Below are 57108 nucleotides of genomic sequence, written 5' to 3' on the forward strand. Positions count from 1 at the left end.
ATGCGCCATGCCCCGGCCAAGCCGCACGGCTTCCGCAAACCGCCCCTGCTGCGACTGTTCACCGAGGATGGCCGGTTCTCCCGCGAGTGCCGTCAGCCGCACCATTTCGGAGAGGCCGGCGCCCATCATCAGGTCGCCGAGATTGTGGCTGAGCCCGCCGGCGCCGCGGAACAACTGCCCGCCGTGCAGAACGCCCAACCCCAGCGTATGCTCGAGCGAGACCAGCACCATGTCATCCAGGTCTCGGCCCTTGCCGAACCAGTGATGTGCCAGCGTGATGGCGTGGGAATCGCTTTCGACGATGGTCGCGACGCTCAGCCGCTCCGTCATCTCGCGGGCGAAGTCGACATCCGGTTCGCTGAGGATCGGGCTGGAGCGCACAAGGCCGGTGCGATGCTCCACGACACCCGGGAAGCCGATGCAGACGCTGTCGATGTCTTCCAGGCTGAGGCCGGCATCGACGACGCAGCGGCGCACGCCGTCCTCGATCAGATCGCTGATGACGCCGACCGGCTGGCGGTTGACGCGGATCGGCAGCGACAGCTGCGAGATCACTTCACCACAGAAATTGGTCACGACGAAGACCATCTGATGCGCCGCAATCTTCGCGCCGACAACGCGCGCGGCATCCGGGTTGAGCTCCAGCATGACGCGCGGCCGGCCTCTCGCAGCGGCATTGCGGATGTCGCCCTCGTGGCGGGTCAGGATCAGTCCGTCGTCCAGCAGTGAGGCCGTGATGGCGGAGACCGTGGTGGTGGACAGCTGCGAACGTTCGCTGATTTCGACCCGCGATATGGGGCCGTGGCGCCGGATCGTGTCCAGGACCGTAAAGCGATTGATGGCGCGCATCAGTTCCGGGTCGGCAGTTTTCATGGAAGGCTGAGTGCTCGCATCGTGATGAATATATTCGCTATCCGGACAAAAATAAGCGGCAGGTTTGCCCGGCTGTCAACGTGCTTTTACGCGAAGTGCGAATTTTGTGCACTTTGTCGGTTGACAGGAGGACACGGTTCGACAGATTTTGTACGGGTCGAGGAATAAATGCGCAGCCTGGGAGGAGAAAAGGATGACGCATCATCGAGGATCGGCGCGCGCACGCGCCAGCCATGCCATACGGGTCGCAGCCGCAACGGCGATTGTTCTGGGAAGCGGGGCGGGTTTTGCCGCCGCGCAGACCGTCGTCAAGTGGATGCATGTCGAAACGGTGCCGGCCAATCTCAAGGTGTGGGAGGAGATTGCCGCGGACTATGAAGCCAAACATCCGGATGTCGATGTTCAGTTGCAGTTTCTGGAAAATGAGGCCTTCAAGGCCAAGTTGCCGACCCTGCTGCAGTCGGACGCCGCGCCGGACTTCTTCTACAGCTGGGGTGGCGGCGTTCTGCGTCAGCAGTCGAAGACCGGCGCGCTCATGGATCTGAGCGGCGCAATGAGTGCCGACGGAGGCGCCTGGGCCAAGACCTACAAGCCCGCCGCCCTGAACGGCTTGACGTTTGACGGCAAAACCTATGCGGTTCCCTACCGCATGGGCACGGTCGCCTTCTTCTACAACAAGCAGCTCTTCCAGAAGGCCGGCTTGAAGGCGGAAGACATCAAGACCTGGAATGACCTCCTGCAGGCGGTGAAGACGCTGAAGGCTGCCGGCATTACGCCGATCGCCGGCGGCGGCGGCGAAAAATGGCCTCTGCACTTCTACTGGAGCTATCTGGTGATGCGCAACGGCGGCCAGGCCGTGTTTGACAAGGCCAAGAACAACGAGGGCGACGGATTCCTTGATCCGACGATCATCAAGGCCGGCGAGCAATTGGCGGAACTGGGCAAATTGGAACCGTTCCAGGCCGGCTATCTGGGTGCAACCTGGCCGCAGACGCTCGGCGTGTTCGGTGATGGCAAGGCGGCCATCCTGCTTGGTTTCGAAAATACCGAAGCAAACCAGGCCAAGAATTCGGGTGACGGCAAGGGGATCGGAGCGGAAAACATCGGTCGTTTCCCCTTCCCGGTGGTGGAAGGCGGCGTCGGCAAGGTCACCGACACCCTGGGTGGCCTGAACGGCTGGGCCGTGACGAAAAAAGCCTCGCCGGCTGCGGTTGATTTCCTCAAGTTCCTGACGAGCCCCGAGCAGGAGCGCAGGATGGCAGCCGCGGGGATGTTGATCCCGGCTGCCGCCGGTGCGGAAGATGCCCTCAAAAACCCGCTGATGCGTCAGGCAGCCGATCAGTTGGCGGCCTCCACCTGGCACCAGAACTTCTTCGACCAGGATCTTGGCCCCTCGGTCGGCCGGGTCGTCAACGATGTCTCGGTGGAAATCCTGTCCGGTCAGATGTCGCCCAAGGAGGGGGCACAGATGATCCAGGATGCACGCGCGCTGGAATAGCATGCCCATGGCCATGCCGCCGGTGGAAACGCCGGCGGTTCCAGCCATCGGTCGCCTGAAGCCGCAGGGAGGATAACCACACAATGACAGACCTGACAGCCACGGGAGTGGCAGGACGTGTGCCGTCCGGAACAAAGGTGACCTACAAGAGCCCGACGGCGCGGGGGCGACTGCCGGTTCTCATCCTGTTCCTGCCGCCGGCCCTGCTGCTCTTCACCCTCTTCGTCATCCTGCCGATGGGGGAGGCGGCCTGGTACAGCCTGTATCGCTGGAACGGTTACGGAACGCCGACGGAATTTGTCGGGATCCGCAATTTCACCGTTCTCTTCAACAATGCGGCCTTTTCGCAGGCGCTGATCAACAACGGCCTGATCATCGTCATCTCCCTGCTTTTGCAGATTCCGCTCGCCATCTGGCTTGCCATGATGCTGGCGAACAAGATCACCGGCGTCGTTGCCTTCCGCCTGATCTTCTTCCTGCCCTATGTGCTGGCGGACGTTGCGGCCGGCCTGATCTGGCGCTTTGTCTATGACGGCGATTACGGCCTGTTTGCCGCGATTGCCGGCTTCTTCGGCGTGGCCACGCCCTATGTTCTGGCCGACCGGGATCTGGCGATTTACGCGGTACTGGCGGTCATCGTCTGGAAATATTTTGGCTTTCACATGATGCTCTACATCGCCGGTCTTCAGGCGGTCGATCGCAGCGTTCTGGAGGCTGCCGAGATTGACGGAGCCACCGGCTGGCAGAAGTTCCGTTACGTCACGCTGCCGCTTCTGTCTTCCACCGTCCGGCTGTCCGTCTTCTTCGCGATCATCGGTTCGCTGCAGCTCTTCGATCTCATCATGCCGCTGACCGGCGGCGGGCCGTCGAACTCGACCCAGACCATGGTCACCTTCCTCTATACCTACGGCGTCACGCGCATGCAGGTCGGGTTGGGCAGCGCCGTCGGCGTCGTGCTCTTCGTCATCTGCGTCACGCTCGCCTTCGGTTACAAACGGATCTTCATGCGCCATGACTGACACGACATCCGGCGTCCGCATGACGCCCGCCACCAAACTCTACCTGTATGTCTCGCTGTCGCTCGTCGCAGCCCTCGTCCTCGTGCCGCTGCTGACGACGGCGCTCGGCGGCTTCAAGTCCCTGGGAGATCTCCGCGTCAATCCCTTCGGCCTGCCGGAGAATTGGGTGTGGTCGAACTATACCGACATCCTGTTTGGCGAACGCTACTGGCGGCAGATGGGCAATTCGCTGCTGATCGCGGTGGTGACGGTATTCTTGACCGTCGTCGTCTCCGCCATGGCGGCCTTCACCTTCGCCCATGTGAAGTTCTTCGGCTCCGGGCAACTGATGAACTACTTCCTCATCGGGCTGATGTTTCCGGTCGCCACCGCCATCCTGCCGCTCTTCATCCGCATCCGCGATCTCGGACTGCTCGATTCCTACTGGGGCGTGATCCTGCCGCAGGTGGCGTTCGGGCTGGGTATGAGCATCCTCTTATTCAGGAACTATTTTAGAAACCTCCCGGAGGAATTGTTCCAGGCCGCTTTCGTCGATGGCTGCGGTTACATCCGTTTCTTCTGGTACGTTTCCCTGCCGCTCTCGCGGCCGATCATCGCCACCGTCAGCATCGTCAGCTTCGTCAACAGCTGGAACAGCTATATCCTGCCGCTGATCATGCTGAATACGGAGACGAAATATCCCTGGCCGCTCGGCATCATGGTCTATCGCGGCGAATTCGGCACCGAATGGCAGCTGGTGCTGGCCTTCATCACGCTCACCATCCTGCCGACGATCATCGTCTTTTTCCTCGCCCAGAAACACATCATAGCAGGCCTGACCGCCGGCGCAGTCAAGTCGTGAACCGGAGAATAGCATGGCATCTGTCGAGTTGAGGGACGTCCGCAAGGCCTATGGCGCGCTGGAGGTAATCCACGGCGTGTCACTGGCGATCGAAGACGGCGAGTTCATCGCGCTGGTTGGGCCCTCCGGCTGCGGAAAATCGACGCTTCTTCGCATGATCGCGGGCCTGGAGGACATCAGTGCCGGCGAAGTGATGATTGCCGGTGCGGTGGTCAATTCCATGACGCCACGCGAGCGCAACATCGCGATGGTTTTCCAGTCCTATGCACTTTATCCGCACATGACGGTGGCGGAAAACATGGGCTTCAATCTGAAGCTCTCGGGCGTTGCGAAACCGGAGATCGAAAAGCGGGTTGCCGAAGCGGCTCGTATGCTGGCGCTCGGAGATCTGCTCGGTCGAAAGCCGAGCCAGCTTTCCGGCGGTCAGCGCCAGCGCGTCGCGATGGGGCGTGCGATTGTGCGCGATCCGGCGGTCTTCCTGTTCGATGAGCCGCTCTCCAACCTCGATGCCAAGCTGCGCGTGCAGATGCGCACTGAAATCAAGACGCTGCACCAGAATGTCGGCACCACCTCGGTCTATGTCACGCACGACCAGATCGAGGCAATGACGCTGGCAGACCGCATCGTCGTGCTGAACGGCGGCCGGATCGAACAGGTCGGCACGCCTCTGGATCTCTATCGCACCCCGGCCAATCTGTTCGTTGCCGGCTTCATCGGCTCGCCGGCGATGAATTTCCTCGATGCGGAGGTGGATGGAGGCGGGGCGCGGCCTGCCGCACGTCTCACGGATGGAACGGTGGTGCAACTGGATCACGCCCGGCAGGTCAAGCCCGGCCAGGCGGTGAAGCTCGGCATCCGCCCGGAGCATATCAATGTCGGCACGGCGGGGGATACGATTTTGAGCGGCCAGACGCTGGTCGTGGAGCCGACGGGTGCCCAGACGCATGTAGTGTTCACGCTGGCCGGAGAGCCGATGACCGCGGTCGTCGACGGAGCCTATCCGGCCCGCCATGGCGCACCCTTCGAAGCCTCGGTTGCAGCGGGCCAGGTGCATGTGTTCGATCGCGTAAGCGGCCTGTCTCTTTGATGACGAGGGACCCCGACGGCCCAAGATTCTGGAACACACCATGAAGATCACCGCCATCAAACCTTATATCGCAAGGGTCGGCGTCCGTAATCAGCTTGTCGTCAAGGTGGAGACCGATAGCGGCATCCACGGCTGGGGCGAGTCCGGCCTGTCCTACCGGGAAAAGGCCGTGGCCGGCGCGATCGATCACTATGCGCAGTTCCTGATCGGGCGCGACCCGATGCAGTGTGCGGCCCTCTGGCAGGAAATGTACCGCAGCCAGTATTTTGAGGGCGGTCGGGTGTTGTCGGCGGCGATCGCCTCCCTCGACATCGCCTTTCACGATATTCGCGGCAAGGCGCTTGGCGTGCCGGTGCATCAGCTGCTGGGCGGCCGGCAGCGGGACGGCGTTCCGGCCTTTGCGACAACCTCCGCCGAACCCGGCGAGGAAATGATCGAGCAGGCGGTTCTCCTCAAGGAGGCGGGCTGGACCTGCGTGCGCTTCATCGCTGCCGGTCAGGAAAATCCGGCGCATTTCGAGCCGCGCGAGTCGATTGCCGTAACCGCCGAATGGATGGTGCGCGCCCGTGCCGAACTCGGCCATGCCATGACGCTTGGCGTCGAATACCACCATCGGCTCAGCGTCGCCGAAGCAGCCTCCTTCTGCCAGAAGATGCCGGCGGGAACGCTGGATTTCATCGAGGAGGCCATCCGCGATGAAACGCCGGGGGCTTACGAATCCCTGCGGCGCATGACGGACATCCCCTTTGCGATCGGCGAGGAATTCTCCTCCAAATGGCAGTTTCTTCCCTATATCGAACGGGACATCCTGCAGTTCTGCCGGATGGACATCTGCAATGTCGGCGGTTTTACCGAGGCGATGAAGGTCGCGGGCTGGTGCGAGGCGCATTATGTCGATCTGATGCCGCACAACCCGCTCGGGCCGATCTGCACCGCCGCCTCGGTGCATCTGGCCGCGGCGGTTCCCAATTTTGCCTGGCTGGAATGCCGCCAGAGCCCGGCGGAGACACACTGGGGTTTCGACAACACGACGTTGTTTCCGGGGCAGATCAAGATGGATGGCGCGTTTTACGTCGTGCCGGACGCGCCCGGCCTTGGCGTCGACGTCAATGAAGCCGAGCTTCAGAAGATGCCGTTCGACTATTCGGAACCGCCACATCTGAGGCGCAGCGACGGCTCCTTGACCAATTGGTAGAGAAAGCAACTGCGACCGGGAGCACAGGGATGCTCCCGGTCGCGTGATGGACGCGACGTGTCGAACCGGACTCGCTATGAACGACGGCAAAGGAAACAAAGGGGACCAAGCTCCTTCGCGTCGTCCTCCGGCCCGTCACGTCACGCCCATGACCTCGGCGCAGCGGGAGAGGCTGAAGCCCGCGCCCGCCGTATCCTTCGAGATCCGGATCGACCGGATGATGTTCTGCTGATCCGCCGTCAGTTGAAGCTCGCAAGAGAGCTGTTCCGTGCGGGCCGGCGACAGCAACTGTCCCTGACTGGCCGGGGAGGTTGGAAGGTTCCAGCCGATGCTGGCGCCGCTCGATTTCGTCACCGTCGTCGTGCGGGTCACGCCCGGCTGCGGGTTTTCCACCTTGGTTTCGGTGCGAACCACCTGCCGGCCCCAGACCGGCTGGGTGGTGGCGGTCTGCGGCATGCCGAAGGCCGGCTTGCCAAAGTTGCTGTTCGACCCGAAGGACGGAAGCGGCGGTGGCTGCATCTGCGGCGCGGCATAACGCGCCGGCACGTGGCGGGTGGTTTCCCCGCCCCGCCATGTATAGATGACATTGCCGTTCGCCAGCGTGTAACTCGAGGCTGGCGGTCCGTTCTTGGTGAAGAACTCATCCGCCGATTGTCCCAGCCAGCGACTCTGAACCGCCTGGCTTGCCTGCTCCGTCGTGGTGCAGGAGGTGAGGGTGGCACCGACAATCAATGCCGCACCCAGTCTCAACTTGCGCATTTCCATGGTCTCGCTGTAGGCCGCGCCAGCTTGGCGGGTTATCGTAGAAAGTAACCGCCCATCGGCGCGGTCCTGGCCTTCGCATCCAGTTGGCCGGCCAGCACCGTATTGCCGAGCTTCGTCTGCACCTCTGCCCGTTGCTGGAAGTACGGTCCCCACACCGGATCGGCCTCGCTGGCCTTTAGCAGCAGGGCATCAGCCGCCGCGTAGTCACCGTGTTTGGTGAGAAGCGCGGCCCTGGCGGACAGCACCGACGGATTGTCCGGTTGGGTCTCGACCGCTGCATTGATGAGGGAACTTGCTTCGTCCACCTGCGTGTCGATCAGCAATGTCGCGAGAAGCGCCTTGGCACTTGCCTGAAGCGCCTTGTCCTCCGAACGGGACAGCTCATCCAGCACGTCGCGCGCCCGTGACTTGCTCGCCGCATCCGCTTCTGGACCGAAGGCATCCATCTGCGCGATGAAGAGCTTGCCCCAGATATCGCCTCGCTCCGCGCCGGCGGCATAATGCGCGCGGGCGGCAACCGCGTCCTTCGGCATTCCGAAGCTTCCGTCGCGGTAGAACTGGCCGAGATCCGTCTGCGCCTCTGCCACATGATTGGCCGCCGTGCGGAACGCGGCGATGATTGGCTGCGGGTCGTCGCCCGGCTTGAAGCCCATCATCTTCAGGCGCGCTGCGGGATAGGCCGCATCCCTATATCCCGCGGCGATCGCCTTCTCGTATAGCGCCAAAGCCTTCGCATCGTCTTTCTCGACCCCCAACCCTTCCTTGGTGAGGCTGGCAATATTGTTGTAGCCGAGACCGATACCGGCATCGGCGGCCTTGCTGTAATGCGCGTAAGCGAGTTTGTAATCCTGCGGGACACCCAGGCCGTTGTCGTAGAGATAACCGATCCCCGTCTCCGCAAGGACATAGCCCTGCGAGGCGGCCTTCTTATAGAGCTCCATCGCACGCTGCGGGTTGCCGAGCTGCAATTCGCTCCGGCCGAGCTGGAAGGCGAGGCGCGGGACCTCCGGATGTTCGCGCAGGGCCACTTCGCAGGCTTCCTTGGCGCGGGGGCCATCCACCTCTTTGATCGGAACACCCGGCGAACCCAGGTCAGGATCAAAGTTGCTGCCGGCCAGCCGGTCGCATTCCCGCATCAGATCCTCGGAAAATGCCGGTGCCGAAACGATCACCCACAATGCCGAAACGGTCACGAGCGTAATCGGCAAACCTCGTTTAAGATATGATGTGCGTTGAACCATCACGATTGCGTTTCCCCGTGTCGTTTCTTGCGGCCGGATCTACAGGGAATCGAAAGGTCGGTGTTATTCTCGCCGTCTCAAAATCGGAAGCGTGCTTGCCTCTGCGTATCAGAATGTGGCAAGCCCCGGATCAGGGTGGAGCGGGAGGAACAGGATTGGCATCTGCAAAGAAGACACCTGTTATTTTGCACCGCTTCTCGACGGATATGGTGGCGCACGAACTTCGGTTCGAAGCCTTCCGCAGCCGCATCAACACCATGTTCGACATGCAGGACCCCGATCCCGACACGCGCCGTGGCTTTGCCGGCGGCATCGAAAGCGTCAACATGGGCGCCATGCTCATCTCCAGCATGCGGACGCAGACCTTTCGTTTCGAGCGGCCGCGGCAAAGGCTGGTACGGGATTTTCTGGATCATATTCTCCTGCGCGTCGATCTGGCATGTCCTCTGGACCAGAACGGACGTCCTGCAGCTTTGACCGTCCTCGATCTGGGCCGTGTATCGGAAGGGGGGATGACGCCGGCGCACAATGTGTCCGTGGTCTTTTCGAGAGCCTCGCTTGGGCCTGCCGCCGAAGACATTTCCCGGCTGCATGGCGAGAGCCTGACCTATCCGACAGCAATTTTCCTCGCGGACCACATCCTGTCGCTCTTCCGCATGGGGCGCAATGTCGAGGCGGAAACGGTGCCGCAGGAGTTGTTATCCCTCACACCCACCCTGGTTGCAGCCTGCCTCGATCCCCAGCAGATCAGCATTCGTCGGGCCCGCAACGACATCGACACGATGATGCTGGTGCGCGCCCGCGATTTCATCCAGTCCAATCTCTCCTCGCCAATGCTGACGCCGGACCTCGTTGCCCGCGAGATCGGTGTGTCTCGCGCCACCCTTTATCGCCTCTTCGATCCGGCGGGCGGCGTCGCGCGCGTGATCCGCGAGGCGCGCATCAAAGCGGCGGCCAGAAGCCTCACCCGCGCCGGTGCCGATACGCGTATCGGCGACATCGCGCATGCCTTCTGTTTTGCCAGCGACGCGCATTTCAGCCGCGCCTTCAAGGCGCAGTTCGGCTGTACGCCCCGTGAATTCCGGACGGCGCTGACGGAGGGCGAGGCCGGTCGGGGCGACGCGGATGCGGTGCGCCTCGTTTTCCCGACCTGGCTTGCGGCATTGTGAGCAGCGGTCTTCAGGCCGGCTGAGCCGTGCCAATCCGCAAGCCATCGGCGCCGAAGAGATGCAGCGGCGCGTTTTTCCAGGACAGCGTGACGGCGTCTCCCGTCATGAGGCGGCGCTGGCCGGGCACGATCGCCAGCAGCTTCTGGCCGAGCATCTCGGCATGGACGACGGTTTCCGAGCCGAGCGCCTCGACCATGCGCACCGTCGCTGCAAGGCCGGATGCGCTATCGCCACCGGCAAGTTCGATATGCTGCGGCCGGATGCCAAGCGATACTTTTTCGCCGGCTTTGAGCGTGGTGCCTGGAAGCGGGATGGCGATCAGCGTGCCTTCTCCTGCCTTGACCGTCAGGCCATCCGGCGTGCCGCCCGCCACCTCCGCCTCGATGAAGTTCATATGCGGCGCGCCGATGAAGCCCGCGACGAAGCGGTTGGCGGGTTCGTTGTAGAGATCGAGCGGCGTGCCCACCTGCTCGATCCGCCCGGCGCGCATCACGACGATGCGGTTGGCGAGCGTCATCGCCTCCACCTGGTCATGCGTCACGTAGATCATGGTCGATTTCAGCCGTGCATGCAGTGCTGCGATTTCCGCACGCGTGGAAACGCGCAGTTCCGCATCGAGGTTGGACAGCGGCTCGTCGAGCAGGAAGGCGGTCGGGCGGCGCACGATGGCGCGGCCGATGGCCACGCGCTGGCGCTGACCGCCCGAGAGTTGGCCGGGGCGGCGGTCCATGTAGCTGTCTATTTCGAGCATCCGCGCTGCCTCGGCGATGCGCGTCGCGATCTCCGCCTTCGGCATGCCGGAGTTCTCCAGCCCGAAGGCAAGGTTCTGGCGCACCGTCATATGCGGATAAAGCGCGTAGGACTGGAAGACCATGGCCAGTCCGCGGTCGGCGGCGGAGACGTCGTTGACGCGGGTTCCGTTGATCTTCAGATCGCCGCCGGTCACCTTTTCCAGGCCGGCGATGACGCGCAGCAGGGTTGACTTGCCGCAGCCGGACGGACCGACGAAGACGACGAACTCGCCTTCTTCGATTGCGAGATGGATGTCATGCAGAACATGCACCGCGCCGTAGGATTTCTGGATGTTGGAAAGTGTGATGCTACCCATGTCGGATATCCTATTTCAGCCCGGAGCCGGCAATGCCGGTGGTGATGAAGCGCTGGAGGAAGATGAAGACCAGCACGACCGGGATCATGGTGACGACCGTCATCGCCAGGATGTAGTGCCACTGCACGTTGAGCTCGCCGGAATAGATCGAGAGACCGACCTGCAGCGTGTAGAGCTCGCGTCGCGACAGAACGATGAGCGGCCAGAGAAAGTCATTCCAGCGCCAGACGACGGAGAAGATGGCGAGAACCGCGAGTGCCGGCGCCGTCAGCGGCACGATGATGCGCCAGTAGATCTGCCATTCCGACGCCTTGTCCATGCGCGCCGCGTCGATCAACTCATCGGGGATGGTCAGCATGTATTGGCGCAGGATGAAGACGCCGGTCGGGGTTGCCACCGTCGGAAGGATCACGCCCCACAGGCTGTTGAACAGGCCAACCGACGAGATGATCGAATAGAGCGGCACGAGGATGACCGACAGCGGCACCATCAGTGTCGCAAGGATCACCAGCATCGCGGCGTTTCGGCCCTTGAATTCGTATTTCGACAGGGCAAAGGCCGCCATGGAGTTGACGATCAGCGTGATCAGCGTCGCCGTGACGGTGACGAAAACCGAGTTCCACAGATAGCGGAAGAAATCGAACTGCATGAAGGGCTGCGTGTAGTTCTCCGTGGCAAAGGAGATTTCCCGCACCGGCTCCCGGTCGCCGATATTGACCCTGATGATCTCGCCCGGCGCCTTTGGATCGACCATCTGGCTGACGATGCCAATGCGCCGGACTTCGGCCAGAACCCGCGTTGAGCCATCGGCAAGCTTCGCGTTGAACAGCGGCAGCGGCTTTTCATAGCCCTCGACCTGCACCTGCTGCGTCACATAGGGCAGGATGCTCGGCGGAAACTCGGCAAGCCCGGCCGGTGTCTTGAAGGAGGAAAAGGTCAGCCAGACGGCCGGGCCGAACATCACCAGCAGGCCACCGATCAGCCAGACCCAGGTGACGATGTCGGTCCAGTGCCAGCCTTTGCCGCCGCGGCGGCGCGTGAGGAAAGCGATTGCGGTACTCATCGGCGTTTCCCCTTGTTCTCGTTCTTGCGACCGACGCCCAGTTGAAGCAGCGTGAGCACCACCAGCACCAGGCCCATCAGGATGGAGGCGGCTGCGGCAAGGCCGGCATTGCGGGGCAAGGAGACGAAGCCCGTTTCGTAGATATATTGCGTGAGGAACAGCGTGCTGGTGCCGGGTCCGCCGCCGGTCAGGACGAAGACCTCGTCGAACACCTGCACGGCCTTGATGAGGGCAAGCACGATGACGACCAGGAGGTTCGGCATCAGAAGCGGAAGCGTGATGCGCCAGAAGATGCGCGCGGGTCGGGTCCCGTCCATCTCGGCGGCCTCGTAGAGATCCTTCGGGATTGCCTGCAGACCGGCGAGCAGGATCAGCGTGTAGAAGCCCATATGCGCCCAGATGGAGACGCCGACGACGGCACCAAAGGCAAAGGTGCGATCCGTCAGCCAGGTATAGGGCTCGACGCCGAAGGGGTAGAGCATCGAGTTCAACAGGCCCTGCCGCTGCAGGATCCAACGCCAGATCAGGCCGACGACGACCGGCGACAGCAGAACGGGAAAGAAGAAGACGGCGCGCCAGAAGGAGCGCCCAATCAGTTCGCGGTTGAGGATCAGCGCGGTGATCAGCGAGACGAGGATCATCAGGCTGACCTGCAGCACGACGAACCAGAAGGTGTTGCCGACGGCGGTCCAGAAGGCATCCTCCTGGCAGGACATCGGATCGAGGTAGTTCGTGCAGTTGAAGATCTGCCGATACTGGTCGGCGCCGACGAAGGTGCGTTCATCGAGGAACAGCGCCGATCCGCCGGTGACCGAGTAGGCAAGATTGATGACGAGCGGCAGGAGGACGAATATGCCGAAGATCAGCATGTTCGGGGCGAGGAAGAAGGCCGCCATGCCGCCGATGCCGGTCTTTTTCTGCAGATAGCGGAGCGGTCGGTCGGCCAGGCCCATGACGAGATGGACCGGCGCCAGCAGCACCGAAAGCCAGTCGGTTCGTTGCGGCGTCACCGGCCGCTCGGATGGGGGTTTGGGCTGCGCCATGGGGCAATTCCTCATGCATCGGGTGCCGCGCGGTAATACGCGCGGGCAAGGCCCGCCCACCCCGTTAGACACAAGGGGCAGGCGGGTGTTTCACGATCAGGTCTGGCTCAGAGGCCCGAGGCCTTCACCTTCTCGGCCACATCGCTGTCGATGCGGGAAAAGGCGTCCGCTGCCGACATTTCACCGGCCACCGCCTGGGCGACACGGGTCACGACCGCGCCGTACATCGTGTCGGACCAGCGCCAGCCCGGCATTTTCAGCGCGAGATCGGAGGTGGTCTTGGTGGCGTTGACGAAGGTGTTCAGCGCGTCCTTGACGAGCTGGCTATCCGACTTGAAGTTCACGCCTTCGGCAATGACGCCCTTGTGCGCCGGCAGGAACAGAGTGCGCTCGGAGAATTCCTTCACGATGTCCTTGCGGGCCAGGTAATCCATGACCTTGGCGACTTCTTTGGCGTTCTTGGTGTATTTCACCGCCACGAGGGCAGCGCCACCGGGAAGGCCGGTGCAGGCCGTCGGGCCGCAGGGGCTGCCGGTTGCCACCCAGTCGAAATTATTGCCGATCTTCTTGGCAAAGTTCGGGACCTGCCAGGAGCCGGCATAATAGAAGGCGACCTGACCGTTGATGAAGTCATCGGCCGCGGCGCGGTAGGACTGGCCGGCCGCAGACACCCAGACGTCCTTCGACATGGTGCCGTCCTTCGACCAGTCGATGAACTTGCCGAAATAGGTCTTGGCGCCCTCGTTGAGCGGCGCAGGCTTGCCACCCGCCCCCATATAGTCCGCGCCGTAGGAGATCGCCGGCCCGGTGATGCGGTGACCGGAACGGTCCATCGCCATCGGGTAGGGGATCTGCTGGCTGGCGGCGACCTTCTTGGCAGCGGCCGCCCAGTCATCCCAGGTGGCCTTCGGACCCGGCAGCGGAACGCCTGCCTGCTCGAACAGCGTCTTGTTGGCAAAACCGCCGGTCAGCGTCAGCTGCGTCATGAAGCCGGAGATCTGGTTGGACCCGTCGGGCCGCATCCAGTCGGCATTGGCGCCGAAATTCTCGTCCCAATACTTGGCATCGGCCACCAGCGGGCGTAGGTCGAGCCAGTGCTTGGACAGGTCCTTGATCGCGGTGACGCGGGCGATATCCGGGCCATTGCCGGCTTCCAGCTGCACCGGCAGCTGTTCCTTGATCACGCTATAGGCAACATTGTCCACAATGACGTTGATGCCCGGATTGTCCTTCATGAACCGGTTGATCAGGTCCTGGAACACTTCCCCTTCGATGCCGTCCGAATACCACATGATGCGCACATCACCGGCCTGCGCGGTGGTTGCCATCAGCGCCAGTGCCGATGCAGCCAGAATCGATTTCAATGCCATGGTCTTTCCTCCTCCTTGTGGGGCAGATCCTCCATCCGCCCCGGTTATTTTAAAGTGCAATGGCCTCGCCCGTTACCGTGTAGTCCTCGCGGCGTAGGGTGCGGCCTTCGGCATTCACCGATCCGTCGGCCATGAACTTGACGGGGCCGTAGTCCGGATCGTGGATGATGATCGTGCCATCCTCCGCCACCTCGGCCGTCAGTCCGCCGTAGCGCGTCTCGGCGCTCATAAGGTCGCCGGCTTCCGCAAGTCGTACGATCCAGCGCGTCTTGCGTCCGGCAAGCCTCAATTCCGCGCTGGCGGACGGTCCTTCCGTGACAGGCAGAAGGTCGCCGCTGCCGATCAGAAGCGCAACACCTGTGCCGCTGCGGGCAAGGGCCGCGTTACCGGCCACGCGGCTCTCCTCGAACTCCGCCTGCGGGAACCAGGCATGCGAGAATTCCGGCTGGTCCTCGTGCACGTCGAAATCGGCAATCGCCAGTCCGCGATACTGTTGCACTCTCGGCACCGTGCCGCAACCGCCCCAATAGGACGGCCGACCGTAGCCCAACTGGATCACCTCGCCCGGATGGTTGATCCAGATCGCCGCTTCCGGCTTTTCACCGATGCGCAGGTGCAGGACCGTCTCCTGATAGCCCCAGTCCTTCCACCGGTAATGCACGGCGGAGCCCATGGCGTAGTGTTCGCCCTTGTAGTGATAAAGCGCGGCAAACTTGTCCTGCCCCTGGGCAAAGCGCCATTCCTGATGGGAAGAGCCGCGATGGTCGGCAATCGCCAGCAATTCGGCCGGCACCTCAAGCCCGTGATCACGCAGGCAGACGGCCAGTTGCGGCAGGGCATGCACGCGGCGGCCATACCAGCCCTTGCCCCAGAGCAGGCGAGCAACGCCCGACAGTTCCAGCGAGCGGCCGGCGCACAGCGTGTGTTCGTAGGAGCGGCCTTGCGCTGCCGTCACCATGCCGTGATGGGCGGAGCGGGCAATGACCTCGCAGAGCCGGATGATGCCGGCCTTGGCGCGGTCGGCGATGTCCTTGTCGGGGGAAAGAGCCGCCAGCGCCGTCAACCCCTTCAGGTCGATCGGGAAATAGGGGGCGGAGTTGAATTCCGCCATTTCCCAGTGTTCGAAGTGATCGAGCCAGGCGCGAACCCGCGCGGCGCCGATCTTCGACTGCTCGGCGCCCTTGCGGCCCGAGCGGACGAAGGTCGCCTCGGGAAGCAGATGGCCGGCGAGATAGCAGGCGGTGTGGAAGAGCAGCGCGTGGTTTTCGGAAAAATACCACTGCACGTCATTGCCGGGCTCGTCCATCCAGTAGCGATAGTTGAGGATGGCGCCGTCGATGCGGGCGCGGGTCTTGTCGTTGATGTCCTGGCCCCACACGGTGCGCGACCAGATGAGCGGCACCAGCGAGAAATCGGCGCAGTCGTGGCAATCCTCGATCGAGGGCAGGATCTCCTCGATCATCGCGTCCGTATCGGCACCGGCGCGACCGCTGGCGAGGCGAGCAAAGGCCCGCACGGTGTCGCGCTCGGAATGCTCGGAAATGGCATCCAGCGTTTCGCTGATCCGGTCGGCAAGCGCGGCGGGCGCTGAACCCTGACGCTCCGCATGGCAGATCTCGACGCCGAGCGGACGGGCGGCGACGAAGCCGCCGGCGTCCAGCGTGATGCGGAAATGGCGGAAATCGGCGGGCGCCTGTTCGGCGGGACCGAGATTGAGGCGGGTGGCGCCGGCTTCCAGCTTGAAATCATGGTCGAAGCGTTCGCGCGACATGAAATCGCCCTCGACCGCAACGTTCACATCGACGGCAACCGGCAGCGGCTTGGCGAAGAGAAGCGTGATGTCGCCGGAGAAGTAAGCGGGGCGGTCGAGATGCATGCCTTCGAGCGCCGTCTCGATGCTTTCGGCCACGGACCCTTCGACCGGTACCGGAATTGCGATCTTAGCCACCGGTCCCGACAGGTAGTCGAACTGGTAGAAATAGCGGGCGTCGCGCTCCGCCAAATCGTCGAAGAAGAGCGTGATCTCGTTCAGGCCCGCCTTCAGCGGCAGAGCGAACTCCTGTTTGGTTTCCAGATTGCGGCCATAGGGCGCCATCCAGCCGATTTCTTCGCCGTTGAGGAAGAGGACCGCGCCGCCGCAGGTGCCGAGCCGGATTTTGGCCGGACCAGCTTCCGATGCCTCGATATGGGTACGGGCCCAGGTGGCAAGCCGGGTCGGGCGGAACCAGAAACCGGAGAGATCGACGCGCGGCGAGCCGAAGGGCAGCCACCAGCGAGCGGCCTCGAATTGGCCACGCACATCCGGGCGCTTGCCACGATAGGTCTCGGCAAAAATCGTCCGGCAGGGATACTCGTGCGGAATGAAGTTCTTGTGCTTGGTGAGGAAGAAGAAGGGATCCATCTCGCCCTTCATCGGCTGGTCGGGCGTATCGAACCGCTCTTCCATCACCGCGCCGAGCTGCCAGTAGCGCACCGGTTCACCGGCGCTGAGAGGCTTTCGCATGTAGGTCTGTTCAGTCGTCATTTCAGGTCCGCCACGGCCACCGGGGCCACATCATTATATTCCTGGTTTTCGCCGGTCATGCCCCAGACGAAGGCGTAAGGGCCGGTGCCGGCCCCCATATGGATCGACCAGGCGGGAGACAGCACCGCATCGCCACCGGCGACGATCAGGTTGCGCGTCTGGTCCGGGCGTCCCATCAGATGAATGACGCGGTCGTCCGCGCCCATGTCGAAATAGCAATAGGCTTCCATGCGCCGCTCGTGCAGATGCGGCGGCATGGTGTTCCAGACGCTGCCTTCGGCGAGATCGGTGATGCCCATCAGAAGCAGGCAGGACGGCGCCACCTGCGGATGGATATACATGCGCAGCCTGCGCTTATTGGAACGCTTCTCCTCACCGAGTTCGAGCAGCTTCGATTGCGCCCGCGTGATCAGGCGATGGGGAAAATCGGCGCCGGCCGGAACGGAGTTCATGTAGAAGCGCGCGGGCTTTTCCGGATCGGCGGAGCGGACCTCGATCGTCCGCGCGCCGCGCCCGATATAAAGCACGTCGCGATTGTCGAGGGCGAAGTCCTCACCATCCACCGTGATGGAACCGGCGCCGCCAAGATTGGCAATGCCCATCTCGCGGGCCGACAGGAGATAGGGCGTGCCGATGTCCTCACCGGAACCGAAGGTGAGCGGCGATGTGGTTGGCACCGCGCCGCCGAGGATCAGTCGGTCCACATGGGTGTAGACGAAGGTCGCCTGACCGGCGGCAAACAGGTCCTCGATGAGGAATTCCTTGCGCAGGCGCTCCGTATCGTAGGTCTTGATGTCCTCGGGAGAGGCTCCGTAAAGAACGCGCATCGTCATGCCGCTTTCTCCGCCGCGTCCACGTGGCTCAGCGCCTCCGACAGGCAGAGGATCGAGAGCGCCTGGCCGTAACCGGTCGGCTGGATGGGGATGTCCTTGTAGAACTGCAGGTCGTGGCCCATGCGCGTGCCGTAGGAGACGTTCAGCACCGTGCCGCTGTCGTCGATATTGTCCATCACGAAGCGGACGGCCTTGAGACCCGCTTCACGCCAGGCCGGCGTGCCGAGACCAAGGCGATAACCCTTCAGCAGGCCGTAACCGATGCCGGCGGTCGCGGATGTCTCCTCGTAGGAGGTCGGATCGTCGAGCAGGGTGCGCCAGGCGCCGCTTTTCGCTTGCAGCGGCAGAAGCGCATTCACCTGTGCGGTCAATACACCGAGCAGGAAATCCTTCACCGGCTTCGGAAGTTCGGCAAGGTCGATGAGGTCGAAGATGCCGGCGGTGATCCAGGCATTGCCGCGGGCCCAGCGGGCGCGGGCGAAGTTGTGGCGACCCTGAAACGTCCAGCCGTGGAACCAGAGGCCGGTTTCCACGTCGGAGAGGTAGCGGGCGTGGACGAGGAATTGGCGTGCCGCCTCGTCCACCAGTTCCTGCCGGCCGCTCGCCTGACCGTAGGAGGCCAGGAACAGCGCTACCATGTAGAGGGTGTCGTCCCAGAGTTCGTTGTCGTTCACCTTGTCGGAGACATGGTGCTCGAAGGCGCCTTCCTCCGTGCGTCCCATGTCTGCCATCACCCGGTCGGCCCAGGCATCGAGCGGCGCCTTCCAGCGGTCGTCCTGCGTTTCGCGCCAGAGAACGGAAAGGCCAAGCATCGGCGCGGTCGTGTTGACGTTGAGCGACGGCAGACCTGCCGCGAGCCGCGCCTCGTACCAGCCCTCGACCAGCGCCTTCAGGTCGTCGCGGCCGGTAAACTGCCAGAGCCGGATCAGGCCATAGAGCCCGACTCCTTGCGGCCATTCCCAGCTATCGAAGGAAATATAGTCGCCGGCGGTGCCATCGAGATTTGGTTCGTGAAAACGACCGTCGTGCTTCAAGCCGGTCATGCCGGCCACCAGCCGATCAAGATTGGCAAGAATGGTGGTGCCATTCAGGGCCATGAAATCCTCCCGTCTTCCGCCTCTCCCAAGGCGGTCATGTCTTGAGGCTCAGCAAAACACTGAGAAAAAGATTGCGCAAGCTGAAAATTTTTTGCAGTTTGCGGGAAGGAGATTGCCATGGACCTCAAGCCGCTGCCGGGAAAACGGGCGAAGAAAAACCGACGCGTCACGCTGGACGATGTGGCGCGTACCTGTGGCGTGTCGCTCAGCACCGCCTCGCGGGCGCTGGCGGGCGAAAAGGGCGTGCGCCCGGACATCCGGGAAAAGGTCCTCGCTGCCGCCAAGCAGGTGAATTATGCCGTTCCTGCCGCTCTTGCCGGCCGCAAGGTCATCCTCGCCGCCTCCAGTGCCGCGATGATCGATTATGTCCGCAACCAGTTCACGCTCTACGTTCTGGAAGGACTGAATGAACGCGCAGCCGCACTGGGCCTGGAGATCGTAACCCGGGCTGTGACCGATCGGGCAGACGAAAAACAGCTTCTGCAGGATGCGCGCGAAGATCCGGAAACCGCGGGCCTGTTGTTCCTGACAGTGGACGATGAAGCCATGCTGGCGGCGACGCGCGATTTCCCGAAACCCGTCGTTCTGCTGAATGGCCACGATCCGCTGATGCGGCTCTCCAGTGTCACGCCCTGCAACCGGTCTGCCGCACGGCTTGCCACCGATCATCTCATTCAGCTCGGCCACCGGCGCATCCTGTTTCTCATGCGGCCCGGTCGGCGCACCATCGAGCACCGTAAGGAAGGCTGGCAAGATGCGCTGCGGCTGAAAGGGCTCGATCATTCGGAGCGGATGGTCGTCACGGTGGACGACTGGCTGCCGGAACTGGCGGCGCAGGCGATCGGGCAGAGGCTGTCGGAGAAGGGACAGGATTTCACCGCAGTCGTGACGGCGGGCGACAGTCTGGCCGTCGGTGCCATCATGGCGGTGCAGAAAGCGGGGCTATCTGTGCCTGGGGATATCTCGGTGGTGGGTATGGATGACCTGCCGCAGGCGGCCTTTGTCAATCCGCCTCTCACGACGATGCATTTGCCCATGCGCGAAATCGGGGCCGCGGCCGTCGACCTGCTGAGCGAGAGCATGGCCGGTCGCATCAGCCTTGCCCGGCGCATCGAACTCGCTTGCCATCTCGTTGACCGTGCCTCCACCGGTCGCGCGCCGGATGCGACGTAAACCCAAGATACGGTCAAGAGACTGGATGAAAAGCCATCCTGTTGTGACGCAAAAATGCGACAAAACCGGCCTTAAACGTTAGTTTAACGAAGCTCCCGCATTTTAGATTGATGTAAGTCAATTGCGCGGGGGCGCCTCATGCTTATTTTTTCTCGTTTCGGAATGGCAAAGACGGTCACCGTGACAACGATCATGATCCTGATTGTCTCATTGGCAACGGTGTCATGGGTCATTTCATCAACGATCGCCGGACGGATTCAGCAACAGGCCGTCGATAGCCAGAACACCAGCCTGCGTGTGGCGGCCACCATTGTTGAAAAGGAACTTCCCGGCACGCAGGTGACGTGGAAGAACGGCAATGTCGATCGCATTGTGGCGACGGCCATTCCGGCGAGCTTTACCGATCATTCGATGATCGACAACATCGGTCGCATGACGGGGCAGACGGCCACCATTTTCGCGTGGGATCCGCAGAACCAGGACTTCTGGCGCCGCACCACGAATATCATCAAGCCGGATGGCAACCGCGCGGTTGGAACGGCGCTCGGCAAAACGGGCGCGGTCTATCCCTTCCTCACCAAGGGGCAGGTCTATCGCGGCGAGGCGACCATTCTGGACGTGCCCTATTACACCATCTACCAGCCGATCTTCTCGCCGGCCGGCGAGGTCATCGGTATCCTCTACGCCGGTGTGCGTGCGGCCGATATCAACAGCATGGCAAGCGAGATGACCTGGGCGATCGGCATTTCCGCCGCGATCGTCCTCTGTCTGGCGGCCTTGCTGGTCGCAATGCTCACCCGCGCCGTGGTGGGGTCCCTGCCGCGGGTGACCGCTGCCGCAAAAAGCCTCGCCGCTGGCGATCTGACCACCGCCGTGCCGCACCAGACCTTCCGCAACGAGATCGGTGATCTCGCGCGTGCGCTGGAGGTGTTCCGCGAAGGGGCGCTCCAGAAAATCGCCATCGAACAGAACGCTGCCGAAGCATCGGCTGTCGGCGAACGCGAACGTGCGGAGCGCGAGGCCGCCAAGGAAGCAGAGGCACGGGCCCTCGACCAGGCGGTCGCGACGCTTGGCGACGGTCTGAAGCGGCTAAGCGCCGGCGACCTGACGGTGCGTATCGATGACGTTTTCGCAGGCAGTCTCGACAATCTGCGCGCCGATTTCAACGCGTCCGTCGAAAAGCTGGGCGTGACGATGCAGCAGTTGCGCGACGAGATCTCCGGCATCCAGTCCAGCTCCAACGAAATGTGCTCGGCAGCCGATGACCTGTCTAAACGCACAGAACAGCAGGCGGCTTCGCTGGAGGAAACATCCGCGGCGCTCGAGGAAATCACGGTGACGGTCCGGGCTTCCTCCGCCAAGGCCGATGAGGCATCGAACGTGGCCGAGACCGCCCGCAAGAGCACCGACCAGTCGTCCAAGGTGGTCTCCGATGCAATTGCCGCCATGGGCAATATCGAGGAAGCCTCGAACGAGATCTCCAAGATCATCAACGTCATCGACGAAATCGCCTTCCAGACCAACCTCCTGGCGCTGAATGCCGGCGTCGAGGCGGCGCGTGCGGGCGAAGCGGGCAAGGGGTTCGCGGTCGTTGCGCAGGAAGTGCGCGAACTGGCGCAACGCTCCGCCAACGCGGCCAAGGACATCAAGGCGCTGATCCACAAATCCGGCGAGGCGGTGGCCGGCGGCGTGTCGCTGGTCGAGCAGACCGGCAAGGCGCTGACCGACATCTCCGCGCATGTCACCACGATCAGCGACAAGATCGCCTCCATCGCCTCGGCGGCGCGCGAGCAGAGTTCGGCGCTTGCAGAAGTCAACACTGCCGTTGGCGAGATGGATCAGTTCACCCAGAAGAACGCTGCCATGGTCGAAGAAACGACGGCGGTCTCCTACCGCCTGACGGAAAGCGCTGGCACGCTGGTGTCCCTGATCGGGCAGTTCAACATCGCCGGCCAGGGCGCGCAGACAATGTCTCGCACCCAAGCACCGGCTTCTCCGGCGCGACGTTCTGCCCCCGCTTCGGCATCTGCCTCAATGGCTCCTGCATCCTCGCCCGCCCGCAACCTGATGGGCAGCGTCCGCAAGGCATTCGGTGGTGGTGGTGCCGCTGCCGCCACCAAGCAGGACAACTGGGAAGAGTTCTGAGGCACACGAACAAACAATCGAAAAAGACTCCTGCCGGACCGGCGGGAGCCTTTTTCATGCGCGTTTTTGGGGGCCCAGGTGTCAGCGCTCGTTGCTGGCGAGGGTCTGCTCGTCTTCCTTCATCTCCAGCCACATCGCATTCATCACGGCAAAGATGGCGGCCAGCGGAAGGCCGAGGATCCAGGCGAAGTACCACATCTCAAATCGCTCCTTTGTGCTTCAGTAGACGGAATGGCTGTGTTCGGTCACGTCGCTCTCCGTCACCTTGCCCCACAGCACCTTGTAGACCCAGGTCGTGTAGGCGAGGATGATCGGCATGAAGATGAGCGCGCAGACCAGCATGATGAACAGCGTCAGGTGCGAGGACGAACTGTTCCAGACGGTCAGTGACGACTTCGGATCGCTGGACGACGGCATGATGAAGGGAAACATCGTCAGCCCCACCGATGCAATCACGCCGAGGATCGACAGCTTCGAGAGGATCAGCGTCGAGACTTCGCGTCCGGCCCTGAGGCCGAGGAAGGTCAGGAGGCCGCAGCCGATCCCGAGCGCCGGGGCAATCGCGATCCACGGACGGTCCTGGTAGGCGGTGAGCCAGCTTGCCGTGCGTTCCACCTCGAAATGCAGCGGGTTCGACGGGCCGTTGGTGGCATAATCGCCAACAATGCGGAAACCCTCGATACCATAGGCGAGCCAGAGGCCGGCCGCCGCATAGGCGAGGACGGCGGCGAGGGCTGCGACGGAGCCTATGGCGCGGGCGCGGGCTTGCACGGTACCCTCCGCCTTGACGGTCAGCCAGACCGCGCCATGCATCAGCAGCATGCTGAGCGACACGACACCGGCGAGCAGCGAGAAGGGATCCAACAGGCCAATGAACTTCGTGTACCAGGCCCCTTCGTAGATGCTGTGCAGGTCATCGGTAAAATGGAAGGGAACGCCCTGGATGACATTGCCGACGGCAACGCCAAAGAGGAGGGCCGGCACGGCGCCACTGGCAAACAGCGCCCAGTCCCAGGCAGTGCGCCAGGTCGTATCATCCCGCTTGGAGCGGTACTTGAACGCGACGGGCCGGACGATGAAGGCGGCGAGAACGACGAACATCGCCAGGTAGAAGCCGGAGAAGCTCACCGCATAGAGCGGCGGCCAGGCGGCGAAGATGGCGCCGCCGCCGAGGATGAACCAGACCTGGTTGCCTTCCCAGACAGGGCCGACCGTATTGATCGCCACCCGCCGTTCGACATCCGTCTTGCCGACGAAGGGGATCAGCGCGCCGACGCCCATGTCGAAGCCATCGGTCACGGCAAAGCCGATCAAGAGGACGCCGAGCAGCAGCCACCAGGTGACACGCAGGAATTCGTAGCTCAGAAGTTCGTGCAGGATCATGATCCTTACTCCGCAGGAATGGCAGTGGGGGCCGGGCGCAAGGCCGAGGGGTTCAGGGTCTCCTGGCGTGCCTTGATCCACTCTTCGGTCTCGGCAACGTCCATGTAGGGACCCTTGCGGATGTATTTCAGCATCAGGCCCATCTCGATGATGAACAGCACCGTGTAGAAGGCAACGAAGCCCAGAATGGTGATCAGGAGTTCCGTCACCGAGAGCGAGCTCGCGGAGAGCGCCGTTGGAAGCACCCCGTCGACCGTCCAGGGTTGACGGCCGAATTCGGCGACGAACCAGCCCATTTCGGCGGCAATCCAGGGCGCCGGGATCATGGCGACGGCGACTGTCAGGGCCCAGCGCGGGTAGCGCATGCCACGGAAGGAGGCGCGGTAGAAGAAATAGGCCATGGTTGCGATGAAGCCGAAACCGAGCGCCACCATGATGCGGAAGGCCCAGAACAGCGGCCAGACATGCGGAACCGTATCATTGGCCGCCATCTTGATCTGCGCGTCGGTCGCGGTGCGCGGATCATCGACGTATTTCTTCAGAAGGAAGGCAAAACCCAGATCGTGAGAGTGGTCCTCGAAGGTCTTCATGATCTCCGCTGGTGTCGCATCCCGCTGCTGGCGAACCGTCATCAGCGCGTCATAGGCGATGAGGCCCGAGCGGATGCGGTGCTCCGCCTGCTCGACAAGTTCCTTGATGCCGGGGATTTCCGTCGTCAGCGAACGGGTGCCGATCAGGCCCATGGCGAAGGGAATGTGTACGGCGAAATGCGTTTCGCGTGCCTCCTGGTCCGGGAAGCCGAAGGCAGTGAAGGGTGCCGGCGCCGCATGGGTTTCCCACATGGCTTCGATTGCGGCGAGCTTCATCTTCTGGCTATGGGTTGCCGAATAGCCGGACTCGTCTCCGAGCAGCACGACCGAGAAGGCCGAGGCGAGGCCGAAAGCCGCCGCAACGGTGATTGAGCGGCGCGCCAGCGCATGATGGCGATCTTTCAGCAGATACCAGGCCGAGACGCCGATGACGAAGACGGAGGCGGTGACATAACCGGCGCTGACCGTATGGACGAATTTCGCCTGCGCCACTTCGTTGAACAGGACTTCGTAAAAGTCTGTCATCTCCATGCGCATGGTCATCGGGTTGAACTGAGCCCCGACCGGGTTCTGCATCCAGCCATTGGCAATCAGGATCCAGAGCGCCGAAAGGTTCGAGCCGAGGGCCACGAGCCAGGCAACCGCCAGATGCTGGACCTTGGAGAGCTTGTCCCAGCCGAAGAAGAACAGGCCGACGAAGGTCGCCTCCAGAAAGAAGGCCATCAGGCCCTCGATCGCCAGCGGCGCGCCAAAAATGTCGCCGACATAATGGCTGTAATAGCTCCAGTTCATGCCGAACTGGAATTCCATGGTGATGCCGGTGGCAACGCCAAGGACGAAGTTGATGCCGAACAGCGTGCCCCAGAATTTCGTCATCTGGCGCCAGATCGGGCGGTTGGTCATGACATAGACCGTCTCCATGATCGCGACGATGATCGACAGACCAAGCGTCAGCGGCACGAAGAGGAAGTGATACATAGCCGTCAGGGCAAATTGCAGACGTGACAGCTCAACGATGCCGATTTCCATTTTGCTTACTCCCTAGACGGAGGGCGGGCGGGCCCGTCCGTTCTGGTCAAGACTGACTTGGGGTGTAAGCTTCGCGGAGCTCTGGAACCTTGATCCTGATCAATAAGTCACATTTGGGATACGACTTATTCGAGCACGATCACGCGATCGGCCGCAGCCTTTTCGACCGCGCGGTGCGATGCCATCAGGATCGCGGCCTGTGGCAGGAAGGCCCGGATTCCGGCGAGAACCGCCGTCGCAGTCTCCTCATCCAGCCCCTCGGTCGGCTCATCCAAGAGCAGCACGTGAGGACGCCGCAGAAGCGCCCGCGCCAATGCCAGGCGCCTCGCCTCGCCGCCGGACAGGCCTTCGCCGAGATGGCCAAGACGCATGTCGAGCCCGCCCCGATCCTGCACAAGTGTTTCCAGATGCACACATTTCAGCACCGACCACAGCATCTCGTCCCGCTGGCCCGGATCGGCAAGCTGCAGCGTTTCCCGCACCGTACCGGCCATGATGGCGCTGCGTTGCGGCAGAAGCGTCAGGACCTCGCGCAACGCTGCCTCGGGCCAGAGCGGCAGGCTGCGACCAAGAACGCGGATCTCGCCGCCTGCCACGGGATAGAGTGCGGCGATGGCGAGCAGGATCGTTGACTTGCCACAGCCGCTGGCACCGGACAGCGCCACCGTTTCCCCGGCTGCGACATCCAGTCCCAGGTCCTGGATCAAACGAGCCTCGCCATCCTGCCGCGCAAGCTGGAGGTTGCGGATGGTGAGAGCCGGACCGTTATCGACATGTGGCTGCCTGTCCTCAAACGGTGCCGGCTGCTCGTCCGTCCGGGCAAGGTCGCGCCGCACCCCCCGTGCCGCTTCCGCCATCCGGCCGAGATCGCTGGCGGCGCGGCGCAAGGGCGCAACGGTTTCCGCCAGTGCGAGTGCGGCAAAGAAGGCGAGGGCTGCGAAGGCTGGCTGCAGCAGGCCCTCCTGCGCGGCCTGAAGGCCGAGCCACAGCGTGCCGGCGCCGACCACGGTCGCCAGAAGCGACAGGGCCAGACCCGTTGCCCGGTCCACCCGGTCAAGAGGAATGGCCAGTCGTCGGGTTTCCGCCGCGGTTACAGCCTCCACCTGATCCTGCAGGCGCCCATAGACCGTCAGGTCCCGCCGGCTGCGGATGAGATCGATCAGCCGCGTGCGGAAGGCCTGTGCTGCCGCCTCCCGCTGACGCGACAAGGGCGTTGCCATGACGAGGCTCGGCCAGAACACCAGCACGGCACCAGCCGTCCATCCGATCGTGACCCAGAGTGCGATGGACGGGGTGACCAGGAACCACAGCGCGATGCCGGCGATCAACTGCACCACAAGCGCCGAACAGAGCGGTAGGACCAGGCGCAGCGGCACGCCGTCCAGGGCATCGATATCCGCCATCAACCGGTTCAATGCCTGCGGCCCGCGGATCGTCTGCATCCGTTGGAGCGGAGCGGACAGAGTCCCGTGCAACAGGCGCAGCCTCAGCGTTTCCAAGGCCCGAAGCGTTGCATCATGGGTGAGTAGGCGTTCACCGTAGCGGGCGGCGGTGCGCCCGAGCGCGAGGAAACGCACCATGGCGGAGGGACGGAACACGTCGAAAACGGTGCCGAGCCCGGCAAGGCCAGCCGCAGCGGCCGCCGTGATGAACCAGCCGGAGAGGCCGAGCAATGCGACCCCCATGAGGAGCACAACAACCCCGAGCGCTGCTCCGCGAAGTAACGCAGCCCGCTGGTCTGAGACGATGATCCTGAAAATATGCCAGAGCGCGGTCATGTCCTGTCTCCGATGCGGATGATCCGGTCCATGCGCCGGGCAAGGCCCATGTCGTGGGTGGCAATCACCAGCGTTGCACCGCGTTCTGCCTCTGCCATCAGGCCTTCGGTCACGAGGCGGGCGGTCTCTGCATCAAGATCCGCCGTCGGTTCGTCCGCCAGCACCACGTCCGGACCGGAAAAGATGGCGCGGGCCAGCGTCAGCCGCCGGGCTTCGCCACCGGACAGTCCGGCGCCCCGCTCGCCCAGTCGCGTCGAAAGCCCTTTCGGCAGGCCGGCGACGACGGCATCGACCCCCGCCTGCTTCAGTGCGGCGTCGAGGTCCCCCGGCCGGCCAAGCGTCAGGTTGTGCTGAATGCTGGCGTGGAGGAAATGCGGTGCCTGCGGCATCCAGCCGAGGCGCGAGCGCCAACCGTCCGCGGTCTCGTCCGTCAGCGGCCGGCCGGCCACCGTGACCGAGCCTTCAGCCGCAGCGGCAAGCCCGGCCATCAGTCTGAGCGCAGACGTCTTGCCGGCACCGCTCGGTCCGACAAGCGCGACGCTTTCTCCGGGCGCGATCGAGATGTCCGGGAGCGGTGCCCCGGATGCGGAGACGCAGTTGCTCAGGCGGATCGATGCCGGCCCTTCGAGCGGTTCTGAGCGCTGTCCGGTGCCGGGCACGGCCGTGGTGTCATCGGCCTCCCAGGCAGCTACTTCGTCGGCGACTGCCGCCGCACCCGCCCGGTCGTGCCAGGCGGAGGCAAGGTCACGCAGCGGCTGGTAGAAGTCCGGCGCGAGAAGCAAGAGGAAGATGCCGGCCGCCGGCGAGAGCCCGGCGCCCCAGGTGCCGAAGGCGATCGTGCCGAGCAGGGTGAAGCCGACGTAAACGGCCATCATGGCGACCCCGATTGCGGCAAACAGTTCCAGCACCGTCGAGGAGAGAAAGGCGATCGCAAGCACCGCCATGGTCCGCCGGCGAAGATCTCCCGCACTCGCGGCAAAGGCTGCTTCCACTGTCTGACCGGCTCCAAGAAGGCGAATGTCCAGAAGCGCCGACAGACGTTCCACGAGCACATCGTTGATCGCGCCGATCTCGACCATCTGCCGTGCACTGGCCTCCTTGGCGGCCATGCCGACGAGCGCCATGAAGACGGGGATGAGCGGGCCGCTGATCAAGAGAATGAGGCCGGCGGCCCAGGATTGCCAGAAGGCCAGCGCCAGGATGAGCAGCGGGACGGTGGAAACACGGATCTGCGCCGGCAGATAGCGGGTGGCATAGGGCACCAGCATCTGCAGCTTCTCGGTCGCAAGCGCCGCAATCGCACCGGCGCCGCCGCGCGAACCGTCCTCGGCACGACGCGCCTCCGTGCGGACGAGCCTGTCGCGCACCTCTGCCACGACGGTATCGGCCGCCGTCTGTGCCATTGCCTCCGCCTGCCAGTGCATCAGCCCACGCAGCAGGCCGATCGTCGCAAACCCCATGGCCACGGCTGTCGCGGATACCGGCTTTCCGGTGAGAAGGCTCTCCAGTGCCTCCGCCACAAGCCAGGCCTGGATCGGCCACAACATCGAGGCGACCGCCGACAGAAGGCCCGCGCGCCGCAAAGGCTTCTGCACCGCCGTCATCAATTGGCTGAGCGGAGAGGGCCGTCTCCGCTGCTCTGCATTCCGGTGTCTGGCCACTTGCAACCTCGAAACTGGCATTTGTCATGCGAGATAAAGGGCAAAAACCATCCGCGAACTGATCTAGATCACATACGATGCGAAAACTTCCGGTCATAGGATGGTCCTGCAACCATGCGGGGAGGGGCGATGCGACTGACGACCAGAACGAACCTGGCGGTGCGGATTCTGATGATGTGCGCGGTCAATGAGGCTCGGACCGTTCGCACCGCCGATATCGCTCGCAGTTGCAATGCATCGCTCAATCACCTGCTGCACGTCGTATCCGCGCTGCAGGCGCTGGGCTTTCTGGAGACGATCCGGGGCCGCGGCGGCGGTCTGCGGCTTGCCCTGCCCGGCCATCTGATCTCGATCGGCACTGTGTTTCGCCAGTTTGAAGCCGGCGTGCCGGTGGCGGAGTGTTTTGATCCGCTGACGAATACCTGTCCATTGGCGGGTGCCTGCCGATTGAAAGCCTATATCGCGGCGGCGACCGAGGCCTTTTACCGCGAAATGGACCGCGTCTCGCTGAACGATCTGGTGGCCGGCAATTGTGGACTGGAGGCCTTGCTGAGCCTTGGTCCGCGGCTGCTCGAAGCCTGCCCGTCAGCGGTCGAGGCGTAGGGCACAACGCGTCAGCTGGACAGCAGGGTTCCGCTGCTGCGATAGAGCATGTAGGCCGCGACCACGAAGATCAGCCCGGCAAACAGGCTGTTCAACATGCCCTTGCGGGCCGAAAGATTGGCGGCCAGCAGCCCGCCCAGCAGTCCACCCAGCACGCCGCCGCCGACAAAGACGAGGGCGAGCAGCCAATCGACATAGCCGGACAAGGCATAGTTCAGGGCCGTCGTCAGACCAAACGCGGTGACGGCGACGAGCGACGAGCCAATGGCAAACAGGATCGGCATGCCGGTGGAGGCAATCAGCCCCGGCACGATCAGGAAGCCGCCGCCGATGCCGAAGAAGCCGGAGAAGATGCCGGTCAGCCCGCCGAAACCAACCACTTTCGGCGCGTTTTCCCGCGAACACTGCGCGCCCGGATTGCCTTCCGCGCCGCGTCTCTTGAACATCAGCACGCCGACTACCAGCATCAGCAGCGAAAACAGGATGAGCAGTTTCTGGCCGTCGATCATCTTGCCGAGGGTGGAGCCGACAAAGGCCCCGAGAATGCCGGCAACGCTGTAAATGCCGGCGCAGCGCCACTTCACATGGCCGGCCTTGGCATGGCTCAGCATGTTGGTAAAGGCATTGGCCGCCACCGCAAAGGCGCTGGTGCCGATCGCCAGATGCGGGTTCGGAACCCCGACCACATAGACCATCAGCGGCACGGCAAGGATCGAGCCGCCACCGCCGAACAGGCCGAGCGTGAAGCCGACGAGGCCGCCGGAGAGCGCGCCAAGCGCGTATTGCAGGGGTTCAAGCAGCATCGGGCGGCACCTGTTGCGTCACAGCGCGTTGACCGGGATCTTCAGGTACTGCACGCCGTTCTCCTCCGCCGGCGGCAGCTTGCCGGCCCGCATGTTGACCTGCACGGACGGCAGGATCAGCTTGGGCACGGACAGCGTCCTGTCGCGTTCGGTGCGCATCTGGACGAAGTCGTCCTCGGAAATGCCGTTGCGGACGTGGATATTGCCGGTGCGCTCTGCCTCCACGGTGGTTTCCCAGGCATAGACGTCGCGGCCCGGGGCCTTGTAATCATGGCAGAGGAACATCCGCGCTTCACCCGGCAACTGCATCAGGCGCTGGATCGAGCGGTAGAGCGTGCGGGCATCGCCACCCGGAAAATCACAGCGCGCCGTGCCGTAATCCGGCATGAACAGCGTGTCGCCTGGAAAGATCGCGTCGCCGACCACGTAAGCGAGGCAGGCCGGCGTGTGACCGGGAACATGCAGCACCGTCGCCTCCAGATTGCCGATGCGAAAACGGTCGCCATCCTCGAAAAGGTGGTCGAACTGGCTGCCATCCCGCTGGAATTCCGTGCCGGCGTTGAAGATCTTGCCGAAGACTTCCTGCACCCGGATGATCTCGTGGCCGATGGCAAGCTGACCGCCCAGTTCGGCCTGCAGCAGGGGCGCTGCCGAAAGGTGGTCGGCATGGGCATGCGTTTCGAGCAGCCACTGAACCTCGAGGTTCTCGGTTTTGATGTAGTCGATCAGCGCACGAGCAGAATCGGTCATCGTGCGGCCGGAGGCGGGATCGTAATCGAGCACGCTATCGACGATGGCGCAGGCTCTGGATCCCGGATCGCGCACCACGTGGCTGATCGTAAAGGTCGCCGGGTCGAAAAACGACCGGACAATCGGTTTCAGCTGTTTATCGGCCAAAGCGGCATGAATCAGTTCGGCTGCGTGTTGAAGAGCGTTGTCGGACATGGCTTCCTCCATCTCGTGATCCCATAAATACATATTTGCGTTAAATATGCAAGTGTGGAATTATGGTTTGGCAATGAGGCGCGCTTCGGTATAGGTCGCGCTTGAGCGACGGAGGGTTCTGGTTCATGCAAGTGATGGATGACGCGGATGATCTGAGGCGCGGCGCGCTGCGTCTGAACGACCGTGCGCCCGGTTTCACGGCCCGTTCGACCGCCGGTGACATTTCCCTTTCCTCCTATCGCGGCCGCTGGGTTCTATTCTTCTCCCACCCGGCGGACTTCACGGCGGTCTGCACCAGCGAGTTCCTCGCTTTCGCCAAAGCCGAAGAAAGGTTCCGCCGCCTGGATTGCGACCTGCTCGGGCTGTCGGTGGACAGTCTCTACGCCCATGTCGCCTGGCTGCAGGATATCGAACGCAACTTCGGTGTCCGTGTCGGTTTTCCGCTGATCGAGGACAGTTCCATGGTGATCGCAAAAGCCTACGGCATGCTGGACAGCACCTCGGCCAGCAGCGCCACGGTGCGCGCCACCTACATCATCGACCCGCACGGCATCATCCGCGCCATCGTCTGGTATCCCATGACGGTCGGACGTTCGGTGGACGAATTGTTGCGGCTGGTGGAGGCCTTGCAGGTCTCCGAGAGGGAGGGGGCGCTCACGCCCGAAGGCTGGCAGCCGGGCTGTGCGCTGGTCGAACCGGCGGCGCAGACGCTGGAGACGGCCCGGCAGGCCGAACCCGGCCAGGCCTGGTATTATCGGGAGCGGCGCCCATGACACCTCGTCTTCCGCTCGAGATGATGCAGGAACGGTCTGCCGAAGCGGCGGAATTCATGCGCCTGTTCAGCACCCCGACCAGGCTGATGCTGCTCTGTTACATTGCCGGGGGCGAACGGTCCGTGGGCGATATCCAGGACGAGCTTGGCTTGAAGCAGCCAGCGCTTTCCCAGCAGCTGGCCGAACTCAGGACGGCGGGCGTGGTGAAAACCAGGAGGGAATCCCGGCAGATTTTTTATTCGGTCGCCGATGATCGAGTCAGCGCCGTCATGCAGACGCTGTTTGCGCTGTTTTGCCCGCCGGATGTGCAGAAACAGGTGGTTACCAGCGAGACGTCAATGAGGGTTGCCTCAACAGGCCTAGGTTCCGCAGCTGCAGAGGCTGGCGAAAGCGCCCAGTGGGCGAGGCTTGATCCCGTATGACGAGGGGCGCGCGGTCGTCAGCCGCGCACCTTGTGTGTCACGTCCCGTCGCGCCACCGGAAGAATGCGATGCCGCCGATCCCAAGACAGAAAGCGAGTGCGACACCTGTAAGTAGCATTGGCAGTCCTCCCAAACCGCTGAAAAGCCGCGCTCCTCAACGCAGCCGCCACAGTGGTACACGCGCCAAGCGAATTGGCAAGCGAATTAGCAAATGGCAAAACTTTTAGGGAAGACCCGCCGCGGATAGGGCGGGTATCCAGCTTTGATCAGCCCGCCCGCCAAAGTTCTCCCAGCGGGCCGTCCGGCCCGAAGAGCGGGTCCGTTTCCGGTGGTGGAAGTGTCGCAATGCTGCTCTTTTGCGCCTCGGTCGGCGCGTCCGTCAGGATGTCGGCCTCCTGCCCCGGCGGATAGGCGCCGATCACCAGGAAATCAGCGGTTGCTTCCAGCCGCATGTGTCCGGTGCCGGCCGGCAGCACCAGGCAATCGCCCGCCTTCGCCTCAATGATCTTGCCCGTCGATCCGCCGATCAGAAGCCGCACATGGCCTTTGGCAATCCCCAGCACCTCGTGCGCCCGGCTGTGGTAATGCTGGTAGGGAAAAATCCCGTTTTGCCAGATGTCCTGCCAGCCGTTCTGCGAGAACCGCTCTTCGAAGGCTTCCGCCCGATGCGCATCGTCGCCCGGCAGCACGGCGCTGTAAAGCAGCACCGGAAAGACCGAATGGTTGGGTACCCAGTCGCTTGCCTCGAACATCATTGCGTCGGGCTCAGTCATTGCCTTCTCCTCATTGCCGTTGCCCTTGTTGCATCCGGCAACGGGCCCGCTGCAACAAGCCGTGGATCGGCGGGAGGTTCCAGTCTGGAGGCGACCGGCTCAGCGGCAGATTCTGCCGGCTCCTATCGCACGTCGCAAATTTTCTATAGTGACCAGTTCAGGCTGTAGATGGATTGTGCTGCAGTGCGAGATCGTTTGAAATATTATTTCTGTTTTCCTGTCATATTTTTACAGATCGGAAAGTCTCGTAATTTTTCCGAAGAATTCACGCGCAACGGGCAAGCCCGCGCCTTTACAAGGCGCCCCTAAAGGATATGAGGGAGGCACTGCTGCGCGTACTTTCCCGCGAATTTGGACGGGTTTGCGGCGCAAAGGCGGTGGTGGCAGGATGTTGTGCAGGGGAAAGCGAGAGAAAAAACAATCTTCTCTCCCCAACATCTGCTATCTGCAAACCGAACACGGAGCGACGTCGGACGAATCCATGTCGCACCTATGGGAGATAACAATGAAATACAAATTTGGCTTTGCTGCGGCACTTCTCGCGGCGTCCTTCCTGTCGACCGCCGCGAGCGCAAAGACGTTCGTGTTCTGCTCTGAAGGTTCTCCGGAAGGTTTCGATCCGGGCCTTTACACCGCCGGCACCACGTTTGATGCGTCTGCGCATCCGGTCTACAGCCGCCTGCTGGAGTTCGAACCCGGCACGACGAAGCCGGTTGCCGGACTTGCGGAAAGCTGGACCGTTTCGGACGATGGCAAGGAATATACCTTCAAGCTGCGCCCGGGCGTCAAGTTCCACACAACGGAATTCTTCACGCCGACCCGCACGCTGAATGCCGATGACGTGGTGTTCTCGATCGATCGCCAGATCAACAAGGACAACCCGTGGCACCAGTATGTTGCTGGCACGTCGTGGGAATATGCCGCCGGCATGGGTTTCCCGGAACTCATCAAGTCGGTCGAGAAGGTCGATGACCTGACGGTCAAGTTCGTGCTGAACCGTCCGGAAGCGCCGTTCCTCGCCAACCTCGCCATGCCGTTCGCGTCGATCATGTCGAAGGAATATGCCGACAGCCTGGACAAGGCCGGCAAGAAGGAACAGCTGAACCAGATGCCGCTCGGCACCGGTCCGTTCTCCTTCGTCGGTTACCAGCAGGATGCGGTTATCCGCTACGCCAAGAATGCCGATTACTGGGGCGGTGCGCCGAAGATCGACGATCTGGTCTTCGCCATCACCACCGATGCCGCCGTCCGTTACCAGAAGCTGAAGGCCGGCGAATGCCACCTGATGCCGTATCCGAATGCCGCCGACGTGCAGTCGATGAAGTCGGACTCCAACCTGAAGGTGATGGAACAGGAAGGCCTGAACGTCGCCTACCTCGCCTACAACACCACCCAGGCGCCGTTCGACAAGCCGGAAGTGCGCAAGGCGCTCAACAAGGCGATCAACAAGAAGGCGATCGTCGAGGCCGTGTTCCAGGGCATGGCAACACCGGCAACGAACCCGATCCCGCCGACCATGTGGTCCTATAACAAGGACGTCAAGGACGACGCCTACGATCTCGACGCCGCAAAGAAGATGCTGGCGGATGCCGGCGTAAAGGATCTGTCGATGAAGATCTGGGCCATGCCGGTTTCGCGTCCCTACATGCTGAACGCCCGTCGTGCAGCCGAGATCATGCAGGACGACTTTGCCAAGATCGGCGTCAAGGTCGAGATCGTTTCCTACGAATGGGCAGAATATCTGCAGCGTTCGAAGGCCAAGGATCGTGACGGTGCCGCCATGCTCGGCTGGACCGGCGACAACGGCGATCCGGACAACTTCCTTGACACCCTGCTCGGTTGCGATGCCGTCGGCGGCAACAACCGCGCCCAGTGGTGCAACAAGGAGTTCGACGCTCTCGTGAAGAAGGCCAAGGTCACCTCCGACCAGGCAGAGCGCACCAAGCTCTATGAAGAGGCGCAGGTCATCTTCAAGAAGGAAGCGCCCTGGGCCACGCTCGACCACTCCCTGTCCGTCGTTCCGATGCGCAAGGAAGTGACCGGCTTCGTCCAGAGCCCGCTCGGCGACTTCACCTTCGAGAACGTCGATATCGCCGAATAATCGGCCATTATGACGCATGACAGGCCGCGGAATGGTGACATTCCGCGGCTTTTCCTCAAAGATCGATGCTCGCGGAAGGGCATGATCCAAGGTCTGGCAAAGTCCCGGCATGTCTTGTGTCGGCCAGAACCAGCCTTCAGAAAAACAACAGGTCCACCATGTTTGGCTTCCTCTTGCGGCGTCTCGCCGTGCTGATCCCGACGTTCATCGGGGTCTCCATCATCGCGTTTGCCTTCATCCGGCTGCTTCCGGGCGATCCGGTGGCGCTTTTGTCCGGCGAACGGGTCATGTCGCCGGAACGGCATGCGCAGATCAGTGCGCAGCTCGGCCTCGACCGGCCGATGGTAATTCAATATTTCGATTATCTGGGCGGCGTGCTGACCGGAGATTTCGGCTCCTCGATCGTCTCGAAAACGCCGATTCTGAAGCAATTCTGGGCGCTGTTTCCGGCGACCGTCGAACTTTCCTTCTGCGCCATCCTGATCGCCGTGGTCATCGGCATTCCGGCCGGGGTGATTGCCGCGATCAAGCGCGGCTCGGTGGTTGACCAGTCGATGATGGGTGTCGCGCTCGTCGGCTATTCCATGCCGATCTTCTGGTGGGGCCTGCTTCTCATCATCCTGTTTTCCGGTATCCTGCAATGGACGCCGGTCTCGGGCCGCATTTCGCTGATGTATTTCTTCAAGCCGGTCACCGGCTTCATGTTGATCGATTCGCTGATCTCCGGCCAGAAGGGCGCCTTCTCCTCGGCCGTCAGCCACCTGATCCTGCCCTCCATCGTGCTTGCGACGATCCCGCTCGCGGTGATCGCCCGCCAGACGCGGTCTGCCATGCTGGAAGTGCTGTCGGAGGACTATATCCGCACGGCGCGCGCCAAGGGACTGTCGCCCTTCCGCGTCGTCAGCCTGCACGCGCTGCGCAATGCCATGATCCCGGTCATCACCACGATCGGCCTGCAGATCGGCGTGATGCTGGCTGGCGCGATCCTGACGGAAACCATCTTTTCCTGGCCGGGCATCGGCAAGTGGATGGTGGATAGCGTTTTCCGCCGCGATTATCCGGTCATCCAGGGCGGCCTGCTCCTGATCGCCGGCATCATCATGGTGGTGAACCTGATCGTCGACCTGCTCTACGGTCTCGTCAACCCGCGTATCCGCCACTAAGAAGGAGAAAATCCCATGGCAGACACAGCCAAGACCCAGGCGGTCAGCAACGCGGCGCTTCGCCGCCAGATGCTCGCCGAATTCTGGTTCTACTTTTCCGAAAACCGCGGCGCCGTCATCGGCCTGTTCGTGTTCATCGCGCTTGTCATCGTGGCGGTCTTCGCTTCGATCATCGCACCGCATTCGCCCTTCGAACAGTATCGCGATGCCGTTCTGGTGCCGCCGGTCTGGCTGGAGGGTGGCCGCGCCACCTATCTGCTGGGCACAGATGCGGTGGGACGCGATATCCTGTCGCGCCTCATCTACGGCGCGCAGTATTCGCTGTTCATCGGCCTGTTCGTCACCACGCTGTCGCTGACCGGCGGCATCCTGGTCGGCCTGATCGCCGGTTATTACCGCGGCTGGGTCGATACGGTGATCATGCGCCTGATGGACATCATCCTCGCCTTCCCGTCGCTGCTGCTTGCTCTCGTGCTGGTCGCGATCCTCGGCCCCAGTCTCACGAACGGCATGATCGCGATTGCGCTGACGCTGCAGCCGCATTTCGTGCGCCTGACGCGCGCCGCCGTGATGGCGGAACTGACGCGCGATTACGTGACGGCCGCCCGTATCTCCGGCGCCGGCCCGTTCCGTCTGATGTTCCGCACCATCCTGCCGAACTGCACCGCACCGCTGATCGTCCAGGCGACGCTCTCCTTCTCGAACGCGATCCTCGATGCCGCAGCGCTCGGCTTCCTCGGCATGGGCGCCCAGCCGCCGGCACCGGAATGGGGCACGATGCTGGCCGAAGCGCGCGAATTCATCCTGCGCGCCTGGTGGGTGGTGACCTTCCCCGGTCTTGCCATTCTCATCACCGTGCTGGCGATCAACCTGATGGGTGACGGCCTGCGCGACGCGCTCGACCCGAAAATGAAGAGGTCCTGATCATGGCGCTTCTTGAGATTGAAAACCTGACCGTCCAGTTCGAAACCGCCAGCGGCTGGTTCAAGGCGGTCGATGGCGTGTCCCTCTCGGTTGATGAGCGGGAAGTGCTGGCGATCGTCGGCGAAAGCGGCTCGGGCAAATCCGTGTCGATGCTCGCCGTGATGGGGCTTCTGCCCTGGACGGCGAAGATCACCGCCGACAAGATGTTGTTCCAGGGCCGCGATATCCGCGCGCTCTCCGATGGCGAACGGCGCAAGCTGATCGGCAAGGACATGGCGATGATCTTCCAGGAGCCGATCGCCAGCCTCAATCCGTGCTTCACTGTCGGCTTCCAGATCGAGGAAGTCCTGCGCATCCACATGGGGATGGGCAAAAAGGAACGGCGTGCCCGCGCGATCGAGCTCTTCACCCAGGTCGGCCTGCCGAACCCGGCAGAAAGGCTCAACCACTTTCCGCACCAGATGTCGGGCGGCCAGTGCCAGCGCGTGATGATCGCGATTGCGATTGCCTGTAATCCGAAGCTGCTCATCGCCGACGAGCCGACGACCGCCCTCGACGTGACGATCCAGAAGCAGATCCTGGATCTCCTGATGTCGCTGCAGGTCAAGTACGGCATGGGCCTGATCATGATCACCCACGACATGGGTGTGGTGGCGGAAACCGCCGACCGCGTCATCGTGCAGTACAAGGGCCGCAAGATGGAAGAGGCCGATGTGCTGTCGCTCTTCGAGGCGCCGAAGAACGCTTACACGCGGGCACTGCTGTCGGCCCTGCCGGAAAACGCAACGGGTGATCGGTTGAGTACGGTCTCGGACTTCATGACGGCGGACGAACTGGCCGGAGGCGCACGATGACGGCGACGACAAACAACGCGGTTCCCATGCTGGAAATCCGCAACATCAAGCAAGATTACCACGTCTCGCAGGGGCTCTTTAAGCCTGAGAAGGTGGTGCATGCGGTGAAGGGCGTGTCCTTCCAACTCGATGCCGGCAAGACGCTCGCGATCGTCGGCGAAAGCGGCTGCGGCAAGTCAACGCTGGCTCGCATTTTGACCTTCATCGACGAGCCGACGGCGGGCGAACTGCTGATCGAGGGCAAGACGGTCGATACACGGCCCGGCCACCTCACGGCCGAAATGCGCCGCAAGGTTCAGATCGTCTTCCAGAACCCCTATGGCTCGCTCAATCCACGCCAGAAGATCGGCGATGTTCTGGGCGAACCGCTGGCGATCAACACGAAGATGTCGGCGGCGGAACGCCGCGAGCGGGCGACCGACATGCTGGTCAAGGTCGGTCTCGCCCCGGAGCACTACAATCGTTATCCGCACATGTTCTCGGGCGGCCAGCGCCAGCGCATCGCGATTGCCCGGGCACTGATGCTCAACCCGAAACTTCTGGTGCTGGACGAGCCGGTCTCGGCGCTCGATCTGTCGGTGCAGGCCCAGGTGCTGAACCTGCTCGCCGACCTGCAGGAAGAGTTCGGCCTCACGTACGTGTTCATCAGCCACGATCTGTCGGTGGTCAAATACATCGCCGACGAGGTGATGGTGATGTATTACGGCGAAGCGGTCGAATACGGTTCGCGCGAAGAGGTCTTTGCTGATCCGAAGCACGAGTACACGCGCACCCTGTTTGCCGCGACGCCGCGCGCCGACGTCGAATCCATCCGCGCGCGCCTCGCCCGCAAGCAGGCCGTCGCCTGATCGTCGGCGAGCTGTAGCTTCTACTCCCTCTCCCCGCGAGCGGGGAGAGGGCTGGGGTGAGGGGCAATGAGCTGGCACAACAGTTTGGCATGCCCCTCATCCGGCTGCCGCCACCTTCTCCCCGTCCAGACGGGGAGAAGGAAGATACCCGCACCGTCCTTCCGTCTGATCTGGTTCAGCCACCTTTCCCACTCGTCCACTGGCCGGCATCCAGCAGCACGCGGATCAGCGGATTGGGAAAGCGCCGCTTGATCTGCACGGCGTAAAAGTTCTCGACGATGCCCGGAAGCGTATCGAGTTCGCTCAGCATGCCGGTTTCCAACTCCTGCTGCACGACGATCGGCGGCATCACCGCAAGACCGACGCCGGAGCGGGCGAGGAGACGCATCATCGCCATGTCCTCCACCTCCGCCGCGATTTGTGGCGTGACCCCGAGCCGCGCGGCAAGCGCCTCGAACTGCAGCCGGACCCCGCTTTCGAGCGTCGGCAGGATCATCGGATGCTGCGCCAGCATCTTGCCGAGTTCCTGTTTGCCGGAAGCGAGGGCCGGTGAACCGATGAGGCTGACGCGCTGCTGGTAGAGTTGCTCCGAAACGAAGGGCGTCACCGCATCGGCAGCGGGTGGCTGTGTCAAAAGCACGATATCGAGGTTCAAGGTCTCCAGTGCGCCAAGTAACTCCGCCGTGCTGCCGGAGCGCAGGATCAGCTCGACATCGGTGCGGTCGAGCAGGGGCCGGATGAACTCCAGCTGGAAGTTGCGTGACAGCGTCGCCAGGGCGCCGATGCGGATGGCCCGCCGGGTGGTGCCGGTCTGGCGCAGCGTCTGAAGCAATTCGTCGCCGGTGGCAAAGATCGTGTCGGCGTGATCGAGCGCGATCCGTCCCGCCTCCGTCAGATAGAGCTGCCGGCCGCGTCGTTCGAACAGCTGGTGGCCGAGCCGTTCCTCCAGCTGCTTGATCTGGATTGATAGCGCCGATTGCGACAGATTCAGCCGTTCCGCGGCACGGGTGAGATTGCCGTCATGCGCAACGGCCCGGAAATAGCGCAGGTGGTGATAGTTCAACTCGCTCATCGTTCTATTTTATAGAATGAAACAGCCAAAACAATGAATTTTTATTCGAATATTGCAGGTGCTAACTCACGAGCCGTTGAATGAACGGCAGGAGTTGTGATGACCTATTTGCTCGCCCTTGTGCCCGCGGCTCTGTTTGGCTTGGCCGCCGGAATTGCCTTTGCCGGACCGCAGCAGCGCCCGCGCGGGGTGCTCGCCCTCGTCAACCTTCTGTCTCTCCTTGCGATCGGCACCGCGGGTGCTGCAGCGATCCTCCTGGCGCTGAACGGTGCCGGCACCAGCCCGCTGATCGGCACGTCGCTTGTCGGCCTTGCGGGCCGGATCGATCTCGTCAGCGTGGTCATGTTGCTGCTCGTCACCTTCATCGGCTGGGTGGTGCTCAGATACAGTGCCACCTATCTCGACGGCGAAGCGCGGCAGGGCGCCTTCGCCGGCTGGATGAGCGCAACGCTGGCCGCCGTCTCGCTGCTTATCGTCTCCGGCACGCTCGCGCAGTTCGTGGCCGCCTGGATCGCATCCGGCCTCTTCCTGCACCGGCTGCTGGTCTTCTATCCGGAGCGGGAGGCCGCCCGCCGCGCGGCGCACAAAAAATTCCTCGTTTCGCGGGCAGGCGATGCGGCACTCGTGATTGCGGCCCTGCTGCTGGCGTCCGCCTACGGTACGAGTGACATCGCGACGATCCTGGCTGCGGCGCGCGACGACGCGGCGCCCGCCATGGCGCTCATTGCCGCCGGCTTCCTGGCGCTGGCCGCCGTGCTGAAATCGGCACAGTTCCCGACGCATGGCTGGCTGACGGAGGTCATGGAGGCGCCGACGCCCGTCTCGGCGCTGTTGCATGCCGGCGTGGTGAATGCCGGTGGTTTCCTGCTCATCCGATTTGCCGACGTGATGTTGAATGCACCGATCGTGCTGGCGGTGCTGGTGATGATCGGCGGCTTCACGGCTCTCTTCGGCGGTCTGGTGATGCTGACGCAGAGCGCGGTGAAGACCTCGCTCGGCTGGTCGACGATCGCGCAGATGGGTTTCATGATCCTCCAATGCGGCCTGGCGCTGTTCCCGATCGCGCTCCTCCACATCGTCGCCCACTCGCTCTACAAGGCGCATGCCTTCCTCTCCTCCGGCGGGGCGATCGAGGCCGTGTCCGCAACGCGCAGACCCGGTCCGGTTGCCGTGCCGGATGGTTTTGCGGTCGCCCGCGCCTTCCTTCTGGCGCTCGTGATCTACGGGGTGATCGGCTTCCTCTTCGGCTTCTGGGACAAGCCGCCGCAGGCCTTGGCGCTCGGTGCGATCCTCATCTTCGGGGTCGCCTATCTGGTGGCACAGGGTTTTGCCGATGCCGCACCATGGGCTCTTACTTGGCGGACCTCGCTCTACTCCGTCGCCGCGGCCACCGGCTACTTTGCCCTGCAATGGGCGGCCTATCACCTGATGGCCGGCACCCTGCCGCCGGCACCGGAGCCAGGCCGACTGGAATGGAGCCTGATGCTTCTCTCCGTCACCTCCTTCGGCGTGATCGCCGTTACCCAGTCGCTCTTTCCACTCTGGGCGCATCATCCGGCACTGGCGGGCCTCAGGGTCCACCTCGCCAACGGATTGTACGTGAATGCCCTCTTTGACCGACTGCTCGGAAACTTCCGGGTTCAAGCCGCAACACTTGCCAAGGACTAAGATCATGGATCACGTTTCACCTGCCGCCCCGTCGCAGCCTGCCGATCTGTCCAAGCTCATCCGCGCTGCGGTGAACGCAGTCCCGCCGGCCTGGTCGCTTTCCGCAACTGTTGCCGTCAATCCCTTTCTGGGGCAGGTCGGGCGCAGCTTTGCCGAAACCGCCGAACAGGTCATTCGTCTGAGCGGTGTCAGCATTGCCATGCCGCGCGCCTGGTATGCTGGAAAAATCGCCGAGGGAACCATCACGCAAGCGGATCTGGCTGAAGCGCTGGCGGACAGTCCGCTGACCGGCGCAATGACGCTCGATGCCTTGAAGGCGGCTGCGCTGCGGGAGCCGGCCCCGGTCGCCGCCATTCCGACGATCGCCGATCTCGCCCGCACCGCCTCCGGCATCGATTGGCCGCGGCTGGTGGAAGAGCGGATCGGTGCCTTTGCGGCCGGACATTTCGATGAGGGCCAGGCGCTGTGGACGGCGCCGAAAGGGCAGGGACTCTATGCCGCCTGGCGCATTTATGCGCGCCACGACCTGACGCCCGAAATCGCGGGCCTCAAAGGTTTTGCCCAGACGGTCGCGGACCTGCCGCGGATCTCCAGCCGGGCGATTGCGGCGAGTGCCGAGACGCTCGGCATCGGCACCGTCCCCGGTTCCTATTTCCATCAGCTGCTCCTCAGCCTCGGCGGCTGGGCCCAATATGCCCGTCACCTCGATTTCACGGCGGAACGGGATGGCCGGTGCGACGAGACAGTGATCGACCTCCTGGCCATCCGGCTCGCCTTCGAGGAGGCGCTGTACCGGCAGTATGAGGAGATGCTCGCACCGGACTGGCAGAAGGCCTTGGCGGCGCACCGCGCACCGATCGTACCGAGCCAGGATCGCGAGATCGATGCGGTGCTGCAGGCGGCTGCCGAGCGGGCCGAGCAGCGGCGGCTGGCTGCTCTTCTGGCAAAAGCTGATAAAGCCAAGCCGGTCGAGGCAACGGCGGTCCATCGGTCTGCGGTCCAGGCGGCCTTCTGCATCGACGTGCGGTCCGAAGTCTTTCGCCGTGCCTTCGAAAGTGCGGATGCCGGCGTCGCGACGCTGGGCTTTGCCGGCTTTTTCGGACTGGGTGCCGAACATCGGGGTGAGGCCTCGGATCTCAAGGAACACCGGCTGCCGGTTCTGCTCAAGCCCGGCCTCTTCAGCTGCACGGAAGTGAGCGACGAAAAGGATCGCGCTGCGCGGATTGAGGCGCGGGCCGTGCGGGCCTTCGGCCGGTTCAAGCAGGCGGCTGTCTCGTCTTTCGCCTTTGTCGAGGCGATGGGGCCGGTCTATGCGGCAAAACTGCTCGCCGGGGCGTTGAAGCTGGGCGGTCATGTCAAGCCCGCGGCCAAGCCGCGGCTGGTGGAGGCGCTGCCGTTGGAGCAGAAGGTCGGCATGGCCGCCACCGTGCTGAAGGCCATGTCGCTGACCGAAGATTTCGCGCGCATCGTCCTCATCTGCGGCCACGGTGCGAGCGTCACCAACAATCCGCTCGCCAGCGCCCTGCAATGCGGCGCCTGCGGCGGCCATGCCGGTGATGTGAATGCGCGGCTGCTGGCAACGCTCCTCAACGAGGAGCCGGTGCGCCAGGGGCTCATCGAGCAGGGCATCGTGGTGCCACAGGACACGCTGTTCCTCGCCGGTCTGCATGACACGACGACGGATGCGGTAACGCTCTTTGATGCGGATATCGATACGGCCGGGCATGCGGAAGACCTCGCACGCCTGAAGCTCTGGCTCGCCTCTGCCGGCCGGCTGGCACGGGCCGAACGCTCCAGGCGGCTAGCCCAGGCTTCCGAGCGGTCCATCGCTGCCGGCAGCCGTGATTGGTCCGAGGTGCGGCCGGAATGGGGGCTTGCCGGCTGCTCCGCCTTCATCGCCGCGCCGAGACGGCGGACGGCGAGCCTGTCGCTCGATGGCCGCTCTTTCCTGCATGACTACGTCTGGCGCAAGGATGAGGGGTTCAAGGTGCTAGAACTGATCCTGACGGCGCCGGTCGTCGTCGCAAGCTGGATCAGCCTGCAGTATTTCGGCTCCGCCACCGCACCCTCGCTGTTCGGTGCGGGCAACAAGCTGCTGCACAACGTCGTCGGCGGCATCGGCGTGCTGGAAGGCAACGGCGGTCTGCTGCGCGCCGGTCTGGCCTTGCAGTCCGTGCATGATGGCGAAGGCTTTGCGCATGATCCGCTGAGATTGTCGGTGGTGGTCGAAGCACCGAAAAACGCCATCAATGAGATCCTCGCCCGTCACCCGTCGGTGAAGGCGCTGTTCGACAATGGCTGGCTCTCGCTGTTCATCCTGAACGAGGCGGGTGAGATGGCGGAGCGCTACAGCGGAGACCTCGCCTGGAGCGCGTTCGGCGACGGAGGGAAGGGCAGCGTTCCGCTGAAGGCGGCGGGCTGAGCTTTATCGCAGATCGAAGTGTCGCACATCTGCGACACTTCGATCTCCCATCGTTCTTTGCATTTGTCAGGGTCACGGCAGGCGCTTTATGATACCGTGCTAAATGTCTGGCGATGCTTTGGGAGGAGCGGATGCGGCGTGAACTCAGTCATTCCGATCTCGTTTATGAAACGGCCGCAAAATCCTCGGCGGTCGTTGCTTCGCCCGTCGCGGCCTCCTGGCGACGCTGCCTGGATGTGTATCACCTCGCGCCGGAGAAGGCGGCCCGGCCACAACGCATCGAAGACGGCGCCTTTCGCGAAGCGCGCGAGCGCATGGAGCGACTGATCGGCAGCTCTTCGGAAGAGGTGGACCGGCTCTACCAGACGGTCGGCCGCTCCGGCTGCTGCATCATCCTGTCTGATGCACAAGGGATCGTCGTCGATCGCCGCGGTGCCGCGGGCGATGATGCGGATTTCCGGTCGCTTGGGCTCTGGCAGCAGCATGTCTGGACGGAAGCCTGTGTCGGCACCAACGGCATCGGCACGGCGCTCGCCGATGAGCGGCCTGTCATTATCCACCGCGACCAGCATTTCCTGAGCGCCAATACCGGGCTCTCCTGTGCCACCGCGCCGATCCGTGACCATCTGGGGCGGGTGACGGCGGCGCTCGACATTTCCACCTGCCGCAACGACGTGACCGACATGACGCTGTCCATGCTCTCGCAGGCAGTGCGCGAGGCGGCCATGCGGGTGGAGGCAAACCTTTTTCGCCAGGCTTTTGCCGGGGCGCGGATCGTGCTCGTGCCGCAGGCAAATTCGCTGACGGCGCTTCTGGCCGTGGACCAGGACGATCTCGTGATCGGCGCAACCCGGCTCGCCCGGCTGGCGCTGAAGCTCGATGATCAGCTGATTGCCCAGGGCCTGCCGGCCGCCGATGCTCTGCGCGAGGAACGGGGCGACCCGATCAACGACCTCGACGAGGCCGAGCGCGCCGCGCTTCGCCGGGCGCTGTCGCGCACCCAGGGCAATGTCTCCAAGGCTGCGGACATTCTCGGTCTCAGCCGCGCCACCCTGCACCGCAAGCTGAAGCGGTTTAACCTGCAATAGGCGTGACGCGTGTCGCAGGACTGCGACACTGTGCGGCGCAACACGAGCGTCGCCACCTTCCGCAAGTTGAGGCCAGAGCGCAATCTTTCCTCCATCGGGGCCCGAGGAGGGGCCCTCCAACCGGGAGGACATCACATGAACGTTCAGGTCCAGACGATTGCCGCTTCGCCCTTCAAGCTCAGATACGGCAATTTCATCAACGGCGAATTCCGCGAGCCGGTCCATGGCCGCTACTTCCTGAACACCACGCCGGTCACCGGCGGCGTGCTTTGCGAAGTCGCCCGCTCCGACGAACACGACGTCAACCTCGCCCTCGACGCGGCGCATGCGGCGAAAGATGCCTGGGGTCGCACTTCGGTTGCCGAGCGCGCCAATATGCTCAACCGCATCGCCGACCGCATGGAAGCCAACCTTGAGCTCCTGGCGCGCGCCGAGACCTGGGACAACGGCAAGCCGCTGCGTGAAACCATGGCCGCCGACATCCCGCTCGCCATCGATCACTTCCGCTACTTTTCGGCCTGCGTGCGCTCCCAGGAAGGTTCGATCGGCGAGATCGACAATGACACGGTCGCCTATCATTTCCACGAACCGCTCGGGGTCGTTGGCCAGATCATCCCGTGGAATTTCCCGATCCTGATGGCCGCCTGGAAGGTGGCGCCGGCGCTGGCTGCCGGCAATTGCGTGGTGCTGAAACCCGCCGAACAGACACCGGCCTCGATCCTCGTTCTCGCAGAACTCATCGCCGACATCCTGCCGCCGGGTGTCCTCAACATCGTCAACGGTTTTGGTCTGGAAGCCGGAAAGCCGCTCGCCAGCAGCCCGCGCATCGCCAAGATCGCCTTTACCGGCGAAACCTCCACTGGCCGGCTGATCATGCAATATGCCAGTCAGAACCTCATCCCGGTCACACTGGAACTCGGTGGCAAATCGCCGAACATTTTCTTTGCCGATGTGATGAGCGAGGACGACGACTATCTCGATAAGGCGCTCGAAGGCTTTGCCATGTTCGCGCTGAATCAGGGCGAGGTCTGCACATGCCCGAGCCGCGCGCTGGTGCATGAGAAGATTTACGACCGCTTCATGGAAAAGGCAGTGAAGCGCGTGGAAGCGGTGCGCCAGGGCCATCCGCTCGACATGTCGACGATGATCGGCGCGCAGGCCTCCAGCGAACAGCTGGAAAAGATCCTTTCCTATATCGACATCGGCAAGCAGGAAGGCGCCGAAGTGCTGACTGGTGGATATCGCAACGAACTCGGCGGCGAACTGGCCGGCGGCTATTACGTCAAGCCCACCGTCTTCCGCGGTCACAACAAGATGCGCGTCTTCCAGGAAGAGATTTTTGGCCCCGTCGTCTCCGTCACCACCTTCAAGGACGAGGATGAGGCGCTGGCACTGGCCAACGACACGCTCTACGGCCTCGGCGCCGGCGTCTGGAGCCGTGACGCCAATACCTGCTACCGCTTCGGGCGCCATATCCAGGCAGGCCGTGTGTGGATCAACAACTATCACGCCTATCCGGCACATGCGGCCTTCGGCGGCTACAAGCAGTCCGGTATCGGCCGTGAGACCCACAAGATGATGCTCGATCACTACCAGCAGACCAAGAACATGCTGGTGAGCTACTCGCCGAAGGCGCTCGGCTTCTTCTGAGACAGAAGCCCGACGTGGGAGGCTCCCGATTTGCCCGGATCGGGAGCCTTTCCGTTGGATGGGAGGGCCTTGCCATGCCAAAAACATCACCGCGCACCATGGTCTCGGCCACGGAGGCCGCGCTTGACCTGATTGCCGAGATCCGCAGGGATCATCCGGACATCCTGTTTCACCAGTCGGGTGGCTGCTGCGACGGATCCTCGCCCATGTGCTACCCGGCGGGAGACTTCCTGCTCTCCGATCATGACGTGCTGCTCGGCCATATCGGCGGCGTGCCCTTCTACATCGGCGGGCTGCAATACGAGGCCTGGAAGAACACCGATCTGCTGATCGACGTGGTGCCGGGGCGCGGCGGCATGTTCTCGCTCGACAATGGTCGGGAGCGGCGGTTTCTGGTCCGCTCCAGCGTCTGTCAGGTCGCCAGTTCCGCCACGTCCTGAGGGGGCGGCGCGAAATCGCCTTCATGGGCCTGCGCACTGGCGCGCAGAAAATCCATGACCGAACGGACGCGCGCGACCTGCAGCAGGTCGTGGTGGCAGACCAGCCAGTATTGCCGGTGCAGAACCACCTGCGGCAGCACGGGCCTCAGCTCCGGATACTGGTTGGTGATGAACATCGGCAGCACGCAGAGCCCCAGTCCGTTGCGGGTTGCCGTCAGCTGGGAAAAGATGCTGGAACTTTGAAAGCCCGGTTTGATGCGCGGATGCACGTCGCCGAGGTAATCCAGTCCCGGCGCAAATATCATGTCCTGGATATAGCCGATGAAGGCGTGGCCCAGCAGGTCCTCCGGACACTCTGGCGTGCCGTGTTTCGCGAGATAGTCCACGCTGGCGAAAATCCGCAGATGGTAGTCCGTCAACTGCTCGAAATGATAAGGCCCGGCTTTCGGCGGGTCGAGCACCACCGCGAGATCCGCCTCCTTGCGCGATAGCGACATGATCTGCTGGATGGTGATCAGTTCGAGCGAGATATTGGGATAACGCGTTGTCAGGTCCTGCAGCCGCGGGGCCAGGAAGAAGTTGGAAAACCCCTCCGGCGCCGAGAGCCGCACCACGCCCCGCTGCAGCGTCGCGCTGCCGGAAATTTCTTCCTGCAGCCGCTCCGCCTCCTGCTCCACCTTTTCCGCTGTCTCGACGAAGCGATGGCCGATCGGGGTCAGCACGTAGCCGCGGGGATTTCGCTCGAAGAGCTTCACCTTCAGCGAGAACTCCAGCCGGTCGATGCGCCGGGAGACGGTGGCGTGGCTGGTGCGCAACTGCCGTGCCGCGGTGGACAACTGGCCGGAGCGGGCAACAGCGAGAAAAAACTGCAGGTCGTCCCAGGTGAATGGCGTGCGCATCCGTCTCCCCTCTCTGTTCAAAAATGAACAGAACCTGTTTGCAATTAGTCCGGGATCTGGCTTGCGTCAATTTGATTGATACCGGATGATCCAGTGTCGGCGGTGTTTTGAGGAGAACACTTCGCCAATTCTGAACAGTCACTATCTGTTTGAGCATCTCTGGGAGGAGATCGATTATGCGCAAAATGCTTCTGGCGTCCGCCGCGTTTGTCGTGGCCGGCGCGGCCTCTGCTATGGCCGCCCCATCCGATGGAACGGTCAAGATCGGCATCCTGAACGACCAGTCCGGCGTCTACGCGGATTTCGGCGGCAAATCGTCTGTCGAGGCGGCCAAGATGGCGATCGAGGATTTCGGCGGCAAGGTGCTGGGCGTCCCGGTCGAGATCGTCGATGCCGACCATCAGAACAAGCCCGATATTGCCTCCAATATCGCGCGCCAGTGGTTCGATACCAATCAGGTCGATGCGATCATGGAACTCACCACCTCGTCGGTGGCGCTCGCAGTCCAGGCCATTGCCAAGGAAAAGAAGAAGATCGACATCGTCACCGGTGCCGCAACGACGGAACTCACCGGCAAGCAGTGCAGCCCCTACGGTTTCCACTGGGCCTATGACACGCATGCACTGGCCGTCGGCACCGGCGGTGCGCTCGTCAAGCAGGGCGGCGACAGCTGGTTCTTCCTGACCGCCGATTATGCCTTCGGTTACTCGCTGGAGCAGCAGACGAGCGATTTCGTCAAGGCGAATGGCGGTAAGGTCGTTGGTTCCGTCCGCCACCCGCTCGCCAGTACCGATTACTCGTCCTTCCTGCTGCAGGCGCAGTCGTCCGGCGCCAAGGTCGTCGGCCTTGCAAACGCCGGTGCCGACACGCAGAACGCCATTAAGCAGGCGGCCGAGTTCGGCATCACCCAGAGCGGTCAGCGCCTGGCGGCCCTTCTCTTCACGCTCGCCGAAGTGCACGGTCTCGGCCTTGAGGCGGCGCAGGGCCTGACGCTGACGGAAGGCTTCTACTGGAACCGCGATGATGAAAGCCGCAAGTTCGGCGAGCGCTTCATGAAGCGCACCGGCAAGATGCCGAACATGATCCATGCAGGCACCTATTCCGCCGTGCTGCAGTATCTGAAGGCCGTCGAAAAGGCCGGCACCGACGAAACGGAAGCCGTCGCCAAGGTGCTGCATGAACTGCCAGTCGATGATGTCTTCGGTCGCGGCGGCACGGTTGGCAAGAACGGCCGCATGATCCACGACATGTACCTGCTCGAGGTCAAGAAGCCGGCCGACAGCAAGGCGCCGTGGGATTATTACAACGTGCTCGCCACCATTCCCGGCAAGGAAGCCTACATCGATCCGGCCAAGAGCGGCTGCGATCTCGTGAAGTAAGCCGGAAAGCGCTGATGACGAACGCATTCGCTGAACAGCGGCCGGAACCGCGGGTGGTCTTGTCCGCCCGCGGTCTGCGCCGGGATTTCGGAGCCTTCACCGCGGTCAAGGATGTCGATCTCGACGTCCGCCACGCCGAGGTGCATGCGCTGATCGGGCCGAACGGGGCCGGCAAGACAACGGTCTTCAATCTCTTGACCAAGTTCCTGCAGCCGACCGCCGGCAAGATCACGCTGATGGGCCAGGACATCACCCGCACCGCACCGGACAAGGTGGCGCGTATGGGGCTTGTCCGGTCCTTCCAGATCTCGGCCGTCTTCCCGCATCTGTCGGTGCTGGACAATGTGCGTGTCGCGCTTCAGCGCAACAACAACCTGGCGCACCAGTTTTGGCGGCCGCTCTCCGCGCTCGACAGCCTCAATGGCCGGGCGGAGGATCTCCTCTCCTCCGTCGGCCTGACGCGCGAGCGGGATGTGCTGGCCGCCGATCTTTCTTACGGTCGCAAGCGCGTGCTGGAAATCGCAACCACGCTTGCGCTCGACCCGAAGGTGCTGCTGCTCGATGAACCGATGGCCGGGATGGGTCAGGAGGATATCGGCACGATCGCCAACCTGATCCGCGAAGTGGCCAAGACCCGGGCGGTGCTGATGGTGGAGCACAATCTCTCTGTCGTGGCGGATCTCTGCCACCACGTCACCGTGCTGCAGCGGGGCGAGATTCTTGCCGAAGGAAATTACGAGACGGTGAGCAGCGATCCCCGGGTGCGCACCGCCTATATGGGCACAGAGGAGGCGTGATATGGCGGCACTTCTCGAAATCCGCGGCCTGAATGCCTGGTATGGCGAAAGCCACATCCTGCACGGCGTCGATATGCAGGTGGGCGAGGGCGAGATGGTCACCATTCTCGGCCGCAACGGCATGGGCAAGACGACGACGCTGCGCAGCATCGTCGGCATCCTGCGCAAACGCCAGGGCGAAATCCGCCTCGCCGGCCGCGACATGATGCAGGTGCCGCTGCACCGCACGGCGCATCATGGGCTTGGTTATGTGCCGGAAGAGCGTGGCATCTTCGCCTCGCTCAACGTCATCGAAAACCTCATGCTGCCGCCCTCCGTCGGCGAGGGCATGAAGGTCGAGGAAATCTTCGAACTCTTCCCGAACCTCTACGAGCGGCGCAACAGCCCCGGTACCCGTCTCTCCGGCGGCGAACAGCAGATGCTGGCGATTGCCCGCATCCTGCGCACCGGGGTCAAGGTTCTGCTGCTCGACGAACCGACGGAAGGGCTTGCCCCGGTCATCGTGCAGCGCATCGGCGAGGTGCTGAAGAAACTCAAGGAGCGCGGCATGACCGTGGTGCTGGTCGAACAGAATTTCCGCTTCGCCGCGCGCGTTGCCGATCGTTTTTATCTGATGGACCATGGCCAGATGGTCTCCGAATTCCCGGTCGGGGAACTGCCGGAGCGCATGGACATGTTGCACAAGGTTCTGGGAGTGTGATGCCATGACGATGATTTTCGGCATTCCCCTGCAGGCACTGCTCGGCCAGTTGCTGATCGGCCTCATCAACGGCTCCTTCTACGCGCTTTTGTCGCTCGGCCTTGCCATCATCTTCGGCCTGCTGCGGATGATCAATTTTGCGCATGGCGCGCAGTACATGCTGGGGGCCTTCACTGCCTACCTGCTGCTCACCTTCGCCGGCATCGGCTATTGGCCGGCGTTGATCCTCGCTCCGGTCATTGTCGGCGTGCTGGGTGCGGTGGTTGAGCGCCTGTTTTTGCGCCGGCTCTATGATCTCGATCCGTTGTACGGCCTGCTCTTCACCTTCGGCCTGGCGCTGACGCTCGAAGGCACGTTCCGTTATTTCTACGGCGCCTCAGGCCAGCCCTACGCCACGCCCACGGCGCTTGCCGGCGGGACGAACCTCGGCTTCATGTTCCTGCCGATCTATCGCGGCTGGGTCGTCGTCGTCTCGCTCGTCGTGTGCATCGCCACCTGGTTCCTGATCGAGAAGACCAAACTCGGTGCTTACCTTCGGGCAGCGACGGAAAATGCGACGCTCGTCCAGGCCTTCGGCGTCAACGTGCCGGTTCTCCTCACCTTCACCTATGGGCTCGGCGTCGCGCTTGCCGCCTTTGCCGGCGTGCTGGCGGCACCCGTCTACCAGGTCTCGCCGCTGATGGGCTCCAACATCATCATCGTCGTCTTTGCCGTGGTCGTCGTCGGCGGCATGGGATCGATCATGGGGTCCATCATCACCGGCTACATGCTCGGCATCGCCGAAGGGCTCACCAAGGTCTTTTACCCGGAGGCATCCAATATCGTGATCTTCGTCATCATGGCGATCGTTCTGCTCATCCGGCCGGCTGGCCTCTTCGGACGGGAGGCTTGACCATGGCCCGCACTTCTTCCACCGCACCCGCCGTGCTTGCCGGCGCTGACAAGACCGAACCGGCAGCCGCCTCCGGCCTTAAGCTCGTGCTGGGCGTGATCGCTCTCGGCATCCTCATCGCCGTACCCTTCTTCGTCTACCCGATCTTCCTGATGAAGGTCCTGTGTTTCGCGCTGTTTGCCTGCGCCTTCAACGTGCTGCTGGGCTATACGGGCCTTCTCTCCTTCGGGCACGCTGCCTTCTTCGGTGGCGCGGCCTATTTCACCGCGCATGTGGTGAAGGAATGGGGCTTTCCGCCGGAACTCGGCATCCTCACAGGCGTGGTCGGAGCAGCAGCCCTCGGCTTCGTCATGGGAGCGATCGCCATCCGCCGGCAGGGCATCTATTTCGCCATGATCACGCTGGCGCTGTCGCAGATGTTCTTCTTCTTCTGCCTGCAGGCCGAGTTCACCAAGGGCGAGGACGGCATCCAGTCGGTTCCGCGCGGCTATCTTCTCGGGATGATCGATCTCAACCAGCCGCTCGCGATGTATTACACGGTGGCCGGTGTGTTTCTGCTCGGCCTCTTCCTCATCTGGCGCTTCGTCAATTCGCCCTTCGGCATGATCCTGAAATCGATCCGGGAGAACGAGCCGCGCGCCATCTCGCTCGGCTATTCCGTGCAGCGCTACAAGCTCGGCGCCTTCGTCTTTTCCGCCGCCATTGCCGGGCTTGCCGGTGCCATGAAGGCGCTGGTCTTCCAGTTCGCCACCTTGACGGATGTCGCCTGGCAGATGTCCGGCGAGGTGATCCTGATGACGCTGCTCGGCGGCATCGGCACCATGTTCGGGCCGATCGTCGGGGCGGGGTTCATCGTTGCGCTCGGCAACTACCTCGCAACGACCGGGTTCCCGGTCACCATCATCACCGGCGTCGTGTTCATGGTCTGCGTGCTCCTGTTCCGCCGTGGCATCGTGGGCGAATTTTATGCCTCGCGGCTCGGTCGGCGGCTAGGGCTCGATCACCGGCACTGACCGGCTAATCCTCATGTCCGGGACCGCCGTGTCCCGGATCTTTGAAAACCTTGGATCTGATTGCCGCTTTGCGGGCCTCTATGCCCGTCGAAACGCTTCCCTGTGGAGTGGGAGCCATGGAGACTTATGATTATATCGTCATCGGCGCCGGCTCGGCGGGCTGCGTGCTCGCCAACCGCCTGGCGGCGGATCGCAACACGCGCGTCCTGCTTCTGGAGGCGGGCGGCAACGACAACTACCACTGGATCCACATCCCCGTCGGTTATCTCTACTGCATCAACAACCCGCGCACGGACTGGTGTTTTACCACGGAGAAGGAGGAGGGGCTGAACGGCCGCTCGCTCAACTATCCGCGCGGCAAGGTTTTGGGCGGCTGCTCGTCGATCAACGGCATGATCTACATGCGCGGCCAGGCGCGCGACTATGACCAGTGGCGCCAGATGGGCTGCGATGGCTGGGGCTGGGACGATGTGCTGCCGGTCTTCCGCAGGTCGGAGGATTTCTACAAGGGCGCCGACGACATGCACGGCTCGGGCGGCGAATGGCGGGTGGAGCGTGCCCGCGTGCGCTGGGCGGTGCTCGAAGCCTTCCAGCAGGCGGCAAAGGAAGCCGGCATTCCTGAAACCGCCGACTTCAACCGCGGCACGAACGAGGGCAGCGGCTATTTCGACGTCAACCAACGCTCCGGCATTCGCTGGAATACCTCGAAAGCCTTCCTGAAGCCGGCGCTGGCGCAGGGCAATCTCACCGTTCTCACCAAGGCGCATGCCGAACGGCTGATTATCGAGGGAGACACGGTGACCGGCGTCGAGGTTCGCCATGATGGGGTGACCAAGCGGTTTTTGGCGCGGCGGGAAACCGTTCTCTCGGCCGGTGCCATCGGCTCGCCGCATATCCTCGAGCTTTCCGGCGTCGGCGATCCGGTGGCCTTGAGGAAGGCCGGCATCGACGTCGTTCGGGAGGTGCCGGCGGTCGGCAACAATCTGCAGGACCATCTCCAACTTCGTGTGGTCTTCAAGGTGACCGGCGTCCCGACGTTGAACGAAAAGGCCTCGGCCCTCTTCGGCAAGGCGGCGATCGGGCTCGAGTATCTGCTGCGGCGTTCCGGACCCATGTCGATGGCGCCGAGCCAGCTCGGCATCTTCACCCGTTCGGGACCAGAAAAGGAGACGCCGGACCTGCAGTTCCACGTCCAGCCCGTTTCGCTCGACAAGTTCGGTGATCCGGTCCACCGGTTTCCGGCGGTCACGGCCAGCGTGTGCAATCTGAGGCCCGAAAGCCGCGGTTCGGTGCATGCCCGCTCACCGGATTTCGCCCATCAGCCGGCGATTGCGCCACGTTACCTTACCGCCGAAAGCGACCGTCAGGTGGCGGTGAAGGCAATCCGGCTCGCCCGCACCATCGCGCAGCAGCCGTCCTTCGCACAGTTTCACCCGGAGGAATACAAGCCGGGACCGGCTTACGAGAGCGAGGAGCAGTTGATGGAGGCCGCCGGCAATATCGGCACCACGATCTTCCACCCGGTCGGTACCTGCCGCATGGGCGCCGATCCCGACAGCGTGGTCGATCCGCGGCTGAAAATGCGCGGGCTGAACCGGTTGCGCATTGCCGATGCCTCGATCATGCCGACCATCACATCCGGCAACACCAATTCGCCGACGATCATGATTGCCGAAAAGGCAGCCCAGATGATCCTGGCGGACAATCGCTGAAACAACAGAGGGAGGAACAGTTCATGGCCACCATCGCATTCATCGGTCTCGGCAACATGGGTCTGCCCATGGCCGGCAATCTTGCCAAGGCGGGTCACGCGGTGACCGGCTTCGATCTGTCTCCCGCCGCGGAACAGGCGGCTGAAGCCGCAGGCCTTGGGTTCGCGGGCAGCCTGACGGAGGCGATCGCGACGGCTGACGTCATCGTCACCATGCTGCCGGCCGGCGCGCATGTCATCTCCGTGTGGTCTGAGATCGCGCCGCAGGCGAAAGCCGGCAGCCTGCTGATCGATTGCTCGACCATCGATGTGGCAAGCGCCCGCAAGGCGCATGAGATTGCGAAAGGCGCAGGCCTTGCCGCTCTCGATGCGCCGGTGTCGGGCGGCACGGGCGGGGCCAGTGCCGGCACGCTCACCTTCATGGTCGGCGGCAGCGACGACGCGTTTGGCCGCGGTGAGCCGCTGCTCCAGGCCATGGGCAAGAAGATCGTCCATTGCGGCACTGCCGGCGCCGGACAGGCGGCAAAGATCTGCAACAACATGATCCTCGGCATTTCGATGATCGGTGTCTGCGAGGCCTTTGCGCTGGGCGAAAAGCTCGGCCTGTCGCATCAGGCGCTGTTCGACGTCGCCTCCACCTCGTCCGGGCAATGCTGGTCGCTCACCACCTATTGCCCGGTGCCGGGCCCGGTGCCCACTTCGCCGGCCAACCGCGATTACGTACCGGGATTTGCCGCAAGCCTGATGCTGAAGGATCTGAAGCTCGCGCAGGAGGCAGCCCTTGCCGCCGGCGCCTCGACACCGCTTGGCGCCGAAGCGGCACAGATCTACGGTCTCTTCGAGAAACTGGGGCAGGGCGGGCGCGATTTTTCCGCCGTCATCGAGTTTCTGCGCGGCAAGTCCTGATCGTCACCGGCGACCAAGCTTGCACGAGAGCCGTTTTCCCGGCTTCGCAAATCGGCTAGAGGCTGAAGTGCATCGCGGATGAGGGGACATCATGGCAAAGCAGGCTGGCAGCAAGGCGACAACCAAGAACGTGCTGGGCCAAAACCCGCATGCCGTCCGCGAACCGCGTGCCAACAATCTCGAAATGGCGATCGGCCACGAGGTGCGCCTGTTCCGCAAGAAGCTCGGCATCACCGTCGCCGATCTCGCCACCGCCACCGGCATGTCGATCGGCATGTTGTCGAAGATTGAAAACGGCAACATCTCGCCGTCTCTGACGACGCTGCAGGCGCTGTCGAAGGCGCTCGGCGTACCCATCACCGCCTTCTTCAAGGGGTTCGAGGAGCCGAAATCGGCAAGCTTCGTGAGGGCCGGTGAAGGTGTCGACATGGAACGGCGCGGCACACGGGCGGGTCACCATTACAGCCTGCTCGGCCATATCGAGAACAACACGTCCGGCGTCACCGTCGAGCCCTATCTCATCACGCTCACGCATGAATCGGACGTCTTCCCGACCTTCCAGCACGAGGGCATGGAGTTCCTCTACATGCTGGAAGGCGAGGTGGTCTATCGGCATGGCGACAGCCTCTACCCGATGCAGAAGGGTGACAGCCTGTTCTTTGATGCCGATGCACCGCACGGGCCTGAAAAGCTGGTGACGCTGCCGGCGTGCTATCTGTCCATTATCTCCTATCCGCAAACCCGATGATTGCCCTTCAGGAAACATTTATTCTCTGAGATTGATTTTCTGGCGTGCCGCTGCTACCCCTGTTCCAGAGAAGAACGGGGAGTTGAACCATGTGCGGCATCGTCGGTTTGTTCCTGAAGGACAAGAGCCTGGAGCCGAGGCTCGGCGACCTTTTGTCGGACATGCTGATCACCATGACGGACCGGGGACCGGATTCCGCCGGTCTTGCCATCTATGGCGCGGCCCCTGCCGGACGGGCGAAGATCACGGTCCAGTCGGCGCAGCCGGAGGAAGATTTCGAAGGTCTTGCCGATGCGCTTGCCGAAAGAGGCGTGGAGGCGGTCGTCACGCGCAAGAGCACCCATGCGGTGATCGCGCTTGATGCGTCGCTGTTGGAGGAAGCCCGCACCGCCCTCGCGGAGGTCCGTCCGAACCTGCGCGTGATGGGCGCAGGCGAGCGGGTCGAGATCTTCAAGGAGGTTGGGCTGCCGAAGGATGTGGTGACGCGCTTCGGTATCCGGGCGATGGCCGGCACGCACGGCATCGGCCACACCCGCATGGCGACAGAAAGTGCCGTCACCACGCTCGGCGCCCATCCATTTTCCACCGGAGCCGACCAGTGCCTCGTCCACAACGGCTCGCTGTCGAACCACAACAATCTGCGCCGCACGCTTGCCCGCGACGGCATGCGTTTCGAGACGGAAAACGATTCCGAGGTCGCCGCCGCCTATCTCACGGCGGAGATGGAGAAGGGCAAGGATCTGGGCGAGGCGCTCGGTAGCGCGCTCGACGATCTTGACGGCTTCTTCACCTTCGTCGTCGGCACGAAAACCGGCTTCGGCGTGCTGCGCGATCCGATTGCCTGCAAGCCGGCGGTGATGGCCGAAACCGATCGCTACGTCGCCTTCGGTTCCGAATACCGCGCGCTGGTCAACCTTCCCGGCATCGAGGAGGCCCGCATCTGGGAGCCGGAGCCCGCCACCGTCTATTTCTGGGATCACGAGAAAGCCGCCTGACATGCCTGTTTTCGACCTCTCCAAGACGCCGCTG

The 57108-nt window shown here is 63.1% G+C and carries 51 protein-coding genes (2 of these 51 running past the window's edge); 31 read left to right on the forward strand and 20 right to left on the reverse strand.

The window, feature by feature from the left end:
* Nucleotides 1-873 carry the 5' portion of an ROK family transcriptional regulator gene (locus G6N78_RS23395; RefSeq protein ID WP_165224606.1) on the reverse strand. It extends 339 nt beyond the left edge of the window, so 873 of the gene's 1212 nt are visible here — the first part of the coding sequence; its start codon is at nt 871-873; the stop codon falls past the left edge of the window.
* A gap of 193 nt (nt 874-1066) precedes the next feature.
* Between G6N78_RS23395 and G6N78_RS23400 the strand changes: the two genes are divergently transcribed.
* The 5 genes from G6N78_RS23400 (at nt 1067) to G6N78_RS23420 (ending at nt 6513) form a co-directional block, all read left to right on the forward strand.
* Nucleotides 1067-2371, forward strand: a complete 1305-nt coding sequence (locus G6N78_RS23400) for an ABC transporter substrate-binding protein (RefSeq protein ID WP_165224608.1) — start codon at nt 1067-1069, stop codon at nt 2369-2371.
* Nucleotides 2372-2454: 83 nt separating this feature from the next.
* Nucleotides 2455-3390, forward strand: coding sequence for a carbohydrate ABC transporter permease (locus G6N78_RS23405; protein ID WP_165224610.1), 936 nt, complete (start codon nt 2455-2457; stop codon nt 3388-3390).
* Complete coding sequence (locus G6N78_RS23410; RefSeq protein WP_165224612.1) at nt 3383-4231, forward strand: carbohydrate ABC transporter permease; 849 nt, start codon at nt 3383-3385, stop codon at nt 4229-4231. Before G6N78_RS23405 ends, G6N78_RS23410 begins: the two co-directional genes overlap by 8 nt.
* 13 nt (nt 4232-4244) lie before the next feature.
* Nucleotides 4245-5318, forward strand: coding sequence for an ABC transporter ATP-binding protein (locus G6N78_RS23415; protein WP_165224614.1), 1074 nt, complete (start codon nt 4245-4247; stop codon nt 5316-5318).
* Nucleotides 5319-5358: 40 nt separating this feature from the next.
* Entirely contained in the window at nt 5359-6513 is a 1155-nt protein-coding gene (locus tag G6N78_RS23420) for a mandelate racemase/muconate lactonizing enzyme family protein (RefSeq protein WP_165224616.1), read from the forward strand.
* Between the two features lie 135 nt (nt 6514-6648).
* Here the strand turns inward: G6N78_RS23420 and G6N78_RS23425 are convergent, their stop codons facing one another.
* Nucleotides 6649-7272, reverse strand: a complete 624-nt coding sequence (locus G6N78_RS23425) for a hypothetical protein (RefSeq protein WP_165224618.1) — start codon at nt 7270-7272, stop codon at nt 6649-6651.
* A gap of 38 nt (nt 7273-7310) precedes the next feature.
* A complete protein-coding gene (locus G6N78_RS23430) occupies nt 7311-8471 on the reverse strand; it encodes a tetratricopeptide repeat protein (protein ID WP_165224621.1) in 1161 nt (386 codons plus the stop codon).
* A 203-nt stretch (nt 8472-8674) separates the two neighbouring features.
* On the opposite strand from G6N78_RS23430, the gene G6N78_RS23435 reads away from it, so the two are divergent.
* Nucleotides 8675-9688, forward strand: coding sequence for a helix-turn-helix domain-containing protein (locus G6N78_RS23435; RefSeq protein ID WP_165224624.1), 1014 nt, complete (start codon nt 8675-8677; stop codon nt 9686-9688).
* A gap of 10 nt (nt 9689-9698) precedes the next feature.
* Here the strand turns inward: G6N78_RS23435 and G6N78_RS23440 are convergent, their stop codons facing one another.
* The 7 genes from G6N78_RS23440 to bglB all read right to left on the reverse strand — a co-directional run bounded on the left by G6N78_RS23440 (nt 9699) and on the right by bglB (nt 18726).
* On the reverse strand, nt 9699-10796 hold the full coding sequence (locus tag G6N78_RS23440) for an ABC transporter ATP-binding protein (protein WP_165224627.1): 1098 nt from the start codon (nt 10794-10796) through the stop codon (nt 9699-9701).
* Nucleotides 10797-10806: 10 nt separating this feature from the next.
* A complete protein-coding gene (locus G6N78_RS23445; RefSeq protein ID WP_165224630.1) occupies nt 10807-11859 on the reverse strand; it encodes a carbohydrate ABC transporter permease in 1053 nt (350 codons plus the stop codon).
* The gene (locus tag G6N78_RS23450) at nt 11856-12812 is read right to left on the reverse strand and encodes a carbohydrate ABC transporter permease (RefSeq protein WP_234906103.1); all 957 of its coding nucleotides are present in this window, start codon (nt 12810-12812) and stop codon (nt 11856-11858) included. Before G6N78_RS23450 ends, G6N78_RS23445 begins: the two co-directional genes overlap by 4 nt.
* Before the next feature lie 197 nt (nt 12813-13009).
* Nucleotides 13010-14272 (reverse strand): ABC transporter substrate-binding protein, encoded by a 1263-nt coding sequence (locus G6N78_RS23455; RefSeq protein WP_165224636.1) that lies wholly within the window; start codon nt 14270-14272, stop codon nt 13010-13012.
* 49 nt (nt 14273-14321) lie between these two features.
* A complete protein-coding gene (locus G6N78_RS23460; RefSeq protein ID WP_165224639.1) occupies nt 14322-16796 on the reverse strand; it encodes a hypothetical protein in 2475 nt (824 codons plus the stop codon).
* On the reverse strand, nt 16793-17629 hold the full coding sequence (gene kduI / locus G6N78_RS23465) for a 5-dehydro-4-deoxy-D-glucuronate isomerase (RefSeq protein WP_165224642.1): 837 nt from the start codon (nt 17627-17629) through the stop codon (nt 16793-16795). Before kduI ends, G6N78_RS23460 begins: the two co-directional genes overlap by 4 nt.
* Nucleotides 17626-18726, reverse strand: coding sequence for a beta-galactosidase BglB (gene bglB, locus G6N78_RS23470; protein ID WP_165224645.1), 1101 nt, complete (start codon nt 18724-18726; stop codon nt 17626-17628). Before bglB ends, kduI begins: the two co-directional genes overlap by 4 nt.
* A gap of 117 nt (nt 18727-18843) precedes the next feature.
* On the opposite strand from bglB, the gene G6N78_RS23475 reads away from it, so the two are divergent.
* Nucleotides 18844-19899 (forward strand): LacI family DNA-binding transcriptional regulator, encoded by a 1056-nt coding sequence (locus tag G6N78_RS23475; RefSeq protein WP_165224648.1) that lies wholly within the window; start codon nt 18844-18846, stop codon nt 19897-19899.
* A 138-nt stretch (nt 19900-20037) separates the two neighbouring features.
* Entirely contained in the window at nt 20038-22044 is a 2007-nt protein-coding gene (locus G6N78_RS23480) for a methyl-accepting chemotaxis protein (protein ID WP_165224651.1), read from the forward strand.
* Nucleotides 22045-22125: 81 nt separating this feature from the next.
* Here G6N78_RS23480 and cydX read toward each other — a convergent pair whose 3' ends face one another.
* The 5 genes from cydX to cydD form a co-directional block, all read right to left on the reverse strand.
* The gene (gene cydX / locus G6N78_RS23485) at nt 22126-22242 is read right to left on the reverse strand and encodes a cytochrome bd-I oxidase subunit CydX (RefSeq protein ID WP_165224654.1); all 117 of its coding nucleotides are present in this window, start codon (nt 22240-22242) and stop codon (nt 22126-22128) included.
* A gap of 21 nt (nt 22243-22263) precedes the next feature.
* A complete protein-coding gene (gene cydB / locus G6N78_RS23490; protein WP_165224657.1) occupies nt 22264-23427 on the reverse strand; it encodes a cytochrome d ubiquinol oxidase subunit II in 1164 nt (387 codons plus the stop codon).
* 5 nt (nt 23428-23432) lie between these two features.
* Nucleotides 23433-25046, reverse strand: a complete 1614-nt coding sequence (locus G6N78_RS23495) for a cytochrome ubiquinol oxidase subunit I (RefSeq protein WP_165224660.1) — start codon at nt 25044-25046, stop codon at nt 23433-23435.
* 125 nt (nt 25047-25171) lie between these two features.
* Complete coding sequence (locus tag G6N78_RS23500) at nt 25172-26824, reverse strand: amino acid ABC transporter ATP-binding/permease protein (RefSeq protein WP_165224663.1); 1653 nt, start codon at nt 26822-26824, stop codon at nt 25172-25174.
* Entirely contained in the window at nt 26821-28428 is a 1608-nt protein-coding gene (gene cydD / locus G6N78_RS23505) for a thiol reductant ABC exporter subunit CydD (protein WP_165224666.1), read from the reverse strand. The genes G6N78_RS23500 and cydD overlap by 4 nt, the downstream gene beginning before the upstream one ends.
* A gap of 186 nt (nt 28429-28614) precedes the next feature.
* Between cydD and G6N78_RS23510 the strand changes: the two genes are divergently transcribed.
* On the forward strand, nt 28615-29088 hold the full coding sequence (locus G6N78_RS23510) for an RrF2 family transcriptional regulator (RefSeq protein WP_165224669.1): 474 nt from the start codon (nt 28615-28617) through the stop codon (nt 29086-29088).
* Between the two features lie 11 nt (nt 29089-29099).
* Here G6N78_RS23510 and G6N78_RS23515 read toward each other — a convergent pair whose 3' ends face one another.
* The gene (locus tag G6N78_RS23515) at nt 29100-29891 is read right to left on the reverse strand and encodes a sulfite exporter TauE/SafE family protein (protein ID WP_165224672.1); all 792 of its coding nucleotides are present in this window, start codon (nt 29889-29891) and stop codon (nt 29100-29102) included.
* Nucleotides 29892-29909: 18 nt separating this feature from the next.
* Nucleotides 29910-30836, reverse strand: a complete 927-nt coding sequence (locus G6N78_RS23520) for an MBL fold metallo-hydrolase (protein WP_234906027.1) — start codon at nt 30834-30836, stop codon at nt 29910-29912.
* A 125-nt stretch (nt 30837-30961) separates the two neighbouring features.
* On the opposite strand from G6N78_RS23520, the gene G6N78_RS23525 reads away from it, so the two are divergent.
* Together G6N78_RS23525 and G6N78_RS23530 are read left to right on the forward strand one after the other, a co-directional pair.
* The gene (locus G6N78_RS23525) at nt 30962-31609 is read left to right on the forward strand and encodes a peroxiredoxin (RefSeq protein ID WP_165224677.1); all 648 of its coding nucleotides are present in this window, start codon (nt 30962-30964) and stop codon (nt 31607-31609) included.
* Nucleotides 31606-32031 (forward strand): ArsR/SmtB family transcription factor, encoded by a 426-nt coding sequence (locus tag G6N78_RS23530; protein WP_165224680.1) that lies wholly within the window; start codon nt 31606-31608, stop codon nt 32029-32031. Before G6N78_RS23525 ends, G6N78_RS23530 begins: the two co-directional genes overlap by 4 nt.
* 266 nt (nt 32032-32297) lie before the next feature.
* Here the strand turns inward: G6N78_RS23530 and G6N78_RS23535 are convergent, their stop codons facing one another.
* Nucleotides 32298-32804 (reverse strand): cupin, encoded by a 507-nt coding sequence (locus tag G6N78_RS23535; protein ID WP_165224683.1) that lies wholly within the window; start codon nt 32802-32804, stop codon nt 32298-32300.
* Between the two features lie 505 nt (nt 32805-33309).
* Here G6N78_RS23535 and G6N78_RS23540 point away from each other — a divergent pair.
* From G6N78_RS23540 to G6N78_RS23560, 5 genes are all read left to right on the forward strand, one after another.
* A complete protein-coding gene (locus G6N78_RS23540; RefSeq protein WP_165224686.1) occupies nt 33310-34905 on the forward strand; it encodes an ABC transporter substrate-binding protein in 1596 nt (531 codons plus the stop codon).
* Between the two features lie 158 nt (nt 34906-35063).
* Nucleotides 35064-36068 (forward strand): ABC transporter permease subunit, encoded by a 1005-nt coding sequence (locus tag G6N78_RS23545; protein ID WP_165224689.1) that lies wholly within the window; start codon nt 35064-35066, stop codon nt 36066-36068.
* A 15-nt stretch (nt 36069-36083) separates the two neighbouring features.
* Nucleotides 36084-36992, forward strand: coding sequence for an ABC transporter permease subunit (locus G6N78_RS23550; protein WP_165224692.1), 909 nt, complete (start codon nt 36084-36086; stop codon nt 36990-36992).
* 2 nt (nt 36993-36994) lie between these two features.
* The gene (locus tag G6N78_RS23555) at nt 36995-37846 is read left to right on the forward strand and encodes an ABC transporter ATP-binding protein (RefSeq protein WP_165224695.1); all 852 of its coding nucleotides are present in this window, start codon (nt 36995-36997) and stop codon (nt 37844-37846) included.
* Nucleotides 37843-38694, forward strand: coding sequence for a dipeptide ABC transporter ATP-binding protein (locus tag G6N78_RS23560; RefSeq protein WP_165224698.1), 852 nt, complete (start codon nt 37843-37845; stop codon nt 38692-38694). The genes G6N78_RS23555 and G6N78_RS23560 overlap by 4 nt, the downstream gene beginning before the upstream one ends.
* A gap of 175 nt (nt 38695-38869) precedes the next feature.
* Here G6N78_RS23560 and G6N78_RS23565 read toward each other — a convergent pair whose 3' ends face one another.
* Nucleotides 38870-39766: a LysR family transcriptional regulator gene (locus G6N78_RS23565; protein ID WP_165224701.1), complete on the reverse strand. Its 897-nt coding sequence runs from the start codon at nt 39764-39766 to the stop codon at nt 38870-38872.
* A 99-nt stretch (nt 39767-39865) separates the two neighbouring features.
* Here G6N78_RS23565 and G6N78_RS23570 point away from each other — a divergent pair, with 99 nt between their 5' ends.
* The 5 genes from G6N78_RS23570 to G6N78_RS23590 all read left to right on the forward strand — a co-directional run bounded on the left by G6N78_RS23570 (nt 39866) and on the right by G6N78_RS23590 (nt 47034).
* Nucleotides 39866-41434 carry a proton-conducting transporter transmembrane domain-containing protein gene (locus G6N78_RS23570; RefSeq protein WP_165224704.1) on the forward strand — a complete coding sequence of 523 codons (1569 nt, stop codon included), beginning with the start codon at nt 39866-39868 and terminating at the stop codon, nt 41432-41434.
* A 4-nt stretch (nt 41435-41438) separates the two neighbouring features.
* Nucleotides 41439-43856: a YbcC family protein gene (locus tag G6N78_RS23575; protein ID WP_165224707.1), complete on the forward strand. Its 2418-nt coding sequence runs from the start codon at nt 41439-41441 to the stop codon at nt 43854-43856.
* Between the two features lie 131 nt (nt 43857-43987).
* Nucleotides 43988-44944 carry a helix-turn-helix domain-containing protein gene (locus G6N78_RS23580; protein WP_165224710.1) on the forward strand — a complete coding sequence of 319 codons (957 nt, stop codon included), beginning with the start codon at nt 43988-43990 and terminating at the stop codon, nt 44942-44944.
* 135 nt (nt 44945-45079) lie between these two features.
* Nucleotides 45080-46594 carry an aldehyde dehydrogenase gene (gene adh / locus G6N78_RS23585; protein ID WP_165224713.1) on the forward strand — a complete coding sequence of 505 codons (1515 nt, stop codon included), beginning with the start codon at nt 45080-45082 and terminating at the stop codon, nt 46592-46594.
* A 74-nt stretch (nt 46595-46668) separates the two neighbouring features.
* Entirely contained in the window at nt 46669-47034 is a 366-nt protein-coding gene (locus G6N78_RS23590) for a DUF779 domain-containing protein (protein ID WP_165224716.1), read from the forward strand.
* Here G6N78_RS23590 and G6N78_RS23595 read toward each other — a convergent pair.
* Nucleotides 47007-47933 (reverse strand): LysR family transcriptional regulator, encoded by a 927-nt coding sequence (locus G6N78_RS23595; protein ID WP_165224719.1) that lies wholly within the window; start codon nt 47931-47933, stop codon nt 47007-47009. The genes G6N78_RS23590 and G6N78_RS23595 overlap by 28 nt on opposite strands.
* Before the next feature lie 176 nt (nt 47934-48109).
* Here G6N78_RS23595 and G6N78_RS23600 point away from each other — a divergent pair, with 176 nt between their 5' ends.
* The 10 genes from G6N78_RS23600 to G6N78_RS23645 all read left to right on the forward strand — a co-directional run.
* Nucleotides 48110-49312, forward strand: coding sequence for an ABC transporter substrate-binding protein (locus G6N78_RS23600; RefSeq protein ID WP_165224722.1), 1203 nt, complete (start codon nt 48110-48112; stop codon nt 49310-49312).
* Between the two features lie 14 nt (nt 49313-49326).
* Entirely contained in the window at nt 49327-50109 is a 783-nt protein-coding gene (locus tag G6N78_RS23605) for an ABC transporter ATP-binding protein (protein WP_165224725.1), read from the forward strand.
* A 1-nt stretch (nt 50110) separates the two neighbouring features.
* Nucleotides 50111-50809 (forward strand): ABC transporter ATP-binding protein, encoded by a 699-nt coding sequence (locus G6N78_RS23610; protein ID WP_165224728.1) that lies wholly within the window; start codon nt 50111-50113, stop codon nt 50807-50809.
* A 4-nt stretch (nt 50810-50813) separates the two neighbouring features.
* The gene (locus G6N78_RS23615) at nt 50814-51701 is read left to right on the forward strand and encodes a branched-chain amino acid ABC transporter permease (RefSeq protein WP_165224731.1); all 888 of its coding nucleotides are present in this window, start codon (nt 50814-50816) and stop codon (nt 51699-51701) included.
* Between the two features lie 2 nt (nt 51702-51703).
* Entirely contained in the window at nt 51704-52714 is a 1011-nt protein-coding gene (locus G6N78_RS23620; protein WP_165224734.1) for a branched-chain amino acid ABC transporter permease, read from the forward strand.
* Between the two features lie 116 nt (nt 52715-52830).
* On the forward strand, nt 52831-54426 hold the full coding sequence (locus G6N78_RS23625) for a GMC family oxidoreductase (protein WP_165224737.1): 1596 nt from the start codon (nt 52831-52833) through the stop codon (nt 54424-54426).
* Nucleotides 54351-55331, forward strand: a complete 981-nt coding sequence (gene mmsB / locus G6N78_RS23630) for a 3-hydroxyisobutyrate dehydrogenase (protein ID WP_234906104.1) — start codon at nt 54351-54353, stop codon at nt 55329-55331. The genes G6N78_RS23625 and mmsB overlap by 76 nt, the downstream gene beginning before the upstream one ends.
* Nucleotides 55332-55422: 91 nt before the next feature.
* A complete protein-coding gene (locus G6N78_RS23635; protein WP_165224743.1) occupies nt 55423-56079 on the forward strand; it encodes a helix-turn-helix domain-containing protein in 657 nt (218 codons plus the stop codon).
* Nucleotides 56080-56168: 89 nt separating this feature from the next.
* Nucleotides 56169-57074: a class II glutamine amidotransferase gene (locus G6N78_RS23640; RefSeq protein ID WP_165224746.1), complete on the forward strand. Its 906-nt coding sequence runs from the start codon at nt 56169-56171 to the stop codon at nt 57072-57074.
* 1 nt (nt 57075) lies between these two features.
* Nucleotides 57076-57108 carry the beginning of a GltB/FmdC/FwdC-like GXGXG domain-containing protein gene (locus G6N78_RS23645; protein ID WP_165224749.1) on the forward strand. 654 nt of this gene lie beyond the right edge of the window, so only the first 33 of its 687 coding nucleotides appear in the window; the start codon lies at nt 57076-57078; the stop codon falls past the right edge of the window.

It is taken from the genome of Allorhizobium pseudoryzae, from assembly GCF_011046245.1.
In the GTDB taxonomy this organism is placed as follows: domain Bacteria; phylum Pseudomonadota; class Alphaproteobacteria; order Rhizobiales; family Rhizobiaceae; genus Neorhizobium; species Neorhizobium pseudoryzae.

Excerpts from the sequence above, each read along its gene's own strand:
- G6N78_RS23640 (WP_165224746.1), top strand. The coding sequence starts at position 56,169 with ATGTGCGGCATCGTCGGTTTGTTCCTGAAGGACAAGAGCCTGGAGCCG.
- kduI (WP_165224642.1), bottom strand. The coding sequence starts at position 17,629 with ATGACGATGCGCGTTCTTTACGGAGCCTCTCCCGAGGACATCAAGACC.
- G6N78_RS23570 (WP_165224704.1), top strand. The coding sequence starts at position 39,866 with ATGACCTATTTGCTCGCCCTTGTGCCCGCGGCTCTGTTTGGCTTGGCC.
- G6N78_RS23440 (WP_165224627.1), bottom strand. The coding sequence starts at position 10,796 with ATGGGTAGCATCACACTTTCCAACATCCAGAAATCCTACGGCGCGGTG.
- G6N78_RS23525 (WP_165224677.1), top strand. The coding sequence starts at position 30,962 with ATGCAAGTGATGGATGACGCGGATGATCTGAGGCGCGGCGCGCTGCGT.
- G6N78_RS23420 (WP_165224616.1), top strand. The coding sequence starts at position 5,359 with ATGAAGATCACCGCCATCAAACCTTATATCGCAAGGGTCGGCGTCCGT.
- G6N78_RS23515 (WP_165224672.1), bottom strand. The coding sequence starts at position 29,891 with ATGCTGCTTGAACCCCTGCAATACGCGCTTGGCGCGCTCTCCGGCGGC.
- G6N78_RS23545 (WP_165224689.1), top strand. The coding sequence starts at position 35,064 with ATGTTTGGCTTCCTCTTGCGGCGTCTCGCCGTGCTGATCCCGACGTTC.
- G6N78_RS23445 (WP_165224630.1), bottom strand. The coding sequence starts at position 11,859 with ATGAGTACCGCAATCGCTTTCCTCACGCGCCGCCGCGGCGGCAAAGGC.
- G6N78_RS23595 (WP_165224719.1), bottom strand. The coding sequence starts at position 47,933 with ATGCGCACGCCATTCACCTGGGACGACCTGCAGTTTTTTCTCGCTGTT.
- G6N78_RS23615 (WP_165224731.1), top strand. The coding sequence starts at position 50,814 with ATGACGATGATTTTCGGCATTCCCCTGCAGGCACTGCTCGGCCAGTTG.
- G6N78_RS23415 (WP_165224614.1), top strand. The coding sequence starts at position 4,245 with ATGGCATCTGTCGAGTTGAGGGACGTCCGCAAGGCCTATGGCGCGCTG.
- G6N78_RS23600 (WP_165224722.1), top strand. The coding sequence starts at position 48,110 with ATGCGCAAAATGCTTCTGGCGTCCGCCGCGTTTGTCGTGGCCGGCGCG.
- G6N78_RS23575 (WP_165224707.1), top strand. The coding sequence starts at position 41,439 with ATGGATCACGTTTCACCTGCCGCCCCGTCGCAGCCTGCCGATCTGTCC.
- adh (WP_165224713.1), top strand. The coding sequence starts at position 45,080 with ATGAACGTTCAGGTCCAGACGATTGCCGCTTCGCCCTTCAAGCTCAGA.
- G6N78_RS23455 (WP_165224636.1), bottom strand. The coding sequence starts at position 14,272 with ATGGCATTGAAATCGATTCTGGCTGCATCGGCACTGGCGCTGATGGCA.
- G6N78_RS23610 (WP_165224728.1), top strand. The coding sequence starts at position 50,111 with ATGGCGGCACTTCTCGAAATCCGCGGCCTGAATGCCTGGTATGGCGAA.
- G6N78_RS23480 (WP_165224651.1), top strand. The coding sequence starts at position 20,038 with ATGCTTATTTTTTCTCGTTTCGGAATGGCAAAGACGGTCACCGTGACA.
- bglB (WP_165224645.1), bottom strand. The coding sequence starts at position 18,726 with ATGGCCCTGAATGGCACCACCATTCTTGCCAATCTTGATCGGCTGGTG.
- G6N78_RS23510 (WP_165224669.1), top strand. The coding sequence starts at position 28,615 with ATGCGACTGACGACCAGAACGAACCTGGCGGTGCGGATTCTGATGATG.
- G6N78_RS23500 (WP_165224663.1), bottom strand. The coding sequence starts at position 26,824 with ATGACCGCGCTCTGGCATATTTTCAGGATCATCGTCTCAGACCAGCGG.
- cydD (WP_165224666.1), bottom strand. The coding sequence starts at position 28,428 with ATGACGGCGGTGCAGAAGCCTTTGCGGCGCGCGGGCCTTCTGTCGGCG.
- G6N78_RS23560 (WP_165224698.1), top strand. The coding sequence starts at position 37,843 with ATGACGGCGACGACAAACAACGCGGTTCCCATGCTGGAAATCCGCAAC.
- G6N78_RS23410 (WP_165224612.1), top strand. The coding sequence starts at position 3,383 with ATGACTGACACGACATCCGGCGTCCGCATGACGCCCGCCACCAAACTC.
- cydX (WP_165224654.1), bottom strand. The coding sequence starts at position 22,242 with ATGTGGTACTTCGCCTGGATCCTCGGCCTTCCGCTGGCCGCCATCTTT.
- cydB (WP_165224657.1), bottom strand. The coding sequence starts at position 23,427 with ATGATCCTGCACGAACTTCTGAGCTACGAATTCCTGCGTGTCACCTGG.
- G6N78_RS23565 (WP_165224701.1), bottom strand. The coding sequence starts at position 39,766 with ATGAGCGAGTTGAACTATCACCACCTGCGCTATTTCCGGGCCGTTGCG.
- G6N78_RS23635 (WP_165224743.1), top strand. The coding sequence starts at position 55,423 with ATGGCAAAGCAGGCTGGCAGCAAGGCGACAACCAAGAACGTGCTGGGC.
- G6N78_RS23550 (WP_165224692.1), top strand. The coding sequence starts at position 36,084 with ATGGCAGACACAGCCAAGACCCAGGCGGTCAGCAACGCGGCGCTTCGC.
- G6N78_RS23535 (WP_165224683.1), bottom strand. The coding sequence starts at position 32,804 with ATGACTGAGCCCGACGCAATGATGTTCGAGGCAAGCGACTGGGTACCC.
- G6N78_RS23540 (WP_165224686.1), top strand. The coding sequence starts at position 33,310 with ATGAAATACAAATTTGGCTTTGCTGCGGCACTTCTCGCGGCGTCCTTC.
- G6N78_RS23620 (WP_165224734.1), top strand. The coding sequence starts at position 51,704 with ATGGCCCGCACTTCTTCCACCGCACCCGCCGTGCTTGCCGGCGCTGAC.
- G6N78_RS23625 (WP_165224737.1), top strand. The coding sequence starts at position 52,831 with ATGGAGACTTATGATTATATCGTCATCGGCGCCGGCTCGGCGGGCTGC.
- G6N78_RS23405 (WP_165224610.1), top strand. The coding sequence starts at position 2,455 with ATGACAGACCTGACAGCCACGGGAGTGGCAGGACGTGTGCCGTCCGGA.
- G6N78_RS23450 (WP_234906103.1), bottom strand. The coding sequence starts at position 12,812 with ATGGGCCTGGCCGACCGACCGCTCCGCTATCTGCAGAAAAAGACCGGC.
- G6N78_RS23555 (WP_165224695.1), top strand. The coding sequence starts at position 36,995 with ATGGCGCTTCTTGAGATTGAAAACCTGACCGTCCAGTTCGAAACCGCC.
- G6N78_RS23475 (WP_165224648.1), top strand. The coding sequence starts at position 18,844 with ATGGACCTCAAGCCGCTGCCGGGAAAACGGGCGAAGAAAAACCGACGC.
- G6N78_RS23605 (WP_165224725.1), top strand. The coding sequence starts at position 49,327 with ATGACGAACGCATTCGCTGAACAGCGGCCGGAACCGCGGGTGGTCTTG.
- G6N78_RS23590 (WP_165224716.1), top strand. The coding sequence starts at position 46,669 with ATGCCAAAAACATCACCGCGCACCATGGTCTCGGCCACGGAGGCCGCG.
- G6N78_RS23425 (WP_165224618.1), bottom strand. The coding sequence starts at position 7,272 with ATGCGCAAGTTGAGACTGGGTGCGGCATTGATTGTCGGTGCCACCCTC.
- G6N78_RS23530 (WP_165224680.1), top strand. The coding sequence starts at position 31,606 with ATGACACCTCGTCTTCCGCTCGAGATGATGCAGGAACGGTCTGCCGAA.
- G6N78_RS23400 (WP_165224608.1), top strand. The coding sequence starts at position 1,067 with ATGACGCATCATCGAGGATCGGCGCGCGCACGCGCCAGCCATGCCATA.
- G6N78_RS23495 (WP_165224660.1), bottom strand. The coding sequence starts at position 25,046 with ATGGAAATCGGCATCGTTGAGCTGTCACGTCTGCAATTTGCCCTGACG.
- G6N78_RS23520 (WP_234906027.1), bottom strand. The coding sequence starts at position 30,836 with ATGTCCGACAACGCTCTTCAACACGCAGCCGAACTGATTCATGCCGCT.
- G6N78_RS23580 (WP_165224710.1), top strand. The coding sequence starts at position 43,988 with ATGCGGCGTGAACTCAGTCATTCCGATCTCGTTTATGAAACGGCCGCA.
- G6N78_RS23460 (WP_165224639.1), bottom strand. The coding sequence starts at position 16,796 with ATGACGACTGAACAGACCTACATGCGAAAGCCTCTCAGCGCCGGTGAA.